This window comes from Methylobacterium brachiatum (assembly GCF_020523825.1).
GTDB classification, from domain to species: Bacteria; Pseudomonadota; Alphaproteobacteria; order Rhizobiales; family Beijerinckiaceae; genus Methylobacterium; species Methylobacterium brachiatum.
In genome coordinates this window covers 444,272-500,554 of record NZ_JAJALK010000003.1, presented here as the reverse complement: position 1 = coordinate 500,554, position 56,283 = coordinate 444,272, and the positions used below count along the sequence as shown (strand labels likewise).

Here is a 56,283-nt window from a genome sequence, read left to right as displayed (position 1 = left end):
GAGCCGCAGCACCGTCTGCAGCAGGACGTCGGCGCCGGCGGCACAATCGCCCGGGGTGGCGGATTCCGATTCGTTGTGACTCACGCCGTCCTTGCACGGCACGAAGATCATCGCGGTCGGGACCTTGGCGGCGAGGTTGCAGGCATCGTGCCCGGCCCCGGAGATGATCCGCCGCCTTGCATGGCCGAGGCTCTCGGCCGCCGCGTCCACCGCGGCCACGATGGCCGGATCGAACGGCACGGGCTCCTTGCGCCAGATCCGGGTGAGCGCGATCTCCAGCCGGCGGCTTTCGGCGATCTCGGTGGCGGCCTCGCGCAGGCTCGCCTCCATGGCGTCGAGGGCGTGCGAGCGCGGGTCGCGCACGTCCACCGTGAAGGCGACGCGGCCCGGCACGACGTTGCGGGACGGCGCCAGGATCTGAGCCTCGCCGATCGTCGCCACCGCGGAGGGCGCGTGCGCCAGGGCGATCCGCTCCGCCGCCAGGGCGAATTCGGAGAGCGCCAGCAGCGCATCCCGGCGCCGCGGCATCGGGGTCGTTCCGGCATGGCTCTCGAAGCCGGTGATCAGCCCGTCGAACCACATGATCCCCTGGCCGCCTTCCACGACGCCGATGGTCTTGCCCTCGGCCTCCAGGATCGGGCCCTGCTCGATATGCAGCTCCACGAAGGCGCCGATCGCGCGGGCGCCCACAACTTCGGCACCCCGATAGCCGATCGCGTCGAGCGCCTCGGCCACGGTGATGCCGGCGGCGTCGCGCTTGGACAGGATCTCGTCGGTGGTGAAGTCGCCGGCATAAGCGGCGGAGGCCATCATGGCGGGGGCGAAGCGCGAGCCCTCCTCGTTGGTCCAGTTGACCACCATCAGCGGCGCCTCGGTCTCGAGGCCGGCATCGTTCAGGCTGCGCATCACCTCGAGCCCGGCCAGGACGCCGAGCACGCCGTCGAACTTGCCGCCGGTGGGCTGGGTGTCGAGATGCGAGCCGAAGGCGATCGGCGGGCGGCTCATGTCGCGGCCCGGCCGCACGGCGTATTGGGTTCCGAGCGCGTCGACCGTGACCGTGAGCCCGGCCGCCTCGCAGGCATCCCGGAACCAGTCGCGGACCCGGCCGTCCTCGGCTGACAGGGTCAGCCGGTTGATGCCGCCGGCCGGGGTGCCGCCGAAGGCGGCGGTCTCCAGGATCGTGGCCCAGAGCCGTGCGCCGTCCGCGCGCAGGTTGTGGGTCTTGCTCGGATTGGTTTCGGCCATGGCGGGTCCTCTCACGGCGCGACGCCGTGCGGCAAGATCATCGAGCGCCCTTATCGGGTGTCGCGTCGGCCGGGAGCAACGGTGATGCCAGGCGCCCCGATCACACCGGCGGACGCCGCACCGGATTGGCGCGCAGCAGACCCTCGCCATCGACCTGCAGGGCGACGGCGATCTCGCCCAGGGCATTCGCCTCGATGCCACTGATCCCATCCTGGTCGGCCACGTCGGCGGCGATCAGGAAGACGTTCTCGCGCTGGCTCGCCGGCCGCTCGACGATCGCCGAGACGTGGCGCAGATTCTCGGCGCGGCCGAGCCGGGTGCGGGCCCGGGCGATGCCCTCGTACAGCTCCGTCTCCAGCATCAGCGCGTCATAGCCCTTCACCAGGACCGGATCGGCGCGCAGGCCGTGCAAGGCGGCGTCAAATTCCTCGCCGGCTACCTCGCCATCGGCCACGATGACGTTGGCCGCGGCCGAAACGGCGGCGAGCATCAGGGCTTTGTCGCCCGCATAGGCCGTCACGGTACGGCCGACACGGCTGAAAATGTCGCTCAGAAGGCTCATGCCGAATATTCGAGGTGTCCGCCGGAGCAGGAGGGATAGCAGAGTGCGGTGCGGAAGGAAGCCGCCTGGAAGCACCCGGACGACGCGACGCGGGTCCGGCTTCCCGGCAGGATTTCGACACGGACGCGTTTCAGAAATCCTCCGGCAACATGCGTATGTGAATCATGCATCCAACCGCGTCCCCAGCGCGGTGGGCGGGAGCCCGGGTCCGCTATCCCCCCCTCAGGCGGGCCCGGTTCCATCTCAACGCCGTCGGGACGGAGCGCGGGTGGCCCCAACCGCGCCTGCCGTTCCGACGGCGGTCTCGCAGCTTCAATGGCCGAGCGCGCGTCCCGCTGTGCAGGGCACCGCGCGCTTCGTGCCGAGCCGCTCAGAACCCAGCACGGATCGGCTGCCTCACGCCGCAGCGGTGCGCCTGCGGGAAAGCGTCAGCGCCAGAACGGCTTGACGTCGAGCAGTTCGGAGCGCGCCTCCGCGGCGGCATTGAGCAGGTCCTGGGTGCTCGCATCGTCCAGAGCCGGCATCGGCCGCCCGCCGAGGCTTTCCGTCATCGACCGCGCGGTCTCGATATCGTTCAGCGCGCCGAGATGGTCCTGCAGGTCCGACAGCGCGGCGCCGAACTTGTCCTGACGGCGGCGAGCCTTCTTCTTCGGGAACAATTCGGCGAAGAATTCCGCCCCGTAGCGGAGTTTCTTCGCGGCGATCCGCGCCCGGTGACGGGTATGCGGGTCGAGCTTCTTCAGGCCGCGGCCACGCTTCTTCAGGCGCTCGCGGGCGCGGTCGAGGACATGGGCCGCAAAGGCTCGGCCGTCCTCGGCGGCGGCCTCCTGCCTGGCCCAGGCGCCGGCCTCGATCCAGCCGGCGAAGTCGATGATCAGCCCGCGCCATTGCGGGCTTTCCAGGGTCGCCAGCACGGAATCGTAGGCTTTGGCGCGCTCGGTCTCGGCCAGATCCCGCAACGCGTCCAGATCCGCGTCGCCCGGGCGTTCCTTGGCCAGGCGCGGCAGCGTCTGGCTGAGGAACACGTCGAGGTTGCGGGCGTGACCGAAGGGCTCGGTGACGCGCTTGATCTCGTCGCCGAAGCTGATCGCGCGCGGGTCGCTCTCCAGGATCGGGGCGAACAGCGACAGCGCCGAACGCAGCCGCCGCAGCGACACGCGCATCTGGTGCAGGGCCTCCGGGGCATGGCTCGCGAGGAAGGCGGTCTCGTTGAGCCGCATATGGCGCAGGCACGCGCGCGCCACCCGGCGGAACACCTCGCCGGCGCTCGCATCGTCGGGCAATTCGACCGGCTCGGCCTTGACCACGGACGGGCCGGTGCCATCGATCAGGGCGAAGCCGCGGCTGCTCTTGGCGGTGGCGCTCAGGCGCAGCGGCACGGTCTCGGCGAGCGTCTGGGCCAGGGCGAACAGGTCGGCCGGCTCGCCCTCGGCGATCTCGAGCTCGACCTCGCAGATGGGCGAAGCGCCGGTCGGGCTCTCGACCCGTCCCTCGTCCAGGGTCACGAGAATCCGCGACTCACCCTGCCGGACCGGGATCACCCGGCGGGTGATCATCGTGGAGAACAGGCGCTCCAGCGGCGCATCCGCCTTGCGCAGCACCTTCTCGGCCGCGGTGTCGGCCCAGGCCGCCGGATCGGGCGTCTCGCCCGCGATCTCGGTCTCCCACTCGGACCGATCGAACAGGCCGACGCCGCCCTGCCCGGCCTTCACGGTCTGGATGTGCCGGCCGCCCTGATTGCGCACCCGCAGGGTGAGCCCGGCGGCGCGAAGGTCCTGATTCGGCGTGTCGTAATAGGTGCTGACGAGGAGCTCGGGCTCGGCGCTTTCGGCCCCCTGGAGCCGCGGATGGGCCGCCAGCGCGGTCAGGTCGGAACCTGCGCAATCGAGCTTCAGCTCGATCTCGCGGGGGTCTGCCACGGCGTGGCTATCGGTCTCGCTCATGCTCTCCTCTTCGAAACGTCCGGTTCTTAACTCGGCGGAGCGCCCACCGGGTTGCATCCGAGCGTCACGATAATCGGTCTAGGCCGGGCCCTCGCGGCGTTGCAATCGCGGGCGGGCGGAAATCGGGCCTCAGGCCGCGCCGGGGCGCCCGGCCCGGGCCCGGGTGCGGATCTCGAAGCGCTCCAAATTTGCGCTTTCCCAAACCGGGAGGCCGTGGCAAAACCGATTGTCCACAATTGATCTGCCTCCTGTGCTTCGGCCCCGCCCGCTCGGCGGCGAACGGCGCGACGCGGTGCCAGGTAGACGGAATCCCTCACTGTGAGAGCGGTGCGCCCCGCGTGGACGGTTGCGCCGCGGAGATCGTCGGGTCGGTGGCTCCCTTGAAGACACTTCTGGTCGGTGTGATCGGGCATGTGGATCACGGCAAGACGGCCCTGGTCCGGGCGCTCACGGGAGTCGAGACGGATCGGCTGAAGGAGGAGCGGGACCGTGGCGTCTCGATCGTCCCCGGCTTCGCGCTGCTGGCCTCCGAGCAGGGCGAGATCGACCTGGTCGACCTGCCCGGCCACGAGCGATTCGTTCGCGCCATGGTCTCCGGCGCCACCGGCATGAGCGCCGTGCTGCTGGCGGTCGACGCCAACGAAGGCATCAAGCCGCAGACGGTCGAGCATCTGGAGATCGCCCGGCTGATCGGCGTCCGCCGGGGCGTGCTGGCGCTGACGAAATCCGATCTCGCCACCCCCGCCACGATCACGGCGCGCGCCGCCGAGATCGCCGCCGCCGCAGCCCGCGCCGGGCTCGAGACGCCGCCGGTGATCGCCACCTCGACCCTCACCGGCGCCGGGATCCCGGACCTCGGCCAGGCCCTCGCCGCCCTGCTGGCGGAGGCGGAGCCGCGGGTCGATGACGGGTTCCCCTACCTGCCGGTCGACCGGGTCTTTACCCGGCCGGGCTTCGGCACGGTGGTGACCGGCACGCTGCGGCGGGGGACGCTGGCGGTCGGCGACACGCTGGAGATCGTGCCCGGCGGCCGCAGCGCCGTGGTGCGCAGCCTCCAGATCCACGGCCGCCCGGTCGAGCGCGCCGAGCCCGGCCGGCGGACGGCGGTGGCCCTGCGCGGCGTCGGCCTCGACGAGATCGCCCGCGGCGACGCGCTTACGGTGCCGGGCCTCCTCGCCCCGTCGCAATGGCTCGACGTCGCGCTCACCGCCGCGTCGAGCGCGGACGCGCCGCTCGCGGGCGGGAGCGCCTGCCGGCTCCTGTTCGGCACCACCGAAGTCGAGGCCCGGCTGCGCCTCCTCGACCGCGATGCACTGGAACCGGGCGCGACCGCGCCGGCGCAGCTGCACCTCGCCGAACCGGTCACCGTGCCGGCCCGCGAGCCTTTCGTGCTGCGTCTCGACTCGCCGCCCGCCACGGTGGCGGGCGGCCGGGTGCTCGATCCGGCGAGCCGCCGTCGGCGGCGGCACGATGCCCGGGTGCTCGCGGACCTCAACGCGCTGGCGACGGGCAAGCCGTCCGATGCCGTGGCGGTTCGCCTGGTCCAGGCCGGTGCGGCCGGCGCGACGCTGCCCGACCTCGCCCGCGCGGCCGGCACCGGCCTCGAGCGGGCCCGGCAGATGCTCGCCGCATCGGGCGCCCGGGAGGTCGGCGACCGGTTCATCGGGGCCCCGGCCTTCGCGTCGCTGCGCACCGCGGCGCTGACGGCCCTGTCCGCGCATCACCGGGACAACCCGATGGAGCACGGCATCGCGCTCGAGCGCCTCGCAAAGCTCCTGTCGCTGCCCGAGCCCCTGACCGGATTGGTGCTGCGCGACCTGGCTGCGACCGGCGGCACGGTCCAGGCCGGCGCGCTGTGGCGCCGGTCCGATTTCGACCCGGCCCGCAACGAGAGCGACACGGCGCGCAAGCTCGAGCAGCTGTTCCGCCGGGCCGGCCTCAACCCGCCCGACGAGAGCGAGGCGGTGGGCCGCGATGTCCGAAGGCGCGAGGCGCTGACCTATCTGATCGGGGCCGGAACGGTCATCCGCGCGATTGACCGGGTTCAGCGCCGGGCGGTGCTGTTCCACCGGGAGGCGGTGGCGGTCGCCCGGACGCGGCTCGCGGAGGCGTTCCCGAACGCCACGACCCCCGAGACCGGCTTTCTGGCCCGGGAGGCCGGCGCCGCCCTGGGAATCTCACGGAAATTCTCGATCCCGCTCCTCGAACATCTCGACGCCGTCGGCTTCAGCCGCCGGACCGGCGACCGGCGGGTGATCGTCGATCTGGAGCCGGGCAGGCGTTGAGCCGCCGATACCAGGGCTAGTAGCCCTCGCCCGGCCAGTCGCCGATGCCGGGCTCGTAGCAGGTGTATCCGATCAGGCAGGCCGGGTTGTCCCGGGTCGGCCGGAAGGCGCGCCGGGCGATCTCGGTGATTTCGCAGAACGACCGGTCCCGCACGAAACGGTCGTAGTTCTGGCCGCCGGTCCCGAGCACGATTGCGCCACGGGCCTGGACCAGCCCGGCCGCCTGCCGACAGGTCATGGTGGTGCTCGACGGGCGCGTCTGCGCCGCGGCGGGAGCCGCGACCATCAGGGCGGCCGCGGCGATCCGGATCATCATCGGGTGTGCCTGGCTCGATCGGCGTGCATGTCAGGACAACGCCACCGGATCCGGGACTTGCGCTGTGTCGGTTCGCCACGGATCGGCATGGCCCGGGCCCGGCCGCCTCCTTACTCCTCGAACGCCTCGATATGCACGGTGCCCGGCTCCTGGCGTCGGGCGCTCTCCTCGATCCGGGCGAGCTGCGCCTCGGCCCGCCCGCAGGGAAAGCCGTAGCGCTCCTGCACCCGCGCGCTGGCACTGCCGAGGGCGAGGCGGGTCAGCGCCAGAAACTCGTCGAGGGCGTAATCCTGTCCGACAGCGAGGTGGTCCTTGATCACCAGGGACGGCGAGTAGCAGGCCTCGCGGCTGCCATCCGGCCAGCGGATGTGGAAGCGCATCTCAGGCATCGCCGGGGATCCGTGTGGTGTTCCAGGCGCCGGATCCCGTGGCGATCGCCGCCACCGGCGCGGGTCCCGGAACCAGGGATGCGTAGGTCGGCAGATGTCGGGCCGCGCAGGCCTCCCAGGCATGGGCGCGGGCGACCTCGAAGCCGGCGACCCGCAGGCGGACGCGCCGGGACGGGTCCAGGCTCGCCTGCATCGCATCCGCGATGGCGTCCGGTTCGTCGGGCTCGACCGCGAGCGCCTCCCCGGGGGCGAGGTACTCGGTGAAGGGCGGGCGCGCCGACACGATGACCGGCGTGCCGCAAGCCATCGCCTCCAGCACGCACAACCCGTAGCCCTCGCTCAGCGAGGGAAAGACCAGCGTGTCGGCGATCCGGTAGAGACCGGGCATGTCGCGCTGGGCGATCGGCCCGGTCCGGATCACGGGCTTGCCCGGGCCGACTTCCAGACCCTCGCGCTCCAGCGCGGCGCAGCACCGGGCCTCGTAGCCGGCATGGTCGAGAAGCGAGACGCCGCCGGCCACGACGAGCTGGGCGTCGGGGATCCGGCCGCGCAGGCGCGCGAAGGCCTCGATGATCGCCAGCGTGTTCTTGCGGGCCTCGAACCCGCCGACGCTGAGGAAGACCGGCCCGGTCCCGAGCCCGAGACGGTCGCGCAGCTCGGGATCGCCGGGGGCCGGCTCGGGCGTATACACGGCTCCGTCCACGCCGTTCCCGACCACCTCGGCCTGGGCGCCGTATTCCGCCGCGATGGCGGCGGCCCAGGCCCGGCTGACGCAGAGCAGCCGCCCGGCATCGAGGATGGCCCGGTCCTGCCACTGGCTGAGCTGCGGGTCCGGAAGCGTGTCGATGTGATGGACCGTGCGGACGAAGCCGGGGATCAGCCGCCGGCGGGTCAGCGTCGCGAGGGCGTTGCCGCTGATCCCGCAATGGGCGTGGAAGACGTCGAAATCGCAGGCTGCCGGGGTCGAGAAATGCGACAGGTAGTCGGCGATTCTGGAGCGGACCAGCGCCACCGTCGGCTCGGCGACCGGCTTGGCCGCCACCGATACGACCGGGCAGCGCGCGTCCCGGAAGAAACCGCGGCCGGTCGGATCGGGTGCGTGGACCACCGCCTCGTGGCCAAGGCCGCACAGGGCCTCGCCGAGCGCCAGGGCATGGACCACGCCGCCGCGGGGATTGGTCGAGTGCGTGAGGATTGCGATGCGCAAGCGGGCGACCATGGGACGGCTCACCGAGGCCTGCAGCCGGTTCGGACATCGCGCTCGACATCCCGGACCAGGATCTCCGCCGCCCTCTCGGGGATCCGTGCCGACCCAACGCATCGATCGTGCCGAATGCGGTCCCGGTGAGCGGCATCGGCAATAAAACGTCAGGTTTCGCTGTCCCCGCGACGACGACCCCCCGGTCTGAGCCACGGCGTCGCGCTCCGGAACTGTGGTCCGGCGGCGTCATTGCCGGGGAGACACCCGGGCACCGAGGGCATCGTCCCGAAAGAGGGCACACCCCCTTTCGGGACGATGCTCGAGTCGCGGGAGACGGTGGAGAACCCCAGCCTTGCGCAACACCCTCATCGCCGCCGCCATGGCCACGCTGCTCGCCGGTTCGGCGGGCGCCGCCGACAACCCGCAACTCGGCAAGCCGTCGAGCGACGCCCTGCCGCCGGTCGAGCTGACCATCACCCTGCAGGACGGCAAGCCGGTCTGCGCGCCCGCCGAGATCCGCCTGCCGGCCAACACCAACGTGATGCTGCAGGTCGTCAGCCAGGCCAACGTGCCGGTGACGATCACCGCGGAAGGCCAGTTCGAGCAGGGCCACCTGCTGCACGCCGACGGCGATCTCGTCCACGTCATGAGCGAGAAGGGCTACACCGTGAAGGCCAATGGCCGCGGCACGCTCAAGCTGCGCACCCTCGATGCCGGCGAGCACAGCTACGGCTGCGCCGCGAACAACAAGCAGGACGCGCCGTTCGTCGGCAAAATGGTTCTGTCCCCGCCGGCCGGCTAAAACCGAACCCGCCCACCGATGACGCCGCGCGGTTCCGGCCGCGCGGTCGTCCGCTGTTAATTTTGCGTTACGAATTCACTTTGCCTTCAAGGGACCGGCGGAACCGCTCTTTTCAAGTCCCTGTGTCAGATTGTATCTGTCGTTTACGAGCGGCGGAGCAATCGGTCCCGTGTCCCAGAATCCGACATCTTTCAGTCCCGCCAAGCCGCGCCGTAAGCGGCTCCGGGATGTGTTGATTCTGTGCGGCCTGCTGATGGTGCCCACCGCGGTGCTCGCCTACGCGGATCTGCTGCCCGATTCGCTCGACCTGCTCGGCATCGATCTCAGCGAGAGCCCCGACCTGCCACATGTCGCCCGGCAGATCGCCATCGGCGCGCCGCTCAAGATCGTGGCCTTCGGCTCGTCCTCCACGGAGGGCATCGGCGCCTCGAGCCCGGCCAACTCCTACCCGTCCCGCCTGCAGGTCGACCTGCGCAAGAAGCTGCGCGGCATGGATGTCACGGTGATCAACCGGGGCATCGGCGGCGAGCATGTCGACGATATGCTCAAGCGCCTGGACCGCGACGTGATCGCGGCCGAGCCGCAGCTCGTCATCTGGCAGACCGGCAGCAACGACCCGCTGCGCGGTGTCTCGCTCGACCATTTCCGCGACGCCACCGCCGCGGCCATCCGTCGGATCCGGGAAGCCGGCATCGACGTGGTGCTGATGGAGCCGCAATGGTGCCCGAAGCTCGATTCGACGCCCGGCTCCTCGCGGTTCCGGGACGCCGTGCGCTCCATCGGGGCTGAGCTCGACGTGCCGGTGATCCGCCGGGCCGACCTGATGTATGGCTGGGTCCGCGAGGGAAAACTCACCGCCAAGCAGCTCTTCGCCTCGGACGGCCTCCACATGGCCGATGGCGGCTACGCCCTGCTCGCCCAGGCGGCGGCCGATTCGATCCTCACCGATGCGGGCTCGGTCCACACCGCCGAGGCGGTTGCCGAGTAGCCGACGGCTGGACGCGGCCGGCAAAGCTCCCCATCTCGGCCGGACCGAGATCGGAGCTGAGACCTTGAGCCACGACGCCTTCAGGTACGACGAGCGGGGCTCCGTGCCCCAGATGCACGCGACCACGATCCTGATGGTCCGCAAGGGCGGCCGCGTCGTGGTGGGCGGCGACGGGCAGGTTAGCCTCGGCCAGACCATCGTGAAGGGCAATGCCCGCAAGGTCCGGCGCTTGGCCAAGGGCGCGGTGATCGGCGGCTTCGCGGGCGCCACCGCCGACGCCTTCACCCTGTTTGAGCGGCTGGAGGCCAAGCTGGAACAGTATCCCGGCCAGCTCACCCGGGCCTGCGTCGAGCTCACCAAGGATTGGCGCACCGACCGCTACCTGCGCCGCCTCGAGGCGATGATGGTGGTGGCCGACAAGGAGGTCAGCCTGCTCCTGTCCGGCTCGGGCGACGTGCTGGAGCCGGAGAGCGGCGTCATGGCGATCGGCTCCGGCGGCAACTACGCCCTGGCGGCCGCCCGCGCCCTCGAGGATACCGACCTCGACGCCGAGGCAATTGTGCGCAAGGCCATGGCGATCGCCGCCGAGATCTGCGTCTACACCAACGGGAACCTGGTGATCGAAGCGCTCGATCAGAGTTGAGCGCCTTCCGCCCCCGATTCGGGCGTGGGCCGCGAACGGGAGTGCTTAACGCGGCATTGAACAATGCTGCTTAGTTTCAGCCCGCGCATGCTCGGACTGGAACTAAAATGAATATCGGCGGGAAACTCCTGGCCTTCGTGGGCGCCTGCAGTCTCACGACGCTGGTCGTAGCCGGCGTGAGCGTCGCCACGCTGCAGAGCTTCGAGCGTTCGCTGGGGCAGGTGGAGGGCGCCTCGACCCGCGCGCTCTACGCGGCCAATTTCAACCGCCTCGCCGCCGAGGTGACGATGGATTCCCGCGGCGTCTACGCGGCCGCGGACGCCACCGACGCCGCCAAGTACGCCGCCGGCGTCCGCAAGGGCCTCGCCGACATGGACGCGCTCCGCGCCGCCTGGGCGCCGCTGGTCACCGAGGACGAGCGGCCGCTCTTCGACGCCATGGCGCGCAACGCCGACGCCTACCGGACGATGCGGACCGCGATCGCGCAGGCCGGCGAGACGATCGGCCCGCGCGCCGCCGCGGATCTCGGCTTCAACGACGCGAACCGCGCCAACCGCAAGGCGTTCCAGGCCGGTATCGACGCGCTGGTGGGCCGCGGACGCGACGAGATGGCGACCGTGAAGGCGCAGACGCAGGATCTGTTCGCGGCGCGCACCCGCCTCCTGCTCGGGCTCGCCTTCCTGGGCACCCTCGCCTGCGCCGCCCTCGGGCTCCTCGTGGGGCAACGCCAGATCGCCCGGCCGCTGCGGGCGGTCTCGGAGGCGATCCAGCGCCTCTCGCGGGGCGACCTGACCCTCCCGGCGGTCAAGGCCGGCCGCGACGAGATCGGTGCGATCTGGACGAGCATGGCGGTCTTCGCCGGGACGATGCGGGAGGCCGAAACCCTGCGCCTGGAGCGTGAGCGGACCGGCACCGAGGCGGCCACCCGCAAGCGCGCCGAGATGGTCGGCTTGGCCAACCAGTTCGAAGGCAGCATCGGCGGCCTGGTCGGGCATCTTGCCAGCGCCGCCACCGGTATGGAGCGGGCTGCCGCCGCGATGGCCGGCAATGCCGAGCGTACCGACCAGCAATCCCGGGCCGTGACCCGCGCCGCAGAGACCACGGCGCACAATGTCGAGGCGGTGGCCGCCGCCACGGAAGAGCTCGCCGCCACCGCCAGCGAGATCGGCGTCCAGGTCTCGCAGACCTCCGAGGCCGCGGCGGGCGCCGTCGAGGCGACGAGGCGGACCCGGTCGAGCGTCCAGGCGCTCGCTCGCACCGCCGACGGCATCGGGCAGGTCGTGTCGCTGATCTCGACCATCGCCGGCCAGACCAACCTGCTGGCCCTCAACGCCACCATCGAGGCAGCTCGCGCCGGCGAGGCCGGGCGCGGTTTCGCGGTGGTCGCCACCGAGGTGAAGGCCCTGGCGACCCAGACCGCCCGGGCCACCGACGAGATAGCCGGGCAGATCGCCGCCATGCGCGCGGCGACCCGCGAGGCGGTCACCGCCATCGAGGAGATCGGCGGCACGATCGAGCAGGTCCACGGCATCGCGATCGGGGTCGCCTCGGCCGTGGAGCAGCAGCAGGTCGCCACGCAGGAGATCGCCCGCAGCGTCGCCGAGGCGGCCAGCGGCACCCGCGCGGTGACCGAGACCATGTCGCTGGTGCTCGAGGCCGCCCACGAGACCGGGGCCAGCGCCGGCCAGGTCCTCGACGCGGCGGCCGACATCGCCCGCCGGTCCGACGGGCTCGGCGGCGAGGTCGCGGGCTTCGTGGCCCAGGTGCGGGCCGCCTGACGCCGCCGATATTGCATCGCGATGCCAGGACCCGTAGGGTCTGAGCCATTCGCAAGGACCCGGTGAAAGCCCGGGTGGCTCTTCCGGCCGCCGATCCGCCGGACCACGCATCCGAGACGCCACACGATCCGCCCCACGAGCGGACGCGCGTCTCGTGCGGATTTTCATCACATGCAACGCAGCACAACCGGAACCGGCGGCCCTCTCGGGTCGTGGGTGTCCAATATCCGCGGCGATACCCTGTCGGGCATCGTCGTCGCCCTCGCCCTGATTCCGGAGGCGATCGGCTTCTCGGTCATCGCCGGGGTCGATCCCAAGGTCGGGCTCTACGCCTCGGTGGTCATCGCCTGCACGATCGCCTTCGCGGGCGGGCGCCCGGCCATGATCTCGGCCGCCACCGCCGCCACCGCGGTGGTGATGATCGACCTCGTCCGGGAGCACGGCGTCCAGTACCTGTTCGCCGCCACCATCCTGATGGGCGTGATCCAGATCCTGGCCGGGCTGCTCAAGCTCGGCCGGCTGATGCGGTTCGTCTCGCAATCGGTGATGATCGGCTTCGTCAACGCGCTGGCGATCCTGATCTTTCTCGCCCAGCTGCCTGAACTGACGGGCGTGACGCCGGCGACCTACGGGCTGATCGCCCTGGGGCTCGCGATCATCTACGGCTTCCCGCGGATCACCCGGGCCGTGCCCTCGCCCCTGGTGGCGATCGCGGTCCTGACCGCGGTGACGGCGATCTTCCACCTCGACGTTCGCACGGTCTCGCATCTGGGCGCCCTGCCCTCGACGCTGCCGAGCTTCGCCCTGCCGGACGTTCCCTTCACCTTCGAGACCCTGCGGATCCTGCTGCCCTACGCGGCGACGCTCGCCGCCGTCGGCCTGCTGGAGAGCCTGCTCACCGCGCAGATCGTCGACGACCTGACCGATACCGGCAGCGACAAGAACCGCGAATGCATGGGCCAGGGCGTCGCCAACATGGCGTCGGCCGTGTTCGGCGGCATGGGCGGCTGCGCGATGATCGGGCAGTCGGTCATCAACGTCTCCTCGGGGGCGCGGGGCCGGCTGTCGACGCTGGTCGCGGGGGCCTTCCTGCTGCTGCTCCTCGTGGCGCTGCAGGACCTGCTGGCGGTCGTGCCGGTCGCGGCGCTGACGGCGGTGATGATCATGGTCTCGCTCAACACCTTCTCCTGGCGGTCCCTGGCGCAGCTGCGCACCAACCCCCTGCCCTCCTCGGCGGTGATGCTGGCGACCGTGCTCGTCGTGGTCTCCACCAAGGACCTGGCCCAGGGCGTCCTGGCCGGCGTGCTCCTGTCCGGCGTGTTCTTCGCCGGCAAGGTGTCCCGGCTCAGCCAGGTCACCGCGACGCTCTCGGAGGATGGCCGGACCCGGACCTACCGGGTCACCGGGCAGGTGTTCTTCGCCTCGGCCGGCACCTTCTCGGAGGCGATCGATGTGCTGGAGCCGGTGGATCGCCTCGTCATCGACGTGCAGGACGCGCATTTCTGGGACATCTCGGCGGTCGCCGCCCTCGACCGCGTGGTCCTGAAGGCGCGCGGCCGTGGGCGGATCGTCGAGGTCGTCGGCCTGAACGCCGCCAGCGCGACGCTGGTCGAGCGATTCGGAACGCACGACAAGCCCGGCGCCGCGGCGTCGCCGGCGGGACACTGAGCCGGTAAGCTGGCCCCTGCGGCCGCGCGCCGCCTCTTGCGTCGCGCGCGCCGCGACCCCATTCCCGGCCTGGGCCCGTGGTTTCGTCGGGCCGGGAAAAACAGGATGGCCCAGCGGTGACGACGTTCTCTCCGCGCGAGATCGTGTCCGAACTCGATCGCTTCATCGTCGGACAGCAGGACGCCAAGCGCGCCGTCGCGATCGCCCTGCGCAACCGCTGGCGCCGCCAGCAGCTCACCGGCCCGCTCCGCGAGGAGGTGGCGCCCAAGAACATCCTGATGATCGGGCCGACCGGCTGCGGCAAAACCGAGATCGCCCGGCGCCTAGCCCGGCTCGCCAACGCCCCGTTCCTGAAGATCGAGGCGACCAAGTTCACCGAGGTCGGCTATGTCGGTCGCGACGTGGAGCAGATCGTGCGCGACCTCGTGGAGGTGGCGATCGGCCTGACCCGGCAGGTGAAGCGGGAGGCCGTGAAGGCCAAGGCTGAGGCGGCCGCCGAGAACCGGATCCTCGACGCCCTGGTCGGGCCCACCGCCAGCCAGGCGACCCGCGACAGCTTCCGCCGGAAGCTGCGCGACAGCGAGCTCGACGACAAGGAGGTCGAGCTGGAACTGGCCTCCGGCGCCCCCGCCGGCCTGCCGATGTTCGAGATTCCCGGCATGCCGGGCGCCTCCATGGGGGCGATCAATATCGGCGACGTGCTCGGCAAGGCGCTGGGCGGCCAGCGCGGCAAGCCCCGCCGGATCCTGGTCCGGGACGCCTACGCGCCGCTGCTCGCCGAGGAATCCGACAAGCTGGTCGACGACGACGCCCTGATTCGCGAGGCGATCCGCGAGGTCGAGAACAACGGCATCGTCTTCCTCGACGAGATCGACAAGATCTGCGCCCGCGAGGGCCGCTCGTCCGGCGACGTGTCCCGCGAGGGTGTGCAGCGCGACCTGCTGCCGCTGATCGAGGGCACGACGGTGGCGACCAAGCACGGCCCGGTGAAGACCGACCACGTGCTGTTCATCGCCTCGGGCGCCTTCCACGTCTCGAAGCCGTCCGACCTGCTCCCCGAGTTGCAGGGCCGCCTGCCGATCCGCGTCGAGCTGCTGCCGCTGACAGTGGACGATTTCCGCCAGATCCTGACCTCCACCGAGGCCAGCTTGCTCAAGCAGACCGTCGCCCTGATGGAGACCGAGGGCGTGACCCTGACCTTCACGGACGACGCCGTGGACGCGCTCGCCCGCGTGGCCGTCGAGGTGAACTCCTCCGTGGAGAATATCGGCGCCCGCCGCCTTCAGACCGTGCTGGAGCGGGTGATCGACGAGATCTCGTTCACGGCGACCGACCGCTCCGGCGAGACGGTGCCGATCGACGCCGCCTATGTCCGGGCCCGGGTCGAGGATCTGGCGGCCAACGCGGATTTGAGCCGGTTCATTCTGTGACCACCCTCCCGGAGCGAGGGCCCGTTTCGGTCCTCCTCCCAGTCGCCGCGCTGGTGACCGGCATGGTCTCGCTGCAATACGGCGCGACCATCGCGAAGAACCTGTTCCCGGTTGTCGGCGCGACCGGGACGTCGGCCCTGCGGGTGGGTTTCTCGGCGCTGATCCTGATCGCCGTCTGGCGCCCGTGGCGGCGGAGCCTCGCGCGGCGCGAGGCGGGGTGGATCGCGCTGTACGGGATCACCCTGGGGTTGATGAACCTGCTGTTCTACCTGGCGATCGCGCGGCTGCCGCTGGGGCCGGCCGTGGCGATCGAGTTCGCCGGGCCGCTCGCCATCGCGCTGATCGCGTCGCGCCGCACCACGGACTTCCTGTGGATCGGCGTCGCGGTGGCCGGGCTCGGGTTGCTCCTGCCCATCGCGCCCACGAGCCCGCTGGACCCGCTCGGCGTCGCTCTCGCCCTCGGGGCGGCCCTGGCCTGGGCGCTCTACATCCTGTTCGGTCAGCGCGCCGGCCGGATCGACGGCGGACAGGCGGTGTCGCTGGGGATGCTGGTGGCCGCCCTCGTGGCGGCGCCGTTCGGCCTGGCGGAGGCCGGCGCGGCCCTGCTGGCCCCGGGCGTCCTGATGGCCGGCCTCCTCGTGGCGCTCCTGTCGAGCGCCCTGCCCTACTCGCTGGAGATGATCGCCCTGCGCCGCCTCGACCGGAAGAATTTCGGCGTGCTGATGAGCCTGGAGCCGGCGGTCGCGGCCTGCGCTGGCTTCGCCCTGCTGGGCGAACGGCTCGGCGCCGTCCAATGGCTCGCCATCGGGCTGGTGATCGCCGCCTCCGCGGGCATCACGGCCACCAGCCGCAGGCCGGCGCAGGAACGGGTGATCGAAGAGGTCTGAGAAACCTTATTTACCGGCGAGAACGCGCGACGCGACGTTGATGTATTTGCGGCCGGCTTCCTGGGCGTGAAGGACGGCGTCGCCGAGATTCTCCTCGTCGCGGACGCTCGCCAGCTTGATCAGCATCGGCAGGTTGATCCCCGCCACCACCTCGACCGAGCCGCCGTTCATACACGACAGCGCAAGGTTCGAGGGCGTGCCGCCGAACATGTCGGTCAGCACCACCACACCGTCACCGGTGTTCACGCGACAGACCGCGGACATGATGTCCCGCCGTCGCAATTCCATATCGTCTTCCGGCCCGATCGTGATCGTCTCGATCTGATCCTGAGGGCCGACCACGTGCTCCAGGGCGGCCTTGAATTCGGTCGCCAATAGCCCGTGAGTGACGAGCACCATGCCAATCATCGACACGTGTTCCAACGTCCTCTGTCTGCCGCCATGTTGTGCAATGCACAGGTCCCAACAAGGCGATCGCGACGTTTTTGCTCGGACATTACCGCGATCATGCCATGCGGGCTCGGCGCGCGCTATGGGGTCTCACCACCGTGACGCGAATCAACGGCCTGTGCGGCTGCGAAGTCACGGCTTGCCCTTTCGCAATGCCGCACGAATCAGCAACGTCGCTAATCCGGCCCGCCGCACGCCTCGATCGAGCACCAAGCGGGGCAGCCGAAGGCCGAGGATTTCAGCGGCCTCCGGCGGTTCCGGCAGGCGCGGTGCGTCCGTGACCAGATCGGCCACGAGATGCAGGACCGTCTCCAGACGCAGCCTGAGGTCGAGATCGGCGGCGGACAGGATGCCCTGACCGCGGATCTCGACCTGGCCCGCCAAGGTCTCGTGCGGTCGAGCGACCAGCGAATCGGCGTGCCGTTCGCAGATCACCCGGTCATCCGCGACGAGCGCTCCGTCCGGCTCGGCGGCGAGGAGCACCGCGAGGCTCGACTTGCCCGAGCCGGACGGGCCCCGAATCAGGATGCCGGCATCGCCCAGGGCGACGCAGGCGGCGTGAAGGCTCGGCATCAGGCGTGGAGCTGGCGCGGCGCTGCGGGCAACCGGACGGTGAAGCGGGCGCCGCGCACCGTGGGCTCGCCGTCCTCGTCGGGGGCGCCGGGACGGTTCTCGGCGCGGATCGTGCCGCGATGGGCCTGGACGATCTGCCGGGAGATCGACAGGCCCAGGCCCGAATTCTGTCCGAAGCCCTGCTCGGGCCGGTCGGTGTAGAAGCGCTCGAAGATCCGCTCCAGGGCGTGCTCGGGGATGCCCGGCCCCTCGTCCTCGCAGACCATCTCGACCTCGCCACGGACCCGGCGCAGGGCAACCCGCACCTTGGCGTCGGTGGGCGAGAACGACCGGGCATTGTCCAGCAGGTTGTTGACCACCTGCCCCAGCCGGCTGTCGTGGCCGATCACCGTGAACGGCGCATCCTGGTCCGCGATCGCCTCGACATCGAGCTGGATCAGGCAATCCTTCGGCCGGCGGCGCTCGTTGGCGACCGAGACCACCGTGGTCAGCAGCTTCTTGAGGTCGACCCGGCGCGCCTCGGCCCGGGCGAGCTCCGCGTCGAGCCGCGAGGCATCGGCGATGTCGCTGATTAGCCTGTCGAGACGCTTCACGTCGTGCTGAATGATCGCCATCAGCCGACCGCGCGAATCGTCGGACTTCGCGAGCGGCAGGGTCTCGACGGCGCTGCGCAGCGAGGTCAGCGGGTTCTTCAGCTCGTGGCTCACATCCGCGGCGAAACTCTCGATCGCGTCGATGCGCCGGTAGAGCGCTTGGGTCATGTCCCGGAGCGCCCCGGACAGATGGCCGATCTCGTCGGTGCGCTGGGTGAAGTCCGGGATCTCTTCCCGAGTCTTGATCCCCATCCGCACCTTTTCGGCGGCCTCGGCGAGGCGGCGCACCGGGCCCGCGATGGCGCCAGCGAGCAGCGCGGAGAGCACCACCATCACGGCCGAGGCGACCAGGAACACCTGGAGCAGGCCGAACCGCTCGGACGCGATGACCCGGTCGATGGCATCGCCCTGCGTCGAGATCAGCAGCGCGCCGCGCACGGAGCCGGCGCGATGGATCGGCACAGCCACCGAGACGGTGGTCTCGCCCAGCGCGTTGCGGCGGACCAGGCTGCCGCGATTGCCGTTGAGCGCCGCCTGGACCTCGCGCAGCGAGTGGCCGTTCACCGGCCCGGTCTCCTCGGGCTGGGCGGAGCGGCTGCCGAACAGGGCACTCAGCTTCGTCTGCACCGCCTGGAAGGCGGATTCGAGCATGCCGGCCTTGTGCGGCTTGGCGGCGATCGGATCACCGCGGCCGGCATCGCCGCGCTTGAACAGGGTCCGGGTGTCGAACAGCAGGCCGCCTTCCTGGTCGTAGACCCGGGCGCGATTGCCGGTGGGGGTCACCAGGCGCGAGAGCAGCGGCGCGACCTTCTCGGGGTTGAGCGAGAAGGCGAGCGGCTGCGATTCCTCCTCGGCGGCCTCGCCGGCCTGCTGCTGAAGCAGCTTGTCCGGGTCGATCTGGATCGTGTCGGTATCGACCGAGGCGGAGGCCGCGATGGCGCCGGCGATGATCTCGCCCTGGATCGCCAGGCTCTGGATTCGGGCCTGGATCAGGCCCTGCCGGAACTGGTTCAGGTAGAGGAAGCCGACGAGCAGCGCGATCAGCCCGACGAGGTTGAGCACGACGATGCGGCGCGTCAGGCTCGACGACGCGCGCTGGCCCACCGCGTCCCAGAGGGCGCGCGGCCAGGTCAACGGTCGGGAGAGGAGCTGGGTGAGCGAGGCGCGCGGCTCAGCGTCCTCGGCCTGGGCGGGGGTACGGCCGGTCACGGAGCGGATCCTTGGATCACGCCTCCTTGAACCGGTAGCCGACGCCGTACAGCGTCTCGATCATGTCGAAGCTCTGGTCGGTCACTTTGAACTTCTTGCGCAGGCGCTTGATGTGGCTGTCGATGGTGCGGTCGTCGACATAGACCTGATCGTCGTAGGCCGCATCCATCAGGGCGTTGCGGCTCTTCACGACGCCGGGGCGGTGGGCGAGCGCCTGAAGGATCAGGAATTCCGTGACGGTGAGCGTCACCGGCTCGCCCTTCCAGGTGCAGGTGTGGCGCTCGGGATCCATCATCAGCGAGCCCCGCTCGAGCGAGCGGGCCGCGACCTCGGCCTCGCCGCGCGGGGTCGAGCCGGGGGCCTCCTTGGCGAAGCGCCGGAGCACCGCCTTGACGCGCTCCACCAGCAGGCGCTGCGAGAACGGCTTATGGATGAAGTCGTCCGCGCCCATCTTGAGACCGAACAATTCGTCGATCTCCTCGTCCTTCGAGGTCAGAAAGATCACCGGAAGGTCGGATTTCTGCCGCAGGCGTCGGAGAAGCTCCATCCCGTCCATGCGCGGCATCTTGATGTCGAAGATCGCGAGGTCCGGCGGGGAATGCCGCAGACCGTCGAGGGCGGAGGCGCCGTCGGTATAGGTCTGGATGCGGTAGCCTTCGGTCTCAAGCGCGATCGACACGGAGGTCAGAATATTCCGGTCGTCGTCGACGAGGGCGATGGTTGGCATGCGCGGTCCCTGACTGAACGGGCTCAAGCGCGGTCCCGGCTCTTCGCACGGGCCGCGCTTCATCCCGGCCCCCGAGGGGCAGGCGGAAGTGCGAACCGGGCCGGTTTCGGCGCCGCCCGGTTCGCGCAACGGGACAGGTGCTTTAGTACGGTCGATCGGAAAAAGCGAGCGGCGGTCATAGCTTGGCCATAAAGGCCGATCTGACGCGGGCCGCGGCGCTCGTGCGCCGGCTAAGGCATCGCTACCATGGCCCGCGATTGTGGCGGCGGTTCGAAACCCGGGGGATTCCATGGCCGATGTGAGCACAGGTGCGTCGGAACAGCGCGAGCCGGCCCGCCCGCTTCCCGCCGCGGACGCGCCGTTCGACGCTATCGGGCTCTCCCGGATGCTGCTGCGGAGCATCCGCTCCGGCGCGCTGGCGACGCTCGACCCCGAGGGGACGCCCTTCGCCTCCCTGGTCACCATCGCAACCGACCAGGACGGCACGCCGCTGATGCTGCTGTCGCGGCTCTCGGCGCATACCCGCAACCTGCTGGCCGACCCGCGCTGCTCGCTGCTGTTCTCGCAGGGCGGCAAGGGCGATCCGCTGGCGCATCCCCGGCTCACCGTGGTCGGAAGCGCCGTCCAGACCGCCGAGCCGCGCGCGCGGGAGCGGTTCCTGGCGCGCCATCCGAAGGCGAAGCTCTATGCCGACTTCCCGGATTTCGGGTTCTTCGCGTTGGATCCGAAGGCCGGCCATCTCAACGGCGGTTTCGCGAAGGCCGCGACGCTGACCCGCGCGGAGCTGCTCCTCGACCTGACCGGGGCCGAAGCCATCGTCGCCGGCGAGCGCGGCGCGGTCGAGCACATGAATGCCGACCATGCCGACGCGCTGGCGCTCTACGCGGCCGCGGCCGGTGCGGAGGCCGGGCTGCCCTGGCGGCTGACTGGGCTCGACCCGGAAGGCATGGACCTGATCGCAGGCGAGCGCACCGCGCGGGTGGTCTATCCGGAGCGGGTCACCGATATGGGCGGCCTGCGCAAGAGCCTCGTCGCGATGGCGGCGCAGGCGCGCGGGGGTGTCGGAACGGCCGAAGCGTAACGCCCGAGATCGCCCTCAGGCATGGCGAAGCGCGGTGTGCTGCACCATATCCGCGCGATGAGCGACACACAGACAGACACCTACCCATTCAGCCTCGATGTGCAGCCGGTCGGCGAGAGCGGCTCGATGTTCCAGTGGAGCATCCGCAAGCACGGCAAGCTGCATCAGCGCTCCGACCGGAAGCACCCGACCGAGTCGAAGGCTCGGACCCACGGCGAGGCCGAGATCGAGCGCCTGATCCGCGACCGCGGTCGCTGATCGCCGAACCAGACCGAAAGAGAGGCGGGAGCCGGATCGCGCCGGCTCCCGCTCCAGGCGCGTCCCGGCCTGAACGTGCCGCGCTGGCCCGCCGCTTGGCGCGTTCCCGCGGCGCTGCTATCTCGCGCGTGAGCCGACCTATCCGAACACGCCCAGACGTCAGACGGTGCGCGCCGTCGCGCGCCCGAACGGAATGCCGATGACAACCCCGATCGACAACATCCGCAACTTCTCGATCGTCGCGCATATCGACCACGGCAAATCGACCCTGGCGGACCGGCTGATCCAGGCCACCGGCACCGTGGCCTTGCGCGACATGAGCGAGCAGATGCTCGACTCGATGGATATCGAGAAGGAGCGCGGCATCACCATCAAGGCGCAGACCGTGCGCCTGGAATACAGGGCCGAGGACGGCAAGGATTACGTCCTCAACCTGATGGACACGCCCGGCCACGTGGATTTCGCCTACGAGGTCTCGCGCTCGCTGGCCGCCTGCGAGGGCTCGCTGCTGGTGGTGGATGCCTCCCAGGGGGTCGAGGCGCAGACGCTCGCCAACGTCTACCAGGCCCTCGACGCCAACCACGAGATCGTCCCGGTCCTCAACAAGGTCGACCTGCCGGCCGCCGAGCCCGACCGGGTGAAGGAGCAGATCGAGGAGGTGATCGGCCTCGACGCCTCCAACGCGGTGCCGATCTCGGCCAAGACCGGCCTCAACATCGAGGCAGTGCTCGAGGCGATCGTCACCCGCCTACCGCCGCCCAAGGGCGACCGGAGCGCGCCGCTCAAGGCCCTGCTGGTGGACAGCTGGTACGACGCCTATCTCGGCGTCGTCGTGCTCGTGCGGATCATCGACGGCGTGCTCAAGAAGGGCATGACCATCCGGATGATGGGCGCCGACGCGGTCCACGGCGTCGACCGGATCGGCGTGTTCCGCCCGAAGATGGCCGAGATCGGCGAACTCGGCCCGGGCGAGGTCGGCTTCTTCACCGGCTCGATCAAGGAGGTCGCCGATACCCGCGTCGGCGACACGATCACCGAGGACAAGCGCCAGACCAGCTCGATGCTGCCGGGCTTCAAGGAGGTCCAAGCGGTCGTGTTCTGCGGCCTGTTCCCGGTGGACGCCGCCGAGTTCGAGAACCTGCGCTCGGCCATGGGCCGCCTCCGGCTCAACGATGCGTCGTTCTCCTACGAGATGGAAAGCTCGGCCGCGCTCGGCTTCGGCTTCCGCTGCGGCTTCCTGGGCCTGCTCCACCTGGAGATCATCCAGGAGCGGCTGGAGCGCGAGTTCAACCTCGACCTGATCTCGACTGCGCCATCCGTGGTCTACCGGCTCAAGATGCGCGACGGCACCGTGAAGGAGCTGCACAACCCGGCCGACATGCCGGACGTGATGAAGATCGAGCTGATCGAGGAGCCCTGGATCCGCGCCACGATCCTGACCCCCGACGAGTATCTCGGCGGCGTGCTCAAGCTCTGCCAGGACCGCCGTGGCGTCCAGATCGACCTCAACTACGTCGGCAAGCGCGCCATGGTGGTCTACGACCTGCCGCTGAACGAGGTGGTGTTCGATTTCTACGACCGGCTGAAATCGATCTCGAAGGGCTACGCCTCCTTCGACTACCATGTCTCCGACTACCGCGAAGGCGACCTCGTGAAGATGTCGCTGCTCGTCAACGCCGAGCCGGTGGACGCCCTGTCGATGCTGGTCCACCGCACCCGCGCCGAATCGCGCGGCCGCGCCATGTGCGAGAAGCTGAAGGACCTGATCCCCCGCCACCTGTTCCAGATCCCGGTCCAGGCGGCGATCGGCGGCAAGATCATCGCCCGCGAGACGATCAAGGCCCTGTCCAAGGACGTCACCGCCAAGTGCTACGGCGGCGACATCTCGCGCAAGCGCAAGCTGCTGGACAAGCAGAAGGAAGGCAAGAAGAAGATGCGCCAGTTCGGGCGCGTGGAGATCCCGCAGGAAGCGTTTATTGCGGCGCTGAAGATGGACGATTGAGGGACGGGCGCGTGCTGCGCTCTTCCCCGATTGCTATGGGGGAGACCCGGGGCCTGATCTAGCTTCCGCATGCGAACGTGAAACCCGCCGCGCCCGTCATTGCGAGCGCAGCGAAGCAACCTAGGGCAGCGCGCGGCAGCAGAACGTGGCGTTTCCCTGGGTTGCTTCGCTGCGCTCGCAATGACGGTGTGGCGCGCGGGAAACGTTTTTACCCCGGCGGAAGCACGTCGATCTGGATGCCCGCATAATACGCTGCCAGGTTTGCGATGTCGGCATCCGACAACTCCTTGGCGACCACGTTCATGATCTCGTTCTGCCGCTTCCCGTCGCGGTACTCGCTGAGCGCCTTCACGAGGTAGGGCTCGACTTGGCCGGCGAGGTTCGGCGCCTCGGGCAGCTTCGAGAGCCCGTCCATCCCATGGCAGGTCTGGCAGGCGGTGGCCTTCTTACGCCCGAGGGCGGCGTCGCCGGCCTGGGCCGAGAACGGGACGAGCAGAGCGGCAAGAAGGAGAAGCGGGCGGATCATCGGCGGGGCTCGGCAGACGGTTTCACGAACGGTCGACGCAAGAGGCGTAGGTCCCCTCTCCCGTGCGGGAGAGGGGGCGCGGCGCGGCCTTCACAAGCGACCGTAGCCCGCACGAGGCGAAGGGTTCGTGGCACCTCTCACGAACAGAGGCGCCAAGTCTCAAGAGACTACTTCTCGTAGGAGATCCGGTAGATCGCCCCGGCGGAATCGTCCGAGACCAGCAGCGAGCCATCGAGCATCACCGCTACGTCCACCGGGCGGCCGAGATACTCGCCGTCGCCGGTCAGCCAGCCCTCCGCGAAGGGCTTGACCGCGCCGAGCTTCCCGTCCGCGCCCATGGGGGCGAACATCACCCGGGCGCCCACCGGCTCGGTGCGATTCCAGGAGCCGTGCTCGGCGATGAAGATCCCGCCCTTGTACGAGGCCGGGAACTGCTTGCCGTTGTAGAAGGTCATGCCGAGATCGGCCGCGTGGGGCGGCAATTCGGCGACCGGGTGGACCGCGTCCGCGGGCGGGGTCTGGTCCTTGTACTCGACGGTGCGGACAGCGCCGCCGCCGTACCAGGGGAAGCCGAAATTCTCGCCGGCCTTGGTGGCGTGGTTCAGCTCGCCCGGCGGCTTGTCGTCGCCCATGCCGTCGACCTGGTTGTCGGTGAACCAGAGCGACTTGTCGGTGGCGAAATCCATGCCCACCGAATTGCGGATGCCGGTGGCGAAGACCTCGCGGTTCTTGCCGTCGGCGTCGATGCGGATGATGCCGCCGATGCCGGCCTTCCGGTACAGGTCCATCTTCTCGGCCGGGGGCACGTTGTAGGGCTGGCCCAGCGCGATGTAGGTCTTGCCGTCCGCCCCGACCCGGCAGACCCGGGCGGTGTGGTTGAAGCTCTCCTCCGCAGCCGGGATCAGGGCGCCTTCCTTGACCAGGATGCCGGCGGCAACGTCGGGATTTTCATAAAAAAACTCGGCGGCCGGGAAGGCCAGCACACGGTTCTGCTCGACCACGGTGAGCACGCCGTCCTTCGAGAAGCAGACGCCGTTGGGGATCTTGAACGCGATGCCGGGCGCGAAGGCGCGGACCTCGTCGGCGACGCGGTCCTTGTCGCGGTCGGTGACCGTGTAGACCTTGTTCTTGCGGGTGCCGACGAACAGCACGCCGGCATTGGGGCCGACCGCGATGGCGCGGGCATCCGGCACCACGGCGTAGAGGTCGATCTTGAAGCCATCGGGCAGCTTGATCTTGCCCAGCGTCTTGCGGATCGCGTCGGCCCGACGGCCGCTCTGCGGGATCTCGGGGGCGGCCTGGGTGTCGGTGCTGCGGAAGCTTTGGAGCTTCTCGAGGTCGTCGGCCTTGGTCTTCGTCTCGGCCGGCGCCGCACCCTGCGCGAGGGCCGACACGGCGAAGGCGGGCAGGGCGACACCCGCCCAGAGCGCGGCGATGATCACAGAGCGCATCTTTATTCGTCCTCCCGCCGCCCTTGGATACGGGCGTTGTCGGAGCGAACGATAGAGTTTCACTTCGGGCCGGCAAGCCGCATCGGTGACGCGGCTCCGCCCTTGTCCCGTGTCAGGCGACCTTGCGGGGGACGAGGCGCTCACTCCCCAGGGCGGCCCGGGCCCCGGACACGCCGGACTCGGTGTATTCCGCGTCCTCGTTGACCTGCCAGACATCGTGCCGGCGCCGGCCGCAGAGGATGTTCTCCACGGTCAGCATCGCGGTCATCATCGCGTGGTCCTGGTTGTTGTACTTGTGCATGCCGTTGCGGCCGACGAGGTGCAGGCTCGGGAAATCCCGCTCCAGCTCCCGCCGCACGGTGACGACGTGGCCGGCATAATCCTCGTCGTAGACCGGATAGGCCTTGGGCTGGCGGACCACGCAGGCATCGACCACGTCGGCCGGGTCGATCAGGCCGATCTGGCCGATCTCGCGCTTGGCGAGGGCCACCAGCTCGTCATCCGAGGCGGTCCAGAGCCCGTCGCCCTCGAAGCAGAAATATTCGAGGCCGAGGCAGGTGTGGTCCGCGTCCGGGACCATCTCGGGCGACCACGAGCGGAAATTCTGCACCCGCCCGACCTGCACCGACGGATCGTGGATGTAGATCCAGTTATCCGGAAAGTTCTTCTGGGATTTTGCGATGAGCGCGACGGTGAGGAAGTCGCGGTACTTGAGGGAGCGTGCGTTGAAGGTGCTGAGCGGGCGCGGGCGGATCGAATCCACCAGCTCCCGCACCGGGGCGGAGGAGATCACGTGCCGGGCCGTGAAGGTCTCGCGGCTGCCGTCGGCGCTGCGGGCCGCCACGGTCCAGATGCCGGTGCCGGAATCGTAGCTGAGGGAATCGACCCCGCGGTCGAGGCGCACGCGGCCGCCCTGGGCCTGGATCTTGGCGGCGGCCGCCTCCCACATCATGCCGGGCCCGCGGCGCGGATAGCGGAAGGACTCGATTAGGGTCTTGATCACCGGGCCGCCGGCCTTCGGCGCCTTGCGCAGGCCGAGCGAGCGCTTGATGCCGTCGCGGATCGCCGCGCCGAGATCGAGCCCCTTGATGCGCTGGGCCGCCCAATCCGCCGAGATCGCGTCGCAGGACATGCCCCACACCTTCTCGGTGTAGGTCTTGAAGAAGATCGAAAACAGCCGCTCGCCGAACTGGTTGCGCACCCAGGCGTGGAAGTTCTTCGGGTCGCGCACCGGCCGCATGCGGGCGTACAGGTAGGAGGCCACGCAGGCCGCGCTGGTCGCCACGCCGAGATTGCGCAGCGCCTCGAAGGCCTTAAGCGGGTAGGCGTAGTACTTGCCGCGATAGTAGATCCGCGACAGCCGCGGCCGCTCGATAAAGTCGTTGGGCAGGATCTCGTCCCAGAGATCGACCACCGCCCTGGACTTCGAGAAGAACCGGTGGCCGCCGATGTCGAACAGGTAGCCGTTATGCGAGACCGTGCGCGAGATGCCGCCGACCTGCGCTGGGTCGCGCTCCAGCACGGTGACCGACCGCCCCTGCTTCGACAGCAGGTAAGCGGCGGTGAGGCCGGCCGGCCCCGCGCCGATCACCAGCGTCTCGGTGTGGTGGCTCATCCCCTGCTCCGGCTGCCGTCGCGGCCGGGTCCCGGCCGGCTCGCGCGGAGATTGGGCGCGGATGGTTAAGGAACCGACTCACGGTCGATTGACCGGCCGTTAAGCCGGTTCGCGCAGGCTCCATCCCGCGCTCGAGCTCGGCGCGTCCGGGAACCCGCACAGATGCCGCCCGCGGCCGCCGCCTCGCCGGCACGGATCGACACCCGCGCCTTCCTGTGGCTGCTCGTGGCCCTGTCGCTCGCGACCATGCACGCGCCGCAGGACATCTGGGACACGATCCGGCACCTGCGCGTGCCCGATACCGACGACGCCATGCGGCTCGTCGCGGTGCGCGACCTCCTGGGCGGCCAGGGCTGGTACGACAACGTCCAGTACCGGTTCCTCCCGCCCGAGGGCGTGGCCAGCCACTGGTCGCGCCTCGTGGACGCGCCGATCGCCGGGCTGATCCGGGTGCTCACGCCGCTTGCGGGACGGCCCCGCGCCGAGGGGCTGACGGCCGCGTTCTGGCCGCTGCTGCTGTTCGGGCTGTTCTGCGCCCTGATGTATCGCGGCGTCCGCGTGACCTTCGGGGACCGGGCTGCGATCCTGGCTCTGCTCGTGGCATCGCAGACCTTCGGGATCGTGATCCAGTTCCAGCCGGGCCGGGTCGACCATCACAACCTGCAGATCCTGGCGATGCTGGGCCTGGCGTTCTGCCTGATCCGCGGCGGCTTTCGCGCGGGCCTCGCCGGTGGCGGGCTCGCGGCCCTGTCGCTGGCGGTGGGCCTGGAGGGCTTGCCCTTCTTGGCGCTCGGCGCCCTGGCCTGCGCCGGCGATTGGTGCTGGCGCGGCCGACCCGCCCTCCCCTGCCTTACGGGATTCGGCCTCGGGCTCGGTGTCGCCGCGCCGCTCCTGTTCGCCGCGCAGACAGCACCCGCCCTCTGGACCGCGACGCGCTGCGACGCGCTCTCCCCGCCCTGGCTGTGGCTCGCCGCCGGCGGCCTCGGCTTCGCGATGGCGGCGGCCACCGCGGCCACCTTCGACCGCCGCCTTGCCACGCCCGGATCGCGCTTCGCTCTGGCGATCCTCTGCGGGATCTTCCTGATCGGCGGCTTCGCCCTCGCCTTTCCGGTCTGCCTGGACGGACCGTTCCCCGGAATGACGCCCCTGGTCCGGGAGCATTGGCTGCTCACCGTCAACGAGATGGCCTCGCTGCCGAAATCCGTCGCGCAGGGCCGGTGGGAGATGCTGGTCTTCTACCCGGTGGTGCTGCTCGCGACGCTGACCGCCACCGGGATGGCCTGGCGCGGCCCGCAGCGCCGGGCGTGGTCGGTAGCGGCCCTGTTCCTGTGGCCGGGGCTGCTCCTGGGCTACGCCCAGTTCCGTGGCCTCTACATCGCCTCGGGCTTCGTGCCGCTGGTGGCGGGGCCGGTGATCGACCGCGCCCTGACGCTGGCCTCGCAAGCCGGCTCGCGCCGCTGGGGCGCGGCCCTGCTCGGCGGCAGCTTGGTCAGCGCGCTCTGGCTGGCGCCGATGGCGCTCGCGGAACGGCTCGTGCCGCCCGCCCGGACGGCGCCCGATCCGGCGGCCGCTCTCGCTTGCCAGGGCGATGCCGCCGTGCGGCCCCTGGCGGGTCTGCCGGCCGGGACCGTGCTGGCGCCGATCGCGCTGGGTCCATCGATCCTGCTGCGGACGCCGCACACGATCGTCGCTGCGCCCTATCACCGGGCGATCCCAGGCCTCACCGCCGCGATCGAGGGGCTGGGCGGGACGCAAGCCGATCTCGACCGCGTGCTCGATGCGTTCCGGGTGCGCTATCTGGTGGCCTGCCCGGGCCGGCCGGCCGACGACCTCCGGCCCGAGCCGGCTTTCGCCACCCGGCTCGCCCGCGGGGAGGTTCGCTCCGACCGGCTGGAGCCGATCGCCCTGCCCGGCCCGCTGAAGGTCTGGCGCGTGGCGCCGTGAGCCGTCAGAGCAGCCGGCGGTCCAGCCGGATGATCCGGCACGGATCGCCGGCCTCGGCCGCCGGCTCGTGCGGCGCGCGGATCAGCAACGCCTCGGCGCGGCCGAGGACCGCCAGCATCGAGGAATCCTGGCGCTGCTCGGGCGAGGCCACGGGCAGCCGGCCGGGCTCGATGGCGAGGTTCGCCCGCATGTAGTCGGCGCGGCCGTCATTGGCCGGCAGGTCGCGACCGAGCGTGGCCGGCTCGCTGCGGTCGGCCCCGGCCTGGGGGTCGCCCTGAAGGGCCCGGATCGCCGGCACGACGAAGAGCAGCCCGCAGACGATCGACGAGACCGGATTGCCCGGCAGGCCGATCACCAGCATGTCGCCGAGGCGCCCGTGCATCAGCGGCTTGCCGGGCCGGAGCGCCACCCGCCAGAACCCCAGTTCGAGCCCTTCCCTGGCGAGCGCCGCCTGGACGAGATCGTGGTCGCCCACCGAGGCGCCGCCGAGCGTGATCAGCAGGTCGGCCCGGGCTTCGCGGGCGCGGCGGAAGGCGTCTTCCAGGGCGCCGTGATCGTCCGCGGCAATGCCGAGATCGATGATCTCGGCGCCCGCGTCAGACGCGAGCGCGGCCAGCGCCAAGCTGTTCGAGGCGACGATCTGGTCCCAGGCCGGCTCGGCGCCGGGCTCGACCAGCTCGTCGCCGGTAGCGAGGATCGCCACGCGCGGCCGGCGCCGGACCGACAGGCGCGGATGGCCGGCCGCCGCCGCCAGCGCCAGACGTCGCGCGTCGAGAGTCATGCCGGCGACTAGCAGAGTCTCCCCGGCGGTGAAGTCGAGGCCCGCCCGGCGGATGAAGCGGTTCTGTTCGACGGGCTCGACGACCCGGACAGTCTCACCCTCGGCCTGCGCGTCCTCTTGGATCAGGATCGCGTCGGCGCCCTCGGGCACGGGTGCGCCGGTGAAGATCCGCACCGCCTCGCCGGGGCCGATGCGACCTGAGAATCCGTGTCCCGCCGCGCTGGTCCCGGTCAGCTTCAGGCTCGCCCCGACAGCCGAGGCGTCGGCGAAGCGGACCGCGTAGCCGTCCATGGCGGAGGCCGGAAACGGCGGCTGCGTGCGGGAAGCCGTGACATCGGCGGCGAGCGTCCGCCCGGCGGCTTGGGCCAGAGGAACGGTCTCCGCCTCGACCGGGCCGGACACGCTCGCCAGAACCCGCGCCAGCGCCTCGGCGACCTGGATCAGGCCGCTCATGCGTCGGGCGCCCGGTAGGACCCGGAGCGCCCGCCATCCTTGGCGACTAGCCGAATGCCCTCGATCCGCATGCCGCGATCGACCGCCTTCACCATGTCGTAGACGGTCAGGCAGGCCACCGAGACGGCGGTCAGCGCTTCCATCTCGACGCCGGTCGGCCCCTGGACCCGCACCTCGGCGGCGATGCGCAAACCCGGCAGCGCCTCGTCCAGCTCGCACTCCACCCGGACCTTCGAGAGCAGCAGCGGGTGGCAGAGCGGGATCAGTTCGTGCGTGCGCTTGGCCGCCATGATCCCGGCGAGCCGGGCGGTGCCGACGACATCGCCCTTCTTGGCGTCGCCCTCGCGGATCAGCGCCAGGGTCTCCGGCCGCATCACCACGCTGCCCTCGGCCCGGGCGGTCCGGTCAGTGGCGGGCTTGTCGGTGACGTCGACCATGTTGGCCGCGCCGGTGGTGTCGAGATGGGTGAGCGTCGAACCGGGCTCCATGCTCAGCCCTTCTTCTTGTCGTCTTGCTTTTTGGCCTTGCCGGCCTTGGCGTCCGGCTCCGCTCCGCCGGCCGCGCCGAACAGCAGCGTCCGGGTCGCTGCGGTCACGTCCGCCTGGCGCATCAGGCTCTCGCCGACCAGCACGACGCCGAGGCCGTGCTCCTGGAGCCGTTCGACATCTCGATGGCCGCCGATGCCGCTCTCGGCCACGGCGATCCGGTCCTTCGGGATGCCGGGGGCGAGGCGGATCGCGGTGTCGAACGAGACCTCGAAGGTCTTGAGGTTGCGGTTGTTGATCCCGATCAGGGCCGTGCCCAGCGGCAGCGCCCGGGTCATCTCGGCCTCGTCATGCACCTCGACCAGCACGTCCATGCCGAGCTCGTGCGCGGTGGCGACCAGGGCTTCGGCCTCGTCGTCGTCGAGGCAGGCCATGATGACGAGGATGCAATCGGCGCCCCAGGCCCGCGCCTCGTAGACCTGGTATGGCTCGAACAAAAAGTCCTTGCGCAGGACCGGCAGCCCGCAGGCCGCCCGTGCCTCGGTGAGGTATTCCGGCCGGCCCTGGAACGACGGCTCGTCGGTCAGCACCGAGAGGCATGTGGCTCCGCCCGCCTCGTAGGCGGCGGCCAGCGTCGCGGGGGCGAAATCCTCCCGGATCAGCCCCTTCGACGGCGAGGCCTTCTTCACCTCGGCGATCAGGGCCGGGCGGCCAGCGGCGAGATGGGTCCGGATCGCCGCCGCGAAGCCGCGGACCGGCTCGGCCTGGGCGGCGCGGCGCTCCAGCTTGGCGAGCGGCACGCGCAGCTTCGCCTCGGCGATCTCGCGGCGCTTGTAGGCCTCGATCCGAGCCAGCACGTTGGGCCGCTCGGGCGGCGCCTCGGCAGAACCCTCCTGGGCCACCGATTCCTGCGTGAGCGTGCTCATCGGCACTCCTGCCCGTTCGAGCGATCGTTCGAGGCCCGGACCAGGCGGGCGAGGGTGTCCCGCGCCGCCCCGGAATCGACGGCATCCTGCGTCCGCGCGAGCCCGTCCGCCAGGGTCGAAGCCGCCCCCGCGACGACGAGGGCCGCGCCTGCATTGAGAACGGCGATGTCCCGGTAGGCGTTGCGTGCGCCCGCCAGGACGGCTTCGAGCGCCCGGGCATTGTCGGCGGGGTCGCCGCCGCGCAGCTCTTCCGGCGCCCGGAGCGTCAGGCCGAGTTCGCGCGGATCGATGGTGAAGCGGGTCAGGCGGCCGTCCTCGAGGGCGACCACCCGGGTCGACCCGGTGACGGTGATCTCGTCGAGGCCGTCCGAGCCGTGGACGGTCCAGACCCGGCGGCTGCCGAGCTCGGCCAGCACCCGGGTCAGCGGCTCGGCCAGCGCCTCTTGGGCGACGCCGAACAGCTGGTAGGCGACGCCGGCCGGATTGCAGAGCGGGCCGAGCAGGTTGAAGATCGTCCGCACCGGCAGCTCGGAGCGCACCGCCGCGACGTGGCGCATGGCCCCGTGATGGGCCTGGGCGAACAGGAAGCACAGATTGGCCTCGGCGAGGCACCTTGCCTGCCCCGCGGCATCGAGGCCGAGCTTCACGCCGAGCGCCGCCAGCACGTCGGCGGCGCCGGATCGCGAGGTCGCAGCCCGGTTGCCGTGCTTGGCCACCGGCACGCCGCAGGCGGCGACCAGGATCGCGGCCAATGTCGAGACGTTGACGCTGCCGGAATGATCGCCGCCGGTGCCGACCACGTCGATGGCGTTGGCGGGCGCGGCGATCCGGGTCATGCGGGCGCGCATCGCCTCGGCCGCGCCGACGATCTCCTCGACGGTCTCGCCGCGCACCTTGAGGGCGGCCAGGAAGGCGCCGGCCTGGACGGGGGTGACCTCGCCCGACAACAGGTCGTCGAAGGCCGCGCGCGCTTCCGCACGGTCGAGGGCCAGGCCCCCGGCGACCTTGGCGAGATGGGGTCTGAAACTGTCCATGCGCTCTGTCGGAAGGCCGCCCCGGCCGTCCGGGGTCAATGCACGTCGGGGCGGGCTCTGTCACGCGCCGCGTTCCACGCGGCGGCGAGATCCAGGAAGTTCTTCACGATCTCCGTGCCGTGCTGCGACCGGATGCTCTCGGGATGGAACTGCACCCCGTGCAGCGGCCGCTCGGCATGCTCCAGCCCCATGATCAGGCCGTCCGCCTCGGCGGTGACCCGCAGGGTCTCGGGGCAGCTCGCGCGGTCGACCACCAGGGAATGGTAACGCGTCGCCTCGAAACTGTCGTTGAGCCCGCGGAACAGGCCGCTGGCTCCGTGCCGGATGGTCGAGACCTTGCCGTGGAGCGGCAGCGGCGCGCGGATCACGTCGCCGCCGAACGCTTGACCGATCGCCTGCAGGCCGAGGCAGACCCCGAAGATCGGGATCTCGTCGGAGAGATCGCGCACCACGTCGAGGCAGATGCCCGCTTCGTTCGGCGTGCACGGGCCGGGCGACAGCACGATCGCGTCCGGCGCCTTGGCGCGGATGTCGGCGACGCTCAGCGCATCGTTGCGGGCGACCTCGACGGCGCCGCAGAGCGGGCCGATCAGGTGGACCAGATTCCAGGTGAAGGAATCGTAGTTGTCGATGACGAGGACGTTGGACATCGTGGCGGCACGGTCGGGCATTTTCGCGATGTGAGCCCTCTCACCCGCGGGGTCAACCTGCCCTATTGCCCGCGCTTCGCTTGGGCAGCGAACCGCACCGCCTCCTCGGCGGCCCGGAACAGGGCCTTGGCCTTGTTGACGCATTCCTGCTGCTCGGAGGCCGGGTCGGAATCGTAGACGATGCCGGCGCCGGCCTGGACGTGCATCCGCCCGTCCTTCACCACGGCGGTGCGCAGGACGATGCAGGTATCCATCTCGCCGCGGGCGCCGAAATAGCCGATGCAGCCGGCATAGGGCCCGCGCTTCTCGTGCTCCAATTCGTCGATGATCTCCATGGCCCGCACCTTCGGGGCGCCGGAGACCGTGCCGGCCGGGAATCCCGCCGCCAGGGCGTCGAGGGAATCGTGGCGGGGGTCGAGGTCGCCCTCGACGTTCGACACGATGTGCATGACCTGGCTGTAGCGCTCGATGAAGAACGAATCGGTCACCCGCACGGTGCCGATCTTCGACACCCGGCCGGCATCGTTGCGGCCGAGATCGAGCAGCATCAGGTGCTCGGCGCATTCCTTCGGATCGGCCAGCAGCTCGGCCGCCAGGGCCGCGTCCTCGGCCGGGGTCGCGCCGCGACGGCGCGTGCCCGCGATCGGCCGGACCGTGACGGTGCCCTCGCGTACCCGCACCAGGATCTCCGGCGACGAGCAGACGATCTGGAAGGCCTCGAAATCGAGGTAGCAGAGGAACGGGGCCGGGTTGGTCCGGCGCAGCGACCGGTACAGGCTGTAGGCGGGCAGCGTGAACGGCGCCGAGAAGCGCTGGGACAGCACCACCTGGAACACGTCGCCCGCGACGATGTACTCCTTGGCCCGCGCCACCATGGCGGCGAAGGCCTCCGGCGAGGTGTTCGAGACCGGCTCGGGATGCGCCACCGTGGACAGGTCCACCCGGGCGTCCACCGGCAGCGGCCCTTCGAGAGCTTCCGCCACCCGGTCGAGGCGCGCGAGCGCGGCCTCGTAGGCGGCACGAGCGGTGACGCCGGGCGCCGGGCGGACGGGCGAGATGACGGTGATCTGGTCGCGGATCGAATCGAACACCACCATCACGCGCGGGCGCATCAGGATCGCGTCGGGCACGCCCAGGGGATCCGGGTTTGGCTCGGGCAGCCGCTCCATGGCGCGGACCATGTCGTAGCCGAGATAACCGAACAGGCCGGCGGCCATCGGGGGCAGATCCTGGCCCTCGGAGTCGCCGATGGCGCTCTCGGCGATCAGGGCCCGGAGGCTGGTGAGCGGCGCCCGGTCGTCCGGCTCGAACGCGCCGAGATCGGCGCCCCGGGCGATGGCGGGGGCGCCGTCGCGGCAGCGCCAGATCAGGTCCGGATCGAGCCCGATCATCGAGTAGCGGCCGCGCACCGCGCCGCCCTCCACCGATTCGAGCAGGAAGGCCGGACCGGAATGCCTGGCCCGCAGCTTGAGGAACGCCGCAACCGGCGTCTCGAGATCGGCCACGAGGTTCAGCTCGACGAGGCTTGGCTGGCCGGCCTCGTAGCGTCCGGCAAACGCCGCGTAGTCAGGCGCCTCGGCCATGGCCCTCAATACTCTCCGCCGATGGCGCGGCGCAGGGCCGCCTGATCGATCTTCACGCCGGCGTTTTTCTGGACCTCCGAGATGTACTGGGACAGCACGTCGTCGGCGAGCGCGGCCTGGAAGTTCTTGGTGATGGTCTTGTCGGCCTGGGTGTCGACCACGAAGGCCGGCATCGTCGCCGCCGTGACCTTGAACACCGCCCGCGAATCACCCGCCGCCGCGGTACCGGCCTTGCCGACCGGGGTCGCGAAGATCAGGTTCACGTCGTCGGCCGTGAGCATGTCCTTGGCCTGGTTGCGGGCGAGATCCTGCGCCTCCTGGGTGTTGACCCCGACCTCCTGGGCGACCGCCTCGATGGTCGCGCCGCCGTTGAGCTTCTCGACCAGCTCACGCCCCTTGGCCTGGAGGCGCTTGGCGATCTCCGCGGCGGTCCAGCCGGCCTTCACGCCATCCCGGACCTCGTCGAGGGGCTTGTCGTGCGCGGCGTCGATGCCGGTGACGTCGTACCAGACGTAGCCGCCGGATTTCGTGCGCAGGGGCTCGTTGTCGCCGCCGATCTCGGCGCGGAACAGGGCCGGCAGGGTGGTGTCCGGGTCCGGGATGTCGGCGACGCGCTGGCCGTCCGGGCCCTTGCCCTGGGGATCGACCGCCTTGACGGTCACGAGCTTGAGCCCGCGCTCGGTGGCGATGTCGGCGAGCGGCTTGGCGCCGGCGCGCTGATCCTCGATCGCGTCGCGGGTCGTCTCCATGGCGTCCCGGGCGCGGCTCAGCGCCAGGTTCTTGCGGATCTCGCCCTCGACCTCCTCGAACGGCTTGAACGTGCCGGGCTCGATCTTGGTGACCCGCAGCAGCACCGTGCCGAACCGGCCCTGGACCGGATGGCTCACACCGCCCTCGGGCAGCGCGAAGGCGGCATCGGCCACGACCTTGTCGAACAATTCGGCCTTGGTCAGCGTGCCCAGGGTCAGGTCGGTGCCGCCGGTGCGGCGCTCCTCGGCGATGGCCTCGAAGGTCTTCGAGCCGTCCTCGATCGCCTTGCGGGCGGCCTCCGCGGCGGCCGCGTCCGGGAACACGATCTGCTGGATCGTGCGCTTCTCCGGGCTGCCGTACCGGCCCTTGTTCAGCTCGTAGGCGGCCTTGGCGTCCGCGTCGGTGATCGCCTCGGGCTTGGCCATCGCCTCGGGATCGACCACCAGCAGGGTGGCGGCGCGGAATTCGGGCGCCCGGAAGCCCGACTTGTTGGCCTCGTACCAGGTCTTCAGCTCGTCCTCGGTCGGGGCCGGGATCTCCCCGGCCACGGAGGGCGTGAGCATCAGGTAGGCGGCCGAGCGGCGCTCGGTGGAGTAGCGGTGGACCGCCTCGCGCATCGCCGCCGGGACATGGAGGTCGGACGACACGGCTTCGGCGAGCTGCAGCCGGGCGATGACGGCGCGCTGCTCGCGCACGAACAGGTTCTCGTTCAGGCCGGCGCGCTGGAGGGTCTGATAGAACAAAGTCGGGTCGAACTGGCCCTGGGCGTTCTGGAAGCTCTTCTCGTCGTGGATTGCCCGGATCACCGACGCGTCCGGCACGCCGAGGCCGAGGTCATGCGTCTTCTGGTCGAGCGCCGCCTCGGTGATCAGCTGCGACATCACCGCCCGGTCGAGGCCGAGCATGCGCGCCTGATCGGGGGTGAGCGCGCGCTTCAACTGGGCCTGATAGCGCTGCAGCTGGTTCTGGTAGGCTTGGCGCACCTGCTCGGCGGTGATCGGCGTGCTGCCCACCGTGGCGACGTTGTTGCTCGAGCCGCCGCGGAAGAACTCCTCCACGCCGAAGATGCCCACGCCCGCGATCAGCAGCGCGAAGATGATCGTCAAGACGATCTTGCCGAGCCAATGCTGGCTGGCGTTGCGGATGCCCTGAAGCATGATCTGTGATCGGATACCTTCGGCCTTCGACCCGTCGCCGGGCCGGTGCCATCCCTGAAAGGCGTCCGCGATAGACCATTCGCGTCCACAGGCAAAGGCTCAGCCTATCGGACGGTTTGCGCGCTCAAGCTCGCTCTGGTAGGCCCCGCCGACCCCGGAAAAGCCGAGGCGGCACGGGGGTGAGGCGAGGGCTAGGGATGACGCAGACGGGGCGGAAACCGCTGGTCGCCGGCAACTGGAAGATGAACGGGACGCGGGCATCGATCAAAGTGGTCGAGGCGATCCGCGACGGGATCACGCCGGAGCTTGCCGCCCGGGTCGACGTTTTGATCTGCCCGCCCGCGACGCTGATCGGCTCCTGCGTGGCGGCAACCGCCGGATCGCCGATCGCCATCGGCGGCCAGAACCTGCATGCCCGGCCGAGCGGCGCCTTCACCGGCTCGATCTCGGCGGAGATGCTCGCCGATCTCGGCGCCAAATACGTGATCGTCGGCCATTCCGAGCGCCGGGCCTACCACCACGAGACCGATGACGGCGTCCACGCCAAGGCGCTGGGCGCCCGCCGGGCCGGCCTGTGCGGGATCATCTGCGTCGGTGAGACCATCGAGGAGCGCGAGCAGGGCCGCGCCCTCGACATCGTCCGCGCCCAGCTCGCCATCGGCCTGCCGAAGGGCGCGACCGCGGCCGACACGGTGATCGCCTATGAGCCGGTCTGGGCGATCGGCTCCGGCCGCACCCCGACGCCGCGCGACATCGCCGAGGTCCACGCCTCCCTCCGCGAGATGCTGGACAAGCTCGTCGGCGACGAGGCCCACCGGATCCGCATCCTCTACGGCGGCTCCGTGAAGCCCAGCAACGCCCGCGAGCTGATGGCGGTGGAGAATGTCGACGGCGCCCTGGTCGGCGGCGCGAGCCTCGTGGCCGAGGACTTCCTGGGGATTTGCGCCGCCTACGCGTGAGGCGCCGGGGTTCTCGGAGCTGTCACACGATCCTGCTTTGAGGGGCGTGACAACATCCGACCAAGAAGCCCGACATGACGATCGACCATGCCTCCGCGGATCCCACGATGGTGGAGATGATCCGCCGCGAAATCCTCGACAGCTACGACGAGGAGATGGAACTCGGCTTCGAGGATGACCGCCTCGACAGCCTCGAAGGCGGATCGGAATCCGGCCTCGACCGCAGGCGCTACTTCCGCGACCTCCTGCACCTCCAGCACGAGCTGGTCCGTCTCCAGGACTGGGTCCAGCACAAGAAGCTGCGCGTCGTCGTCCTATTCGAGGGACGTGATTCGGCCGGCAAGGGCGGCGTGATCAAGCGGATCACCCAGCGCCTGAACCCGCGCGTCTGCCGCGTCGTGGCCCTGCCCGCGCCGAGCGAGCGCGAGCGCACGCAATGGTACTTCCAGCGCTACGTCACCCACCTGCCCGCGGGCGGCGAGATCGTGCTGTTCGACCGGTCCTGGTACAACCGCGCCGGCGTCGAGCGGGTCATGGGCTTCTGCTCGGAAGCCGAGGTGGAGGAGTTCTTCCGCTCCGTGCCCGAGTTCGAGCGCATGCTCGTGCGCTCGGGCATCATCCTGTTGAAATACTGGTTCTCGATCACGGACGAGGAGCAGGCGCTGCGCTTCCACATGCGCATCACCGATCCGCTGAAGCAGTGGAAGCTCTCGCCGATGGATGTCGAATCCCGGCGGCGGTGGGAGGATTACACCCGCGCCAAGGAGGACATGCTGGCCCGCACCCACATCCCGGAGGCGCCCTGGTGGGTCGTCGAGGCTGTGGACAAGAAGCGCGCCCGGCTGAACTGCATCAGCCATCTGCTCGAGCAGATCCCCTACGAGACCGTCGAGCATCCGGCGGTTCACCTGGCCGAGCGGGTACGCCACGCGGATTACCTCCGCACGCCGACCCCGCCGGAGATGCTCGTCCCCTCCCGCTACTGACCGGACTCGACGCGCGTCAGAGCTTGAACGCCTGACGCGCCATCAACCGCCAGCGGCCGCCGTCCCGGCGCCAGACCTGCAGGACCCCGATATGGACCGGGGCGGTCTTGCCGTTCGAGACGGCCTCCCCGGAGAAGACGTGCCGGACGATCGCGTCCTCCCCGATCACAGAGGCCGAACGGTCCGACAGGGTGATGCTCGGGAAGCGCGAAGCGCCGCTGGTCAGCGCCGCGATGAAGGCCGCCTTGTCCTGGACCACGCCGCTCGAATGGCCGTAGCTCAAGCCGTCGAGGGTGAGGGCGTCCAGGGCGGCACCGTCCGCCGCGAGCAGGGCCTTGGTCAGCGAATCGACCGCCGCCTCGACCGCGGCGCCCTGCGCGGCGTCGGTCGTCCCGGCGGCGAAGCCCGGCGTCGGGTGGATCAGGATCGGCGCGGCGGCGGCGATGGCGAACGCGGCAGCGAGCGCCGAACGGCGAGATAGGGTCATGGCGGGCCTCCCGGGCGGGGCGGCGTGTTGCGTGAGCCGCCCTTCCCGCCCGACAGAGCACGACCGGCGGCGCGGCGCGAGAGCTGCGGGCGACACGGCGAGGCCGATCGTCAAGTTGGCGGCGGCCGGCGAGTGGTGTATGGCCGGCACAGATTTGCGACCGGCGCGCCAAGTCGAACGTTTGGCACCGGTCGCCGCGCCCGCCGCCGGACCGGCCTCTCGGGACCGGCGCGCGAGGCCGAACCAGATTCCGGAACACCGATGCAGACCGTCCTGATCGTCGTCCACCTCATCATCGTGCTGGCGCTGATCGGCGTCGTGCTGCTCCAGCGCTCCGAAGGTGGGCTGGGCCTGGGCGGCGGCGGCGGTGGTGGCGTCGCGGGCTTCATGACCGGCCGCGGCCAGGCCAACGCCCTGACGCGCGCGACCGCGATCCTGGCCGCCCTGTTCTTCACCACCAGCATGCTGCTCGCCGTGATGTCGCACCGCTCGGCGGCGCCGAAGTCGATCCTCGATACCGGCGCGTCGGCGCCGGCCGGCCAGCCGGCCAAGCAGCCCACCGGCGCCGACAACCTGCTCGACACCCTGCGCCAGCAGCAGGACCGTGCGCCCGCCACCGCCCCGGCCCAGCCGGCCGTGCCCGAGGCGCCGCAATCGCGCTGATGCCCGCCTGACCGGCATCGTGCGCGCCGTGCCGGAACGGATGCCGGTCCGGAAACCGGCGCGAACCGTGGGTCAAGCATCCAGGGTCTGCGCCGGGCGCGCGTGACATCCGGGTCCGGGCGCCGCAAGAGGACGGGCGGCGGATGAGCATGGGGCCGACGATTCGGCTCGGCTCCGGCCCGTCCGGGCAGGCCGTTTCCCGTGCCTGCACGATCCCCAGCCATTCCATCGCCGGCAGGCTTGCCGTTTGGCAAATGCCAGCGCCTTCTTTATGGACCGAGGCCCATGACGCGGTACGTTTTCATCACCGGCGGCGTGGTTTCCTCTCTCGGTAAGGGACTCGCCTCCGCAGCGCTCGCCGCCGTGCTTCAGGCACGGGGCTATCGGGTCCGGATGCGCAAGCTCGACCCCTACCTGAACGTCGATCCGGGCACGATGAGCCCGACCCAGCACGGCGAGGTCTTCGTCACCGACGACGGCGCCGAGACCGACCTGGATCTGGGCCATTACGAGCGCTTCACCGGCGTTCCGGCGAGCCGGGCCGACAACATCACCACGGGCCGGATCTACCAGGACATCATCGCCAAGGAGCGGCGGGGCGACTATCTCGGCGCCACGATCCAGGTGATCCCGCACGTCACCAACGCGATCAAGGATTTCGTCCTCGACGGCAACGACACGTTCGACTTCGTGCTGGTCGAGATCGGCGGCACCGTCGGCGACATCGAGGGTCTGCCGTTCTTCGAGGCGATCCGTCAGCTCGGCCAGGAACTGCCCCGCGGCACCTGCTGCTACGTCCACCTGACGCTGCTGCCCTACATCCCGTCGGCGGGCGAGCTGAAGACCAAGCCGACCCAGCACTCCGTCAAGGAGCTGCGCTCGATCGGCATCCAGCCCGACATCCTGCTGTGCCGCTGCGACCGGCCGATCCCCGTCGAGGAGCGGCGCAAGCTCGCCCTGTTCTGCAACGTCCGCGAGACCGCGGTGATCGAGGCGCTGGACGTCGCCTCGATCTACGAGGTGCCGCTCTCCTACCGGAAGGCCGGGCTCGACCGGGAGGTGCTCGGCCATTTCGGCCTGGAGCACGGCGAGGAGCCGGATCTCGGCCGCTGGACCACGATCTCCGACCGGGTGCGCAACCCCGAGGGCGAGGTCTCCATCGCCATCGTGGGCAAGTACACGGGGCTGAAGGACGCCTACAAGTCGCTGACCGAGGCGCTGATCCACGGCGGCATCAGCCACCGGGTCAAGGTCAACCTCGAATGGATCGAGGCCGAGGTGTTCGAGCGCGAGGACCCCGCGCCGTTCCTCGAAGGCCTGAACGGCATCCTGGTGCCCGGCGGCTTCGGCCAGCGCGGCGCCGAGGGCAAGATCCGCGCGGCCCGCTACGCCCGCGAGAAGCGCATCCCCTATCTCGGCATCTGCTTCGGCATGCAGATGGCGGTAATTGAGGCCGCCCGGTCCCTGGCCGGCGTGCCGGATGCCAACTCGACCGAGTTCGGGGAGACCTCGGAGCCGGTGGTCGGCCTGCTCACCGAGTGGCTGCGCGGCAACGAGCTGGAGCGCCGCGCCGCGGTCGGCGATCTCGGCGGCACGATGCGGCTCGGCGCCTACGATGCGCAGCTCGACCCCGATTCGAAGATCGCCCAGATCTACGGGTCCGACCGGATCTCCGAGCGCCACCGCCACCGCTACGAGGTCAACATGGCCTATCGCGAGCGGCTCGAGGCCAAGGGCCTGCGCTTCTCCGGGCTCTCGCCGGACGGGCTCCTGCCCGAGACGGTGGAGCATGTCGGGCACCCGTTCTTCATCGGCGTGCAGTTCCACCCGGAGCTGAAGTCGCGCCCGTTCGAGCCGCACCCGCTGTTCAAGGGTTTCGTCGGCGCGGCGATCGAGCAGAGCCGGCTGGTCTAGAACACCGGAGCCGCGGCTGCGCGCCGCTGCTCGCTCCGTGCGCCCGAACCCTATATCGGTCTGACCGTGACCGAGATCCTGTTCTACCACATGCAGCGCCAGCCCCTGGAGAAGGTGCTGCCGAACCTCGTCGAGCGCTCGCTCGGCCGGGGCTGGCAGGCCGCGATCCAGGCGGCCACCGAGGAGCGGCTGCAGGCCCTCGACGACCATCTCTGGACCTATTCCGACGAGAGCTTCCTGCCACACGGCACCGACCGCGACCCCGATGCGGCCGGCCAGCCGGTCGTGCTGACGCTCCGCGACGTGAACCCCAACACCGCCTCGATCCGGTTCCTGGTCGAGGGCGCCGACCTGCCGCCCGACGCAGAGAGCTACGAGCGGATCTGCATCCTGTTCGACGGGACCGACCAGGACGCCCTGCTGCGCGCCCGCGAGCAGTGGCGGCAGGCCAAGGAGGCGGGTCACGCCGTCGCCTACTGGCAGCAGGACGATTCGGGCCGCTGGAACAAGAAGGCTTGACCGTGCCCCTCAGCAAGCGTCTCGCGCATGCCGCGCTCGCCCTCACCCTCGTGGCGGCGCCGCTGCCGCTCCGCGCGCAGGACGCCCACCATCCCGGCCCCCAGGCCGAGGCGAAGCCGGCCCCGCGCGGCCCCGAAGGCCGCCGCCTCCCGCCGGATTCCACCACCCGGCAGAGCATCAAGCTCCCTGACGGGCGCAGCCTCGACTTCACCGCCACGGCCGGCAGCCTGCCGCTGGTTGACGAGGCCGGGAAGCTCCAGGCCGAGATCGCCTATGTTGCCTATACGATGGCCCCGGAGGCCGGGCGCGAGCGGCCGGTCACCTTCGCGATCAACGGCGGACCGGGCGCGGCCTCCGCCTACCTGAACCTCGGCGCGATCGGTCCCTTGCGGCTGCCGACGGGGGGTGCAAGCATCAGCCCGTCGCAAGCGGTGGCGCTCACACCCAACGACGGCACCTGGCTCGACTTCACCGACCTCGTGTTTATCGATCCCGTCGGCACCGGCTACAGCCGGGCCAGCGACGGCAACGGCAAGACCTACTGGAGCATCGACAGCGACGCCGCGACGCTCGCCGCCGTCATCGCCCGCTACCTGCGGGTCAACGACCGGATGGCGAGCCCGAAATTCTATGTCGGCGAGAGCTACGGCGGCTTCCGCGGCCCGCTGGTCACCGAGAAGCTGCAAGAGGAGATCGGGATCGGCCTGTCCGGGATGGTTCTGCTCTCGCCGGTGCTGGATTTCGGCTGGCTCGAGACCCCGCGGGCGAATCCGTGGGGCTACGTGCTGAAGCTGCCCTCCCTGGCGGCCGGTGCCCTGGAACGGGCCGGCACCATGCCGAATCCGGCGCTGTTGAGCGACGCCGAGGCCTACGCGGCGGGGCCATATCTGACCGACCTGCTCAAGGGCCCGAGCGACAAAGCCGCGGTCGCCCGGATGACCGACAAGGTCGCGCCGCTCACCGGCTTCGACCCGGCCTTCGTCCGCGCCCAGGCCGCGCGTCTCTCCACCCGCAGTATCCAGCGCGAGATCGACCGGACGGAGGGCCGCGTCACCAGTGCCTACGACACCGGCATCACCGGCTGGGACCCGAACCCGGATGCCGCGCAGCCGAGCTTCGAGGATCCGCAGCTCACCGCGCTCCAGGCGCCGCTGACCAGCGCCATGCTCGACCTCTACGCGCGTACGCTGAAATGGCCGGTGCCGAACCTGCGCTACGAGCTTCTGAGCAACGCGGTGAATCGAGGCTGGAGCTGGGGCTCGGGCCGGCAGGCGCCGGAAGTGCTTTCGAACCTCAAGGGCGTCCTGGCTCTCGACGGCCAGCTGCGCGTCCTCGTCGCCCACGGCTTCACCGATCTCGTGACCCCGTATTACGCCTCGAAGCTGCTGCTGGCGCAGGTCCCGGCCTACGGCGCCGGGCGTCTCAGCCTCGCGGTCTATCCCGGGGGGCACATGTTCTATTCGCGCGACGGTTCCCGGGCCGCGTTCAAGCGCGATGTCCAGCGGCTCTACCAGGACGCCCTCAAGGCCCGCGATGGCGGCTCGGCGCCTCCGGCCGGGGCACCGGCCGAACGGCTCAAGGACACGCCCTGACGGTCACGCCGCGTCGTCGAACGCGAGCGCCTCGGCCGGGTAGTCGATCATCATCCGGCGCTGGGCGTCGGTGTTCTGCCACTCGCCGACCTTCATGTAGCGTCCCGCGATGTCCCGGACCTCGACCAGCTTGCGGATGGTCTCAATGCCCTGGAACGCCTGCGGCCAATTGGACGCGAAGTAGAACACCTGCTCGACCCGCTCCGACAGGTGGCAGATCGCCGGACCGAAGGTGCCCAGGCCGAAGACGAGGTAGCGACCGTTCACCAGGGCCGCAACATCGGCCACGAGCGACTCGCTCTGGGTCTCCACCGGCAGGCCGAGGCCTTTCGCGTAGGCCTCCACCTCTGCGATCACCGGGTTCAGCTGGTTCTCGAAGACCAGCTTGACCGAGCGGATCCGCCCCTCGCCGCGCAGCCGGTCGATGACCATGCGGTAGAAGGCGAAGGGCGGCTGCGGGTAGTGCGGATCGACCCAGGTGCTGAAGATGTCACCCGAGCGGATATGGATCAGGAGCTGGTCGTCGGGCTTGGGGGGGAACGTCGCCGGCAGCCCGTTGAACAGCGGGCGGATGATCTCCTGGATGATCGCCCGCGAATCCGGCGGCGTCTCGAGCCCCACCAGACGCTGGAACTGCGTCGGGTCGAAATACAGGCCGGACAGGAAGTAGCCGTCCGCCAGCAGCGCCTCATCCGGCGGGATGAAGGTGATGCCGTCGCGGGTGAGCCGCTCGGTCAGGAAGATCACCTTGCTGCGGTCGACCTTCGGGACCTTGACGTATTTGAGGTTCAGCGCCTTCGCGACCGAGAGCGCGATGATGTACTGGACCAGGCAATTGCCGAACGCGCCGTTCTCGAACAGCGACAGGCCGACCAGGGTGCGGCTCGCCCGATCGGGTCCGCTCTCGAGGCTGTAGGCGAGGTAGCGGTTGGCCCCCGGCTTCTCGTTGAGGAGCGTCACGTCGAGGTCGAGCATCGCCCGCAGCGCGATCAGGTCGATCGCGGCCTCCTCGGCGCGGACCTGCACGGCGGCCACCCGGTCGGGATTCGGCACCGCGATGCGAACGGACCGCGTCCAGGCGCGCTCGTCGGCCTCGATGAATGCGGTGCTGGAGCCCGCCTCGCTCTGCCGGGACGCAAGGCCGGGCTCCGACCAGGACGCGCCGTCCTGCAGCACGAGGATCGCGACATCCGCGGCGGGTGCCGGATCCGCCCCATTCCACACCACGACGATGGAATGGATCGGGAAGCGGCCGCCGAGATCGATCTCCAGCCAGGTCGTATCCGCGACCGCTTGCGGCGTGCGGCCGTCGGCGAGGTCGACGAGGGCGGGATTCGAGTCGTCTGCCGGGGCCATCATGTCTCCGGGGCGGATCTGGGCGGGGCGCAGCCGGACGGCGCGACCGGCGGTGCCCGCATCGACACCGGCCCGTCAAGCCCGCTCGCTGAAGCCATCGCGCCCGATCGCCGGCTCAGCCGTTCGTCCCGGACTTCAGGAGGAGGATGTCGATGTCGCGCTGGGGGACGTAATCTTTCACGACCATCTCGAACGTGGTCGGCCCGGTCTTCTTCACGTTGGTGCCGCAGAACGCGATGAGGGTCGCGGGGTCGCCCTTGTCCACGACCAGCTTGAACGTGCCGATCGGTCCCGCCCAGTTCCCCCCGGACGTGATGACGTAGGAGAGGTACTGCTCATAGGCCTGGAACGACCGGCTGCCATCCGCGCTCGCCCGGCGGTACAGTGCCTGGGCCGCCTTCTCGAAGGCGGGCTCCGTGCAGTAGCGGGTTGCGTATTGCGCCTTCTGCGCCGGATCCACGTTCGGAGCGCCGTAGGACAGGCTGGGCAGGCTGCCCAGGCTCGGCACGTAGCTCTGGCGGACCGTGATCTCCCGGCCGGCCGGGAAGACCTGCCGGCGCCAGAACTTCGATTTCAGCGTCCAGAGCGGGACATCCGCGATCGTGCCATCCTTGTGCACCTGCCGCTCCAGGATGCCGTCGGCGGCCAGGGCGAGGCGCCGGCGCTCGCCCAGACGGCGCAGGGCCTCTTCCGTCGCCTCGACCGTCGGCATCAGGGGAATGCCCAGGCCCTTGAGGCGATCGGTGATCTCGACGGGCGGCGCGCCGTTCCGGACCAGGAAGGCGCGCTGCTCGACTTGCGATTCAGCTGGCCGACCATCGACCTCGGTGGCGAACTTGAGAAAGTTGTCGTGGGCCGGATCGGGAATCGCGGTCAGCATCTCGCGATCCCCGGTGATGTCGGGCATCGGAAACGCGATGGTGGTCTCGATATCGGCATCGGTGAGGTTGCGGAACCGGTAGTCGATCCGCACGGCCTTCTCGGACAGGTACAGCTCCTCGGAGGCGAGCGCGATCTTGTCGGTCTTCTCGAGGACCAGACCGCCCGCGGCGAGCGCGGCGCTGCTGTCATCCGCCCGGGCGGGCAAGGACGCCGTCGCCGCGAGGGCGAGGGCCAGCCACAAGGTTCGCATCGGTATCACACTCAACATGCTCGGGAATCGGCGGCCTGCGCGGCCGCTGCGGGAGCCGTCCGCCGGCAGTCCGGATGATCGGGGCTGATCATGTTCGGCAAGTCGGGGCGAGACGGTTTCACCGCGAAGATCGTCGCCCGGACGCGGCAAAAGCTTCACAGCAACCGACCACACCACTGAACCACGTCATACCCGAAGAGTCGGAGATGATTCCGCCGCGCCTCCGTTGTGCGAGAGCTGTCATGCGTCTACAACGATCCCGTGACGGTGCCCCGGCAACGGGGTGAAAAGGGAATGCGGTGAGGAGCGCGAGTTCCGAATCCGCGGCTGCCCCCGCAACTGTGAGCGGCGAGCGTCTGCCAGTAGGCCACCGGAGCGATCCGGGAAGGCGGCAGGCGCGCCGAGCCGCGAGCCAGGAGACCTGCCGTCACGCTGAGATCCCGCAATGCCGCCGGTGGGGCGGCTGGAGACACGCTGATGACCACCTCGACCCTCGCACCCGTCGCCACCGGCACCCGCGCTGCCGAGCGCCCGGTCGCCGTCGCGATCGCGGCCTTCCTCGGACTCGGCCTGCTGTTCATGGCGGGCTTCTCGCCGGCGATCGCGCTGCACAACGCGGCGCACGATTTCCGGCACACCCAGAACTTCCCCTGCCACTGACGCCCCTGCCCCAGGGATGATCATCCGGCTTCTGTCGGCGGCTCTGGCCGCCGGCTTCCTCGCGGCCGTCGTCGTGACGGGCCTCGAGCTGACGCTGACCTCGCCGCTGATCGTGGCGGCCGAGCGTTACGAACATCAACAGACGCATCAGGCCGAGCGCGGCCTGCCGATCGTCCTGGCGCATGCCGGGCACGATCATGCCGCGCCGGATGCTGCACCCGAATGGCAGCCCGGCGAGGGCCTGCCGCGCATGGCATTCACGGCCCTGGCGACCCTCGTGGGCGCGGTGGGCTATGCGCTGCTGCTCGGTGCGGCGATCCTCGCCTGCGGGCGGGAGCCGACCCGCCAGGTCGGCGTCGCGTTCGCGATCGCGGGCTTCGCCAGCGTCGCCCTGGCCCCGGGCCTCGGCCTGCCGCCCGAACTGCCCGGCAGCGAGGCTGCACCGCTCGCCACCCGCCAAGCCTGGTGGGTGATGACCGCCGCCGCCACCGGCATGGGCCTGTACCTGATCGCGATCCGGCGCTCGCTGATCGCGATCCTGGGCGGGCTCGTGCTGATCATCGCCCCGCACGTGGCCGGTGCACCGCAGGCCCCCGAGGCCGCCTCGGAGCTTCCGGCAGCGCTGGCGGCGCAGTTCGCGGCCCGCTCGCTGGCGATCAGCTTCGTCTTCTGGCTGCTGATCGGCCTCGGCTTCGGCTGGGCGTGGCAGGCCTTCGCCCGGGGCCCGGCGCGCGGGACGGCCCATGCCTGAGACCGTCCTCTACGTCTGCACCACCTGCCGCCGCCCGGGCGACGACCCGGACGGCCCGCGGGCCGGAGCGCGCCTGCTCGACGCCCTGCGCGCGGGCAACGCCGCGCCGGACCTGCGGATCGAGGGGGTCGAGTGCCTCTCAGTCTGCAAGCGGCCCTGCTCGGTGGCGGTCGCCTCCGCGAACCGCTGGACCTACGTCTACGGCGACATGGATCCGATCGAGTCCGCCGCCATTATCCTCGGCGGCCTCGCGTCCTACGCGGCGACGCAGGACGGCATCGTACCGTGGCGGGAGCGGCCCGCCGCCTTCAAGACCGGCGTGATCGCCCGGATCCCGCCCTTCCCCGATCCCCGCCCGCTTCCGGCTGGCACCCTGGAGGCTGCGGAATGACCATCGTCACCAAGATCCCCTGCACCATCGTCACCGGCTTCCTCGGGGCCGGAAAGACCACGCTGGTCCGCCACGTCGTCGAGAACGCCAAGGGCCGCCGCCTGGCGATCCTGGTCAACGAGTTCGGCGATGTCGGCTTCGACAAATCGTTCCTGGCCGCCTGCGGCGTCGAGGGCTGCACCGAGGACTCCATCGTCGAGCTGCCGAATGGCTGCATCTGCTGCACCGTGGCCGACGATTTCGTGCCGGCGCTCGAGACCCTGCTCGGCCGCGCGGAGCCGCCGGAGCACATCCTGATCGAGACTTCCGGTCTCGCCCTGCCGAAACCCCTGGTCCAGGCGTTCCAGTGGCCGGCGATCCGCTCGCGGGTCACCGTCGACGGGGTCGTGGCCGTGGTGGACGGGCCGGCCGTGGCCGCCGGGGCCTTCGCGGAGGATCCCGCGGCGCTGGCCGCCCAGCGCGCCGCCGACACGGCGGTCGATCACGACAACCCGCTGGAGGAGGTGTTCGAGGACCAACTCCTCTGCGCCGACCTCGTGGTGCTGAACAAGTCCGACCTCCTCGATGCCGAGACCCGTGCGCGGGTGCGCGCCGAGGTCGAGGGGCATCTGCCCCGGGCCGTGAAGGTGGTCGAGACCGCCAACGGCGCGATCGACCCGCTGGTCCTACTCGGGCTCGGCGCGGCCGCCGAGGACGATCTCGACGCGCGCCCCTCGCATCACGGCGACGGGGAGGATCACGACCACGACGATTTCGAGACCGTCGCCCTGCCGGTCCGCCCGGCCATCACCGCCGGTGACCTCGCGGCCCGGGTGGAGAAGGCCGCCGAAGCAACGGGCGTCCTGCGCATCAAGGGGTTCGCCGAGGTCGAGGGCAAGGCCATGCGCCTCGTGGTGCAGGGGGTCGGCCGGCGCGTCGTCCACCATTTCGACCGTCCCTGGCGGGCGGGCGAGAGCCGCGACGGGCGCCTCGTGGTGATCGGCCTGAAGGGGTTCGACCAGGGTGCCGTCGCCGCGGCGCTCGCGGGATAACGGCCTATCTTGCTATCGTATCGTGGTCGCAGACAATCGATCCCGGACTTTGCGCATCGCGTGCTAGTCTCCAAAAGTGACGCGTGTTGGGGCCGAGGGAGCGCCTCGAACCATGCTGGATCGCAAGCCAGAACCGATGTCGGTTGACGCGTTCCTCACCTGGGCCGAGACCCAGGCCGAGCGCTACGAGCTCGTCGGTGGCGTGCCTGTCCGGATGATGGCGGGTGCGCGCAACATTCACGACGATATCGTGGTGAACCTGCTCGCCCTGCTGCGTACGAACCTACGGGGCAGCGGCTGCCGGCCCTTCACCGGCGATGGCAGCGTCGAGACCTTGCCGGGCCAGATCCGCCGGCCGGATGTCGGCGTCGATTGCGGTATACGCGATCCCAACGCCCTGATCGCGGCCGAGCCGCGCCTCGTGGCGGAAGTCCTGTCGCCGACGACCCGCGACTTCGATGCCTTCGCCAAGCTGGCGGAATACAAGACCGTAATCAGCCTCGCGCATATCTTGCTCGTCGAACCGAACGCTCCCGAAATTCGGTCGTGGTCTCGCGACGATGCAGGGGCCTGGCAGGAAGCGCGCGTCACGGGACTCGACGCGACACTGGAGCTGCCCGCCCTGCGCCTGAGCCTGCCGCTGGCCGAGATCTACGACGGCGTCACCTTCCCGGTCCGGCCGCGCCTCGTCGCGGACGAACCCCGCCCGGTGGAATAGGCCCGGGCGCCATGCATCTCGTTCGCATCGATAGCGTCTCGCTCGACGAGGGCGAGGCGGCGGTGGATCTCGGGCAGGAGCCCGGGGACCTCGTCGTGCTGTCGTTCACCGACAGCGACCTCGCCGGGATCGGGCAGGCCCAGGCCGCCGAGCCGGGTCTGCCGAGCCTGCGGCTCGCCAAGCTCGCCAAGCTCCGGCATCCGATGTCGGTCGATCTCTATGTCGAGCGCGTGGTGTCGCGGGCGAAGCTCGTGGTGATCCGCTGCCTCGGCGGCCTGGATTACTGGCGCTACGGGATCGAGCGCTGCGCCGCCGCGGCGCGGGCGCACGGGGTCGTGCTGGCGGTGCTGCCGGGCGACGACCGGCCGGACCCGCGGCTGGCCGGCTTCTCCACCGATCCGGACCTCGCACAGACAGTCGACGGCTATTTCCGTGCCGGCGGCCCGGAGAATCTCCGGCGGATGCTGCGCCTACTCGCCGCCCGGATCGGCGCGGGCGGTGCCGTCGAACCGCCGCAGCCGCTGCCGCGGGGCTTTCCCTGGTGCCCCGGCTGCGGCGTGCTCGCGCTGGATACGGCGATCGAGGCGGCCGAGACGGCGGTGCCGCTCTCGGACCCGCGCGTGACCGCGACCCCGCTCGCCCTGCTTCTGGTCTACCGCTCCGCGGTGCTCGGCGGCGATACCGCGCCCTTCGTCGCCCTGGCCGCCTCCCTGCGCGCCCGCGGCATCGGTGTGCTGCCGATGGCGGTCTCAAGCCTCAAGGAGCCGGTGGCGGCCAGGGCCGTCGCCGAGGCCGTGCGGGCCCGCAAGCCGGATCTCGTCATCGCCGCCACCGCCTTCTCGGCACGGGAGGACGGGATCGATTTCGTCCTCGACGGCGCCGATTGCCCGGTGCTCCAGGCCTTCACGGTCGGCGCCCCCCGGGCGGCCTGGGAGGCCTCGGCCCGGGGTCTCGGCGCCGCCGACCTCGCCATGCAGGTCGCCCTGCCGGAATTCGACGGCCGGCTCTCCGGCTTCCCGATCTCGTTCAAGGAAGAGGCCCCGGAAATCGCCGGCTTCGCCGAGCGCCGGGCCGTCCCCTATCCCGCCGGCATCGAAGCCCTGGCCGAGCGGGCGGCAGGTTGGCTCCGCCTCGCCGCCCTCCCTTGCGACGAGCGGCGGGTGGCCGTCGTCCTGTCCGATTATCCGGCCCGCGGCGGCCGGGCCGGCTTCGCAGTCGGCCTCGACACCCCCGAGAGCGCCCGCGCGCTTGTTTCGGACTTGGCTGCGGTGGGCTATGCGACCGGGGCATTGCCCGAGCCGGCCGCGCTGATGCAGGCGCTCACCGAGGGCGAGGCAGCGTTCACGGTCCCGCTGGCGGATTACGCAGCCTGGCTCTCCGGATTGCCCGCGGCGTCGCGCGATGCGCTGCTGGAAGCCTGGGGCGAGCCGGCCGACGACCCAACTTGTCACGGCGGCCTGTTCCGGTTCCGGATGGTCACAGCGCGTGCCGCGCACCAGTCCCTCACTGCGGACCACCAGATTCAAACGCTGCCGCATGGAGCTCCGGTCCCCTCTCCCAGACGGGAGAGGGGGCACGTCGCATCTTTCGCGCGCCGAATGACGAATGACGAGGCCTTGGCGGGAGAGGGCGGGCAACTCGCGGTCTTCCTCCAGCCCGACCGCGGCCGCGATCCCAACCGCAAGGCCGGCTATCACGACCCGGATCGCGTCCCGACCCACGCCTACCTGGCCTTCCACCTCGGCCTGCGCCGGCGTTTCGACGCGCTGGTGCAGCTCGGCACGCACGGCACCACCGAGTGGCTCCCCGGCAAGGCGGTAGCCCTGTCCCCGGACTGCGTCCCGGCACTCTGCATCGGCGGGCTGCCGGTGATCTACCCGTTCATCGTCGACGACCCGGGCGAAGCCGCGCCGCTCAAGCGCCGGCTCGGCGGGATCGCCCTCGGCCACATCACCCCCGACACGACGCTGCACGCCCTGCCGCCGGAGGCCGCGCGCCTGCGCGAGCTGGTGGAGGAGTATTCGGCCGCCAGCGTGCTCGATCCGCGCCGGGCCGGCCTGATCGCGAGCGCGATCCTGGAGGATGCGGACGCCGCCGGGCTGCTCGACGGCGCCGGTATTGGCCCGGACACGCCGATGGAGGAGGCGCTGACCCGCCTCGACGCCCATCTCTGCGACCTCGGCGAGACCACCTTCCGCGACGGCCTGCACGTCTTCGGACGCGCACGCGACGGGGCGCCGGACGCGGTCGTCGCGAGCGCCGCGGGCGAGCGGGCGGGCCTGCTCGCCGCGCTCGACGGCCGCTTCGTGCCGCCGGGCCCCGCCGGCTCGCCGTCGCGCGGCCGGGCCGATGTGCTGCCCACCGGCCGCAACCTCGCGACGCTGGACCCGCGGGCGATCCCGAGCCGCGCCGCCGCGCTGCTGGGCGAGCGGGCCGCCGCCTCGGTGGTGACCCGCTACCTGCAGGACGAGGGCGAGTACCCGGCCCGGATCGTCATGGATCTCTGGGCCTCCCCGACCCTGCGCACCGGCGGCGAGGATGTGGCCCACGCCTTGTCGCTCATGGGCGTGCGGCCGGTCTGGGACCATGCCAGCACCCGGGTCACCGGCTTCGAGGTGCTGCCGCTGGCCATGCTCGACCGGCCGCGCATCGACGTGACCGTGCGCGTCTCGGGCGCGTTCCGCGACACCTTTCCGGACACGCTCGCCCTGCTCGATCGCGCCGCCCGCGCCGTGGCCGAGCGGGACGAGGAGGATGCCGAAAATCCCCTGGCTGCCGCCCGGCGCCGCGGCGAGGACATCGCCCGGGTCTACGGGGCCGCCCCCGGTCAATACGGCGCCGGCACCGCCGCCACCGCCCTCGACGGCGCCTGGGATGACCGGGCCGATCTCGGCCGGGCCTATCTCGCGGCGAGCGGCCATGCCTACGGCGACCGCGAGGGACCGGATGCGACCTTCGGCGCCCGGGTCGCGGCGGCGGATGCCTATCTGCACGCCTTCGACGTGGCCGAGCGCGACCTGTTCGACGGCGACGCGGCGGTGGATGCCATGGGCGGCTTCGCGGCCGCGGCGACGCTCCAGGGCGCCAGCCCCGCCCTCTACAGCCTGGACGTCTCGGTTCCGGAGCGCCCCAAGACCCGCACCGCCCGGGAGGATGCCGCCCGGCTGATCCGCGGGCGCCTTTCCGATCCGCGCTGGATCGCCGCCCAGCTCCGCCACGGCTACCGCGGCGCGCAGGAGCTGGCCCAGGGCCTCGACGCGGTCTTCGTCCTCGCCGCCGCGAGCGACGCCGTCACCGATGCCGGCTTCGACCGGCTCTACGCCGCCTGGATCGCCGATCCCGACGTGTTCGACCGGCTGCGCGCGGCGAACCCTGCCGCGACCCGGGCGATCCTGGAGCGGTTCGACGAGGCCCGCGACCGCGGCCTGTGGCACAGCCGGCGCAACGCGCTGCCGGCCGACGCGCTGATGCCGGAGGCCGCCGAATGAGCGTCGCCGCCCATCGCCGCGTTCTTCCCGAGGCGCCGGCGCGCCGGGGCTGGTGCCCCGGTCTCAGCCGGCCGATGCCCACCGGGGACGGCCTGCTCGCCCGGGTGCATCCGCCACTGGGGATCCTGACCCTGCCGCAGGCCCGGGCGGTGGCCGAGGGCGCGCGCCGCTTCGGCAACGGCCATCTCGACCTCACCGCCCGCGCCAACCTTCAGATCCGGGGCGTCTCGGAGGCGACCCGCGCGCCGCTCGCCCGCCTGCTGGAGGCCGCCGGCCTCGGCGACACGCGCGCCGACGGCGGCCCGCAGCGCCTGACGCTCACCAGTCCCCTCGCCGGCCATGATCCCGCCGAGACGTTCGACGTCCCGGCCCTCGCCCGCGCCATCGAGGCGGCGGGGCTCGCCGTGGCCAGGCTTCCGCCTAAGACCCTGGTGGTGATCGAGGGCCGCGCGGGTGCGGAGATGCCGGACGCCGATGCCTACGTCTTCTGCCGTGCCCCCGGCGAGGTCGGGATCGCAATCGCCGCGGAGCGGGGTTTTCACGATCTCGCCACCTGTACCGAGAACGAGGCGCCGGCCGCGATAGCGGCGCTGCTGAAGGCCTTTGCCCGAAGCGGCTTGCGGCGGATGCGCGATCTATCGCCCGATGCGTGCGATGCGATGGAGGATGCCGTTCGGCTCGCGTTGCAGGCGCAAGTCCCCTCTCCCGTTCGGGAGAGGGACAGGGTGAGGGATGCGACCTCTCCGGAAAGCGCGCACCCCTCACCCCAACCCTCTCCCGCATGGGAGAGGGGGCACGGTGGCCTCACTTCGGACGTTGCGCATTTCTTCCCGCCGGCCGGCCTCACAATGCTGGCGGCGCGTCAGTCAGTGCTCACCGTGGATGCGCCGTTCGGTCGCTGCACGGCGGACGCCCTCGATCGCCTCGTAGATCTCGCCGCCCGCCTCGGCGCGAAGGAGATCCGTCTGTCTCCGGCCCGCGGCTTCGTGCTGCTGCTCCCAGCTGCGGCTCAGGCGGATCCGGCGGCCCTGGCCCGGGACTTCATCGTCGCTCCCGACGATCCGCGGCGCAGCGTCGCCGCCTGCACCGGTGCGCCGGCCTGCGCCTCCGGATCGACACCGACGCTCGCGGACGCCGCCAGTGTCGCCGAGGCGTTCCGGCCGTTCGCCGTGGACGGGCGCGCGGCCCACGTCTCCGGCTGCGCAAAGGGCTGCGCCCGGCCGGGCCCGGCGGACCTCACCCTCGTCGGCCGGGACGGCCTCTACGGCGCCGTGATCGGCGGCGCGCCTGGCGATGAGCCGGCGATGCATCTCCCTATCGAGGCGGTGCTGGAGCGGTTAGGAAGGGCGAAGACAATGGGGCTCGCCGCCGCTTTCGCGTCGGATCGCGCCAGGACCGATATTGGGAGGACCAGGAGACCGGCATGAGCGCGAGCCAGAATGCCCTGCGCCAGGCAGGTTCGGAGCCGGAGGCCACCTCTCGCTACGAGTATATCCGCGACGGCGCTGCGATCTACGCGCGCTCCTTCGCGATGATCCGGGCCGAGGCCGACCTCGCGCGCTGGTCGGGCGCGGCCGAGCGCGTGGTCGTCCGGATGATCCATGCCTGCGGCATGACCGACCTCCCCGCCGACGTGGAGATGTCGGACGGCTTCGCCGAGGCCGGTGTCGCGGCGCTCCAGGCCGGGGCCCCGATCCTGTGCGATGTCCGCATGGTCGCCGACGGCGTCACCCGGGCACGCCTGCCCGCCAACAATCCGGTGGTCTGCACCCTCGGCGATCCGCGGGTGCCGGATCTCGCCAAGAGCCTCGGCACCACGCGCTCCGCCGCCGCCATGGAGCTGTGGCGCGAGCATCTGCCCGGCAGCATCGTGGCGGTCGGCAACGCCCCGACGGCGCTGTTCCGCCTGCTGGAACTGCTCGATGCCGGCGTGCCGCCGCCGGCCGCGGTGATCGGCATCCCGGTGGGCTTCGTCGGCGCGGCCGAGTCCAAGGACGCGCTGGCCCGGGACGGCCGCGTGCCCTTCGTGGTCGTCCACGGCCGCCGCGGCGGCAGCGCCATGACCGCCGCGGCGGTCAACGCGCTGGCCAGCGAGGTCGAGTGATGGACGGGTTCGAGCGGGTCGAGGCGCCCATCGAGGAGATTCCCGCCGCTGCGGTGACTGGCACCCTCTACGGGGTCGGCATGGGCCCGGGTGATCCGGAGCTGCTCACCGTGAAGGCGCAGCGCATCCTGATGCGCGCGCCGGTTCTGGTGCATTTCTGCAAGCGCGGCCGGCGCGGCAACGCCCGCACCATCGCGGACGCGATCCTGCGCGACCCGTCGCGCGAGATGCCGCTGGCCTATCCCTACACCACCGAGATCCATCCGGAGCACCCGGATTACGTGGCGGCGCTGGCCGCCTTCTACGACGACGCGGCCGGGCAGCTCGCCGACCATCTCGGTGCGGGCCGTGACGTCGCGATCCTGTCGGAGGGCGACCCGTTCTTCTACGGCTCGTTCATGCACCTGTGGCGGCGCCTCAAGGACCGCTTCCCGGTGGAGGTGGTCCCGGGCGTGACCGGCATGTCCGGCTGCTGGACCCGGGCCGGCACGCCGATCACCTGGGGCGACGACATCCTGACGGTCCTGCCGGCGACCTTGCCACTCGATGCGCTCACCGAGCGCCTGCGCGGTACCGACGCCGCCGTGCTGATGAAGCTCGGCCGGCACCTGCCGAAGGTCCGGGCGGCGCTCACCGCCGCCGGGCTCATCGACCGGGCGATCTATGTCGAGCGCGGCACCATGGCGGGCGAGCGCGTGGTGATGCTCGCCGACAAGGCGGATGACGACGCGCCCTATTTCTCCATGGTCCTCCTGCCCGGCGAGGGGCGGCGGCCGTGATCACCGGACGAGCCCCGCGGCCCTGGCCTGTGATGCAGTGCAGCCTTACATTTTGCAGGCTGGAGGATGCATCATGACGACGTTGACGGTGACGGACCAAGGACAGGTCACGTTCCGAAAGGATGTCCTGAACCATCTCGGCATTCAGCCGGGCGAAAAGATCAGGCTCGAGCTGCTTCCCGACGGTCGGGCCGAGCTGAGGGCCGACCGGCCGCACGGCTCGTGGCGGCAGGTGCACGGGATTCTCAAAGGTAAGGGTAACAGCGCGCGGTATTCGATCGAGGAGATCAACGAGGCGGTCGCCGAGGCGGGGGCGGCAGCCGCTCTGGCTGGTCTGGACCGGCCGTGAAGCTGACACCCGACACCAA

Annotated in this window: 52 protein-coding genes, 1 riboswitch and 1 other annotated feature (2 of these 54 only partly in view); of the genes, 29 read left to right on the top strand and 23 right to left on the bottom strand. The window is 70.7% G+C overall.

What is annotated here, in order from left to right:
• The 3 genes from LGR69_RS09475 to LGR69_RS09465 all read right to left on the bottom strand — a co-directional run.
• Positions 1–1,245, bottom strand: partial view of a Zn-dependent hydrolase gene (locus LGR69_RS09475; RefSeq protein ID WP_230365886.1) — the 5' portion only. The gene continues 36 nt to the left of window position 1, outside the view; the window shows 1,245 of its 1,281 coding nt (coding positions 1–1,245); the start codon lies at positions 1,243–1,245; its stop codon lies beyond the left edge, outside the window.
• Between the two features lie 100 nt (positions 1,246–1,345).
• On the bottom strand, positions 1,346–1,807 hold the full coding sequence (locus LGR69_RS09470; RefSeq protein ID WP_122162605.1) for a tellurite resistance TerB family protein: 462 nt from the start codon (positions 1,805–1,807) through the stop codon (positions 1,346–1,348).
• Between the two features lie 428 nt (positions 1,808–2,235).
• Positions 2,236–3,750, bottom strand: a complete 1,515-nt coding sequence (locus LGR69_RS09465; RefSeq protein WP_230365885.1) for a CYTH and CHAD domain-containing protein — start codon at positions 3,748–3,750, stop codon at positions 2,236–2,238.
• 338 nt (positions 3,751–4,088) lie between these two features.
• Between LGR69_RS09465 and selB the strand changes: the two genes are divergently transcribed.
• Positions 4,089–6,035, top strand: coding sequence for a selenocysteine-specific translation elongation factor (gene selB, locus LGR69_RS09460; RefSeq protein WP_230365884.1), 1,947 nt, complete (start codon positions 4,089–4,091; stop codon positions 6,033–6,035).
• Positions 6,036–6,051: 16 nt separating this feature from the next.
• On the opposite strand, the gene LGR69_RS09455 is transcribed toward selB, so the two are convergent.
• The 3 genes from LGR69_RS09455 to LGR69_RS09445 form a co-directional block, all read right to left on the bottom strand.
• A complete protein-coding gene (locus LGR69_RS09455; RefSeq protein WP_230365883.1) occupies positions 6,052–6,351 on the bottom strand; it encodes a hypothetical protein in 300 nt (99 codons plus the stop codon).
• A 110-nt stretch (positions 6,352–6,461) separates the two neighbouring features.
• Entirely contained in the window at positions 6,462–6,740 is a 279-nt protein-coding gene (locus tag LGR69_RS09450; RefSeq protein WP_122162602.1) for an MSMEG_0570 family nitrogen starvation response protein, read from the bottom strand.
• On the bottom strand, positions 6,733–7,959 hold the full coding sequence (locus tag LGR69_RS09445; protein WP_230365882.1) for an MSMEG_0565 family glycosyltransferase: 1,227 nt from the start codon (positions 7,957–7,959) through the stop codon (positions 6,733–6,735). Before LGR69_RS09445 ends, LGR69_RS09450 begins: the two co-directional genes overlap by 8 nt.
• A 334-nt stretch (positions 7,960–8,293) precedes the next feature.
• Here LGR69_RS09445 and LGR69_RS09440 point away from each other — a divergent pair, with 334 nt between their 5' ends.
• The 7 genes from LGR69_RS09440 (at position 8,294) to LGR69_RS09410 (ending at position 16,137) form a co-directional block, all read left to right on the top strand.
• The gene (locus LGR69_RS09440; protein WP_230365881.1) at positions 8,294–8,743 is read left to right on the top strand and encodes a cupredoxin domain-containing protein; all 450 of its coding nucleotides are present in this window, start codon (positions 8,294–8,296) and stop codon (positions 8,741–8,743) included.
• A 253-nt stretch (positions 8,744–8,996) separates the two neighbouring features.
• Positions 8,997–9,731, top strand: coding sequence for an SGNH/GDSL hydrolase family protein (locus tag LGR69_RS09435; RefSeq protein ID WP_230365924.1), 735 nt, complete (start codon positions 8,997–8,999; stop codon positions 9,729–9,731).
• 112 nt (positions 9,732–9,843) lie between these two features.
• Positions 9,844–10,374, top strand: a complete 531-nt coding sequence (hslV, locus tag LGR69_RS09430) for an ATP-dependent protease subunit HslV (protein WP_091860206.1) — start codon at positions 9,844–9,846, stop codon at positions 10,372–10,374.
• Positions 10,375–10,481: 107 nt separating this feature from the next.
• The gene (locus LGR69_RS09425; RefSeq protein ID WP_230365880.1) at positions 10,482–12,152 is read left to right on the top strand and encodes a methyl-accepting chemotaxis protein; all 1,671 of its coding nucleotides are present in this window, start codon (positions 10,482–10,484) and stop codon (positions 12,150–12,152) included.
• Between the two features lie 52 nt (positions 12,153–12,204).
• Positions 12,205–12,260, top strand: a sequence feature (sul1 is cis-regulatory element that is thought to sense ions involved in sulfur or methionine metabolism; They are found in Alphaproteobacteria).
• 63 nt (positions 12,261–12,323) lie between these two features.
• On the top strand, positions 12,324–13,820 hold the full coding sequence (locus LGR69_RS09420) for a SulP family inorganic anion transporter (RefSeq protein WP_230365879.1): 1,497 nt from the start codon (positions 12,324–12,326) through the stop codon (positions 13,818–13,820).
• 116 nt (positions 13,821–13,936) lie between these two features.
• Complete coding sequence (gene hslU / locus LGR69_RS09415) at positions 13,937–15,250, top strand: ATP-dependent protease ATPase subunit HslU (protein WP_230365878.1); 1,314 nt, start codon at positions 13,937–13,939, stop codon at positions 15,248–15,250.
• Between the two features lie 62 nt (positions 15,251–15,312).
• On the top strand, positions 15,313–16,137 hold the full coding sequence (locus tag LGR69_RS09410; RefSeq protein ID WP_230365923.1) for an EamA family transporter: 825 nt from the start codon (positions 15,313–15,315) through the stop codon (positions 16,135–16,137).
• Positions 16,138–16,143: 6 nt separating this feature from the next.
• Here the strand turns inward: LGR69_RS09410 and LGR69_RS09405 are convergent, their stop codons facing one another.
• The 4 genes from LGR69_RS09405 to LGR69_RS09390 form a co-directional block, all read right to left on the bottom strand.
• Positions 16,144–16,545: a PTS sugar transporter subunit IIA gene (locus tag LGR69_RS09405; RefSeq protein ID WP_007561549.1), complete on the bottom strand. Its 402-nt coding sequence runs from the start codon at positions 16,543–16,545 to the stop codon at positions 16,144–16,146.
• Positions 16,546–16,719: 174 nt separating this feature from the next.
• Positions 16,720–17,160: an HPr kinase/phosphorylase gene (locus tag LGR69_RS09400; protein ID WP_230365877.1), complete on the bottom strand. Its 441-nt coding sequence runs from the start codon at positions 17,158–17,160 to the stop codon at positions 16,720–16,722.
• A complete protein-coding gene (locus LGR69_RS09395) occupies positions 17,160–18,962 on the bottom strand; it encodes a sensor histidine kinase (RefSeq protein WP_091860224.1) in 1,803 nt (600 codons plus the stop codon). Before LGR69_RS09395 ends, LGR69_RS09400 begins: the two co-directional genes overlap by 1 nt.
• A gap of 16 nt (positions 18,963–18,978) precedes the next feature.
• On the bottom strand, positions 18,979–19,689 hold the full coding sequence (locus tag LGR69_RS09390) for a response regulator transcription factor (protein WP_007561543.1): 711 nt from the start codon (positions 19,687–19,689) through the stop codon (positions 18,979–18,981).
• Between the two features lie 289 nt (positions 19,690–19,978).
• On the opposite strand from LGR69_RS09390, the gene LGR69_RS09385 reads away from it, so the two are divergent.
• The 3 genes from LGR69_RS09385 (at position 19,979) to lepA (ending at position 23,030) form a co-directional block, all read left to right on the top strand.
• Positions 19,979–20,770 (top strand): HugZ family pyridoxamine 5'-phosphate oxidase, encoded by a 792-nt coding sequence (locus tag LGR69_RS09385; protein ID WP_230365876.1) that lies wholly within the window; start codon positions 19,979–19,981, stop codon positions 20,768–20,770.
• Positions 20,771–20,791: 21 nt separating this feature from the next.
• Positions 20,792–21,028: a hypothetical protein gene (locus tag LGR69_RS09380; protein ID WP_007561538.1), complete on the top strand. Its 237-nt coding sequence runs from the start codon at positions 20,792–20,794 to the stop codon at positions 21,026–21,028.
• A 199-nt stretch (positions 21,029–21,227) separates the two neighbouring features.
• Positions 21,228–23,030, top strand: coding sequence for a translation elongation factor 4 (gene lepA / locus LGR69_RS09375; protein WP_007561536.1), 1,803 nt, complete (start codon positions 21,228–21,230; stop codon positions 23,028–23,030).
• Between the two features lie 208 nt (positions 23,031–23,238).
• On the opposite strand, the gene LGR69_RS09370 is transcribed toward lepA, so the two are convergent.
• The 3 genes from LGR69_RS09370 to LGR69_RS09360 all read right to left on the bottom strand — a co-directional run bounded on the left by LGR69_RS09370 (position 23,239) and on the right by LGR69_RS09360 (position 26,622).
• Positions 23,239–23,556 carry a c-type cytochrome gene (locus LGR69_RS09370; protein WP_230365875.1) on the bottom strand — a complete coding sequence of 106 codons (318 nt, stop codon included), beginning with the start codon at positions 23,554–23,556 and terminating at the stop codon, positions 23,239–23,241.
• A gap of 167 nt (positions 23,557–23,723) precedes the next feature.
• On the bottom strand, positions 23,724–25,007 hold the full coding sequence (locus LGR69_RS09365; protein ID WP_230365874.1) for a PQQ-dependent sugar dehydrogenase: 1,284 nt from the start codon (positions 25,005–25,007) through the stop codon (positions 23,724–23,726).
• A gap of 112 nt (positions 25,008–25,119) precedes the next feature.
• Entirely contained in the window at positions 25,120–26,622 is a 1,503-nt protein-coding gene (locus LGR69_RS09360) for an NAD(P)/FAD-dependent oxidoreductase (RefSeq protein ID WP_230365873.1), read from the bottom strand.
• A gap of 162 nt (positions 26,623–26,784) precedes the next feature.
• On the opposite strand from LGR69_RS09360, the gene LGR69_RS09355 reads away from it, so the two are divergent.
• Positions 26,785–28,566, top strand: coding sequence for a hypothetical protein (locus tag LGR69_RS09355; RefSeq protein ID WP_230365872.1), 1,782 nt, complete (start codon positions 26,785–26,787; stop codon positions 28,564–28,566).
• A 4-nt stretch (positions 28,567–28,570) separates the two neighbouring features.
• Here the strand turns inward: LGR69_RS09355 and LGR69_RS09350 are convergent, their stop codons facing one another.
• The 7 genes from LGR69_RS09350 to LGR69_RS09320 form a co-directional block, all read right to left on the bottom strand.
• Complete coding sequence (locus LGR69_RS09350; protein WP_230365871.1) at positions 28,571–29,800, bottom strand: molybdopterin molybdotransferase MoeA; 1,230 nt, start codon at positions 29,798–29,800, stop codon at positions 28,571–28,573.
• Positions 29,797–30,288 carry a cyclic pyranopterin monophosphate synthase MoaC gene (gene moaC / locus LGR69_RS09345; RefSeq protein WP_230365870.1) on the bottom strand — a complete coding sequence of 164 codons (492 nt, stop codon included), beginning with the start codon at positions 30,286–30,288 and terminating at the stop codon, positions 29,797–29,799. The genes LGR69_RS09350 and moaC overlap by 4 nt, the downstream gene beginning before the upstream one ends.
• Positions 30,289–30,290: 2 nt before the next feature.
• Positions 30,291–31,211, bottom strand: a complete 921-nt coding sequence (gene trpC / locus LGR69_RS09340; protein ID WP_230365869.1) for an indole-3-glycerol phosphate synthase TrpC — start codon at positions 31,209–31,211, stop codon at positions 30,291–30,293.
• Positions 31,208–32,245, bottom strand: coding sequence for an anthranilate phosphoribosyltransferase (trpD, locus tag LGR69_RS09335; RefSeq protein ID WP_230365868.1), 1,038 nt, complete (start codon positions 32,243–32,245; stop codon positions 31,208–31,210). Before trpD ends, trpC begins: the two co-directional genes overlap by 4 nt.
• 35 nt (positions 32,246–32,280) lie before the next feature.
• Positions 32,281–32,895: an anthranilate synthase component II gene (locus LGR69_RS09330; RefSeq protein WP_091860569.1), complete on the bottom strand. Its 615-nt coding sequence runs from the start codon at positions 32,893–32,895 to the stop codon at positions 32,281–32,283.
• A gap of 62 nt (positions 32,896–32,957) precedes the next feature.
• A complete protein-coding gene (gene trpE / locus LGR69_RS09325) occupies positions 32,958–34,478 on the bottom strand; it encodes an anthranilate synthase component I (protein ID WP_230365867.1) in 1,521 nt (506 codons plus the stop codon).
• 5 nt (positions 34,479–34,483) lie between these two features.
• Entirely contained in the window at positions 34,484–36,385 is a 1,902-nt protein-coding gene (locus LGR69_RS09320) for a peptidylprolyl isomerase (RefSeq protein ID WP_230365866.1), read from the bottom strand.
• Between the two features lie 197 nt (positions 36,386–36,582).
• Between LGR69_RS09320 and tpiA the strand changes: the two genes are divergently transcribed.
• A complete protein-coding gene (tpiA, locus tag LGR69_RS09315; RefSeq protein ID WP_007561514.1) occupies positions 36,583–37,344 on the top strand; it encodes a triose-phosphate isomerase in 762 nt (253 codons plus the stop codon).
• Positions 37,345–37,418: 74 nt separating this feature from the next.
• Complete coding sequence (gene ppk2 / locus LGR69_RS09310) at positions 37,419–38,330, top strand: polyphosphate kinase 2 (RefSeq protein WP_230365865.1); 912 nt, start codon at positions 37,419–37,421, stop codon at positions 38,328–38,330.
• A 16-nt stretch (positions 38,331–38,346) separates the two neighbouring features.
• Here the strand turns inward: ppk2 and LGR69_RS09305 are convergent, their stop codons facing one another.
• Entirely contained in the window at positions 38,347–38,817 is a 471-nt protein-coding gene (locus LGR69_RS09305; protein ID WP_230365864.1) for a nuclear transport factor 2 family protein, read from the bottom strand.
• A 261-nt stretch (positions 38,818–39,078) separates the two neighbouring features.
• Between LGR69_RS09305 and secG the strand changes: the two genes are divergently transcribed.
• From secG to LGR69_RS09285, 4 genes are all read left to right on the top strand, one after another.
• Positions 39,079–39,480 (top strand): preprotein translocase subunit SecG, encoded by a 402-nt coding sequence (secG, locus tag LGR69_RS09300; RefSeq protein ID WP_007561507.1) that lies wholly within the window; start codon positions 39,079–39,081, stop codon positions 39,478–39,480.
• Positions 39,481–39,765: 285 nt separating this feature from the next.
• Positions 39,766–41,394, top strand: a complete 1,629-nt coding sequence (locus LGR69_RS09295; RefSeq protein ID WP_007561505.1) for a CTP synthase — start codon at positions 39,766–39,768, stop codon at positions 41,392–41,394.
• A gap of 66 nt (positions 41,395–41,460) precedes the next feature.
• A complete protein-coding gene (locus LGR69_RS09290; RefSeq protein ID WP_007561502.1) occupies positions 41,461–41,913 on the top strand; it encodes a DNA polymerase III subunit chi in 453 nt (150 codons plus the stop codon).
• A gap of 2 nt (positions 41,914–41,915) precedes the next feature.
• Positions 41,916–43,505 carry a S10 family peptidase gene (locus tag LGR69_RS09285; protein ID WP_230365921.1) on the top strand — a complete coding sequence of 530 codons (1,590 nt, stop codon included), beginning with the start codon at positions 41,916–41,918 and terminating at the stop codon, positions 43,503–43,505.
• Positions 43,506–43,508: 3 nt separating this feature from the next.
• On the opposite strand, the gene LGR69_RS09280 is transcribed toward LGR69_RS09285, so the two are convergent.
• Positions 43,509–44,861 (bottom strand): coagulation factor 5 8 type domain-containing protein, encoded by a 1,353-nt coding sequence (locus tag LGR69_RS09280; protein ID WP_230365863.1) that lies wholly within the window; start codon positions 44,859–44,861, stop codon positions 43,509–43,511.
• A gap of 115 nt (positions 44,862–44,976) precedes the next feature.
• On the bottom strand, positions 44,977–45,993 hold the full coding sequence (locus LGR69_RS09275) for a DUF4424 domain-containing protein (RefSeq protein ID WP_230365862.1): 1,017 nt from the start codon (positions 45,991–45,993) through the stop codon (positions 44,977–44,979).
• Positions 45,994–46,241: 248 nt separating this feature from the next.
• Positions 46,242–46,436: riboswitch (cobalamin riboswitch) on the top strand.
• A gap of 34 nt (positions 46,437–46,470) precedes the next feature.
• Here LGR69_RS09275 and LGR69_RS09270 point away from each other — a divergent pair.
• From LGR69_RS09270 to LGR69_RS09220, 11 genes are all read left to right on the top strand, one after another.
• Complete coding sequence (locus LGR69_RS09270) at positions 46,471–46,653, top strand: CbtB domain-containing protein (protein WP_007561495.1); 183 nt, start codon at positions 46,471–46,473, stop codon at positions 46,651–46,653.
• Between the two features lie 16 nt (positions 46,654–46,669).
• Positions 46,670–47,404, top strand: a complete 735-nt coding sequence (locus tag LGR69_RS09265) for a CbtA family protein (RefSeq protein ID WP_091860273.1) — start codon at positions 46,670–46,672, stop codon at positions 47,402–47,404.
• The gene (locus LGR69_RS09260; RefSeq protein WP_007561491.1) at positions 47,397–47,795 is read left to right on the top strand and encodes a DUF1636 family protein; all 399 of its coding nucleotides are present in this window, start codon (positions 47,397–47,399) and stop codon (positions 47,793–47,795) included. The genes LGR69_RS09265 and LGR69_RS09260 overlap by 8 nt, the downstream gene beginning before the upstream one ends.
• Positions 47,792–48,826, top strand: a complete 1,035-nt coding sequence (gene cobW / locus LGR69_RS09255) for a cobalamin biosynthesis protein CobW (RefSeq protein ID WP_230365861.1) — start codon at positions 47,792–47,794, stop codon at positions 48,824–48,826. The genes LGR69_RS09260 and cobW overlap by 4 nt, the downstream gene beginning before the upstream one ends.
• Before the next feature lie 112 nt (positions 48,827–48,938).
• Entirely contained in the window at positions 48,939–49,544 is a 606-nt protein-coding gene (locus tag LGR69_RS09250) for a Uma2 family endonuclease (RefSeq protein WP_122162581.1), read from the top strand.
• An 11-nt stretch (positions 49,545–49,555) separates the two neighbouring features.
• Positions 49,556–53,032, top strand: a complete 3,477-nt coding sequence (gene cobN, locus LGR69_RS09245; protein WP_230365860.1) for a cobaltochelatase subunit CobN — start codon at positions 49,556–49,558, stop codon at positions 53,030–53,032.
• Positions 53,029–54,459: a precorrin-3B synthase gene (gene cobG / locus LGR69_RS09240; RefSeq protein ID WP_230365859.1), complete on the top strand. Its 1,431-nt coding sequence runs from the start codon at positions 53,029–53,031 to the stop codon at positions 54,457–54,459. Before cobN ends, cobG begins: the two co-directional genes overlap by 4 nt.
• Complete coding sequence (locus tag LGR69_RS09235; protein WP_007561485.1) at positions 54,456–55,136, top strand: precorrin-8X methylmutase; 681 nt, start codon at positions 54,456–54,458, stop codon at positions 55,134–55,136. Before cobG ends, LGR69_RS09235 begins: the two co-directional genes overlap by 4 nt.
• Positions 55,136–55,915 carry a precorrin-2 C(20)-methyltransferase gene (locus LGR69_RS09230; protein WP_007561482.1) on the top strand — a complete coding sequence of 260 codons (780 nt, stop codon included), beginning with the start codon at positions 55,136–55,138 and terminating at the stop codon, positions 55,913–55,915. The genes LGR69_RS09235 and LGR69_RS09230 overlap by 1 nt, the downstream gene beginning before the upstream one ends.
• 73 nt (positions 55,916–55,988) lie before the next feature.
• Positions 55,989–56,264, top strand: coding sequence for an AbrB/MazE/SpoVT family DNA-binding domain-containing protein (locus tag LGR69_RS09225; RefSeq protein WP_007561481.1), 276 nt, complete (start codon positions 55,989–55,991; stop codon positions 56,262–56,264).
• A protein-coding gene (locus tag LGR69_RS09220) for a type II toxin-antitoxin system VapC family toxin (protein WP_007561479.1) crosses the window boundary here: on the top strand, positions 56,261–56,283 show its 5' end (the start). 394 nt of this gene lie beyond the right edge of the window; 23 of the gene's 417 nt are visible here — the first part of the coding sequence; it begins with the start codon at positions 56,261–56,263; its stop codon lies beyond the right edge, outside the window. The genes LGR69_RS09225 and LGR69_RS09220 overlap by 4 nt, the downstream gene beginning before the upstream one ends.

Bases quoted from the DNA above. Each gene is read 5' to 3' on its own strand.
- LGR69_RS09470 (WP_122162605.1), bottom strand. From the start codon at position 1,807: ATGAGCCTTCTGAGCGACATTTTCAGCCGTGTCGGCCGTACCGTGACG.
- LGR69_RS09465 (WP_230365885.1), bottom strand. From the start codon at position 3,750: ATGAGCGAGACCGATAGCCACGCCGTGGCAGACCCCCGCGAGATCGAG.
- LGR69_RS09455 (WP_230365883.1), bottom strand. From the start codon at position 6,351: ATGATGATCCGGATCGCCGCGGCCGCCCTGATGGTCGCGGCTCCCGCC.
- LGR69_RS09450 (WP_122162602.1), bottom strand. From the start codon at position 6,740: ATGCCTGAGATGCGCTTCCACATCCGCTGGCCGGATGGCAGCCGCGAG.
- LGR69_RS09445 (WP_230365882.1), bottom strand. From the start codon at position 7,959: ATGGTCGCCCGCTTGCGCATCGCAATCCTCACGCACTCGACCAATCCC.
- LGR69_RS09435 (WP_230365924.1), top strand. From the start codon at position 8,997: ATGGTGCCCACCGCGGTGCTCGCCTACGCGGATCTGCTGCCCGATTCG.
- hslV (WP_091860206.1), top strand. From the start codon at position 9,844: ATGCACGCGACCACGATCCTGATGGTCCGCAAGGGCGGCCGCGTCGTG.
- LGR69_RS09425 (WP_230365880.1), top strand. From the start codon at position 10,482: ATGAATATCGGCGGGAAACTCCTGGCCTTCGTGGGCGCCTGCAGTCTC.
- LGR69_RS09420 (WP_230365879.1), top strand. From the start codon at position 12,324: ATGCAACGCAGCACAACCGGAACCGGCGGCCCTCTCGGGTCGTGGGTG.
- LGR69_RS09410 (WP_230365923.1), top strand. From the start codon at position 15,313: ATGGTCTCGCTGCAATACGGCGCGACCATCGCGAAGAACCTGTTCCCG.
- LGR69_RS09405 (WP_007561549.1), bottom strand. From the start codon at position 16,545: ATGATTGGCATGGTGCTCGTCACTCACGGGCTATTGGCGACCGAATTC.
- LGR69_RS09400 (WP_230365877.1), bottom strand. From the start codon at position 17,160: ATGCCGAGCCTTCACGCCGCCTGCGTCGCCCTGGGCGATGCCGGCATC.
- LGR69_RS09390 (WP_007561543.1), bottom strand. From the start codon at position 19,689: ATGCCAACCATCGCCCTCGTCGACGACGACCGGAATATTCTGACCTCC.
- LGR69_RS09385 (WP_230365876.1), top strand. From the start codon at position 19,979: ATGGCCGATGTGAGCACAGGTGCGTCGGAACAGCGCGAGCCGGCCCGC.
- LGR69_RS09380 (WP_007561538.1), top strand. From the start codon at position 20,792: ATGGCGAAGCGCGGTGTGCTGCACCATATCCGCGCGATGAGCGACACA.
- lepA (WP_007561536.1), top strand. From the start codon at position 21,228: ATGACAACCCCGATCGACAACATCCGCAACTTCTCGATCGTCGCGCAT.
- LGR69_RS09370 (WP_230365875.1), bottom strand. From the start codon at position 23,556: ATGATCCGCCCGCTTCTCCTTCTTGCCGCTCTGCTCGTCCCGTTCTCG.
- LGR69_RS09365 (WP_230365874.1), bottom strand. From the start codon at position 25,007: ATGCGCTCTGTGATCATCGCCGCGCTCTGGGCGGGTGTCGCCCTGCCC.
- LGR69_RS09360 (WP_230365873.1), bottom strand. From the start codon at position 26,622: ATGAGCCACCACACCGAGACGCTGGTGATCGGCGCGGGGCCGGCCGGC.
- LGR69_RS09355 (WP_230365872.1), top strand. From the start codon at position 26,785: ATGCCGCCCGCGGCCGCCGCCTCGCCGGCACGGATCGACACCCGCGCC.
- LGR69_RS09350 (WP_230365871.1), bottom strand. From the start codon at position 29,800: ATGAGCGGCCTGATCCAGGTCGCCGAGGCGCTGGCGCGGGTTCTGGCG.
- moaC (WP_230365870.1), bottom strand. From the start codon at position 30,288: ATGGAGCCCGGTTCGACGCTCACCCATCTCGACACCACCGGCGCGGCC.
- trpC (WP_230365869.1), bottom strand. From the start codon at position 31,211: ATGAGCACGCTCACGCAGGAATCGGTGGCCCAGGAGGGTTCTGCCGAG.
- trpD (WP_230365868.1), bottom strand. From the start codon at position 32,245: ATGGACAGTTTCAGACCCCATCTCGCCAAGGTCGCCGGGGGCCTGGCC.
- LGR69_RS09330 (WP_091860569.1), bottom strand. From the start codon at position 32,895: ATGTCCAACGTCCTCGTCATCGACAACTACGATTCCTTCACCTGGAAT.
- trpE (WP_230365867.1), bottom strand. From the start codon at position 34,478: ATGGCCGAGGCGCCTGACTACGCGGCGTTTGCCGGACGCTACGAGGCC.
- LGR69_RS09320 (WP_230365866.1), bottom strand. From the start codon at position 36,385: ATGCTTCAGGGCATCCGCAACGCCAGCCAGCATTGGCTCGGCAAGATC.
- tpiA (WP_007561514.1), top strand. From the start codon at position 36,583: ATGACGCAGACGGGGCGGAAACCGCTGGTCGCCGGCAACTGGAAGATG.
- ppk2 (WP_230365865.1), top strand. From the start codon at position 37,419: ATGACGATCGACCATGCCTCCGCGGATCCCACGATGGTGGAGATGATC.
- LGR69_RS09305 (WP_230365864.1), bottom strand. From the start codon at position 38,817: ATGACCCTATCTCGCCGTTCGGCGCTCGCTGCCGCGTTCGCCATCGCC.
- secG (WP_007561507.1), top strand. From the start codon at position 39,079: ATGCAGACCGTCCTGATCGTCGTCCACCTCATCATCGTGCTGGCGCTG.
- LGR69_RS09295 (WP_007561505.1), top strand. From the start codon at position 39,766: ATGACGCGGTACGTTTTCATCACCGGCGGCGTGGTTTCCTCTCTCGGT.
- LGR69_RS09280 (WP_230365863.1), bottom strand. From the start codon at position 44,861: ATGGCCCCGGCAGACGACTCGAATCCCGCCCTCGTCGACCTCGCCGAC.
- LGR69_RS09275 (WP_230365862.1), bottom strand. From the start codon at position 45,993: ATGCGAACCTTGTGGCTGGCCCTCGCCCTCGCGGCGACGGCGTCCTTG.
- LGR69_RS09270 (WP_007561495.1), top strand. From the start codon at position 46,471: ATGACCACCTCGACCCTCGCACCCGTCGCCACCGGCACCCGCGCTGCC.
- LGR69_RS09265 (WP_091860273.1), top strand. From the start codon at position 46,670: ATGATCATCCGGCTTCTGTCGGCGGCTCTGGCCGCCGGCTTCCTCGCG.
- LGR69_RS09260 (WP_007561491.1), top strand. From the start codon at position 47,397: ATGCCTGAGACCGTCCTCTACGTCTGCACCACCTGCCGCCGCCCGGGC.
- cobW (WP_230365861.1), top strand. From the start codon at position 47,792: ATGACCATCGTCACCAAGATCCCCTGCACCATCGTCACCGGCTTCCTC.
- LGR69_RS09250 (WP_122162581.1), top strand. From the start codon at position 48,939: ATGCTGGATCGCAAGCCAGAACCGATGTCGGTTGACGCGTTCCTCACC.
- cobN (WP_230365860.1), top strand. From the start codon at position 49,556: ATGCATCTCGTTCGCATCGATAGCGTCTCGCTCGACGAGGGCGAGGCG.
- cobG (WP_230365859.1), top strand. From the start codon at position 53,029: ATGAGCGTCGCCGCCCATCGCCGCGTTCTTCCCGAGGCGCCGGCGCGC.
- LGR69_RS09235 (WP_007561485.1), top strand. From the start codon at position 54,456: ATGAGCGCGAGCCAGAATGCCCTGCGCCAGGCAGGTTCGGAGCCGGAG.
- LGR69_RS09230 (WP_007561482.1), top strand. From the start codon at position 55,136: ATGGACGGGTTCGAGCGGGTCGAGGCGCCCATCGAGGAGATTCCCGCC.
- LGR69_RS09225 (WP_007561481.1), top strand. From the start codon at position 55,989: ATGACGACGTTGACGGTGACGGACCAAGGACAGGTCACGTTCCGAAAG.